We start from the raw sequence: 57,671 nt of genomic DNA, 5'->3' as shown, positions 1-57,671 counted from the left end.
AGAATAAGGCATAAGCTCTACTACAGCCTTAACCTTTGCACCTTCCAAAGTCATTCTTCTTGCCATAATAAGACCTATATCACCTGATCCTAGAATCACAACTTCCTTTCCTGGCATATATCCTTCCATATTGATATATCTTTGAGCAGCTCCTGCTGTAAACACTCCTGAAGGTCTATCCCCTGGCATATTTATAGCTCCTCTAGTTCTTTCTCTACATCCCATAGCAAGAATGATAGCTTTTCCCTTTAGTATTAAATATCCATCTTCCTCATTTATCATATGAATCTCTTTATTTTCTTTTATTTCTAATACCATGGTATTAAGCTTAACTTCAACCCTAGTATCACTTATCATATGGATAAATCTTTGAGCGTATTCAGGCCCTGTAAGCTCTTCTTTAAAAGTATGAAGTCCAAAACCATTATGAATACATTGATTTAATATTCCTCCAAGCTCTCTATCTCTCTCCACTATTAATATTTTCTCAACTCCATTATTATAAGCTTCATAAGCTGCTGCAAGTCCCGCTGGACCTCCACCTATTACTATTAAATCATACATAAATGTTTCCTCCTACTTAGTTCTTCCAATTAAAATATATGAGCCATCGCTTTCTTGAACTATATCTTCCATTTGAACCTTTAACTCTCTTGCAATTATTTCTTGAACTCTAGGACCACAGAAGCCACCTTGGCATCTTCCCATACCTGGTCTACACCTTCTCTTTACTCCATCTAGGGTTACTTTTCCAAAGGATCTCTTTATACTATCTATAATTTCACCTTCTGTTATACTTTCACATCTGCAGATTATTTTTCCATATCGACTATCCTTTTTTATAAGTTCTGCCTTTTTTTCACTGGATAATTCCATGAAGTTAATTTGCTTTCTAGTATTTTTAAAGTTCTCTTTTAACTCAGCCTTAAGTCCTGAATTTTTTAGAATTTCTACCACATCTAAAGCTACCGCTGGTGCTGAAGACAATCCTGGCGATTTCATTCCTGCTGCATCTATAAAGCCTTTTACGTCTCCCGCTTCTCCTACAATAAAATCTCCACAATCTGGATTTGCTCTAAGTCCTGCAAAATTTCTTATACTCTCTCTATAATTAATTTTATCTGTGGTTCTCACAGCAGTATTTTTAATAAACTCTAAGTTTTCAGCTGTAGTTGCAACATTATCTCTATCCTCTACACTTTCTGCATCTGGACCAACTAACAAATTTCCATGAACTGTAGGTGTCACTAATATACCCTTCCCAAGTTTAGAAGGACATTGAAATATGGTGTGACTAACTACATCACCTTGGCTCTTGTCCATAACAAAATATTCTCCCTTAATAGGATTTATCTTAAAGGCTTCTTTACATACTAAATTGTGTATTTTGTCAGCATAGACTCCTGCTGCATTAATAACATATCTGCTTTCTATAACTTCACCTTCAGCTGTATTTATAATAAAATGTTCTTTCTTTTCTATACCAATTACTTGTCTATTTAATTTAACCTCTCCACCATTTTCTACTCCATTTTCCACAAGGGCTATTGTATATTCAAAGGGACCAACAATTCCTCCTGTTGGTGCATATAGTGCACCCATAACCTTATCACTTAAATTAACCTCTTTTTCTAGGACTTCCTCTCTATTTAAAATTTGTAGTCCCTTAACTCCAACTTTATTTCCATTGTCATATAACTCTTTTATAGTTTCCATATCTTCTTCATCAAATCCAATTACTAAAGAACCATTTCTCTTAAAGGGTACTGATAACTCATTACAAATTTCTTCAAACATTTCATTACCCTTAAGGTTATACTTTGCCATTAAAGTTCCTACCTTAGGATCATAGCCTGCATGGACGATGGCTGAATTTGCCTTAGTTGTCCCCATGGAAACATCATTTTCCTTATCTATTATTGCTACCTTTAAATCATATCTCATAAGTTCTCTAAATATGGAAGCTCCAATTACTCCAGCACCTATTATAGCTATATCATACATTAAAATTTCCTCCTTTAATCGCAAAAAAGACAAGCCAAAACAAGGATATAACTCCTTATTTTGTGCCTGTCTCTAAATCTCTTATCAGCACTAATATTTCATTTACACTTATAGTATATCACTTTTAAAAAAAAGTGTCCATGAAACTGCTCTTTAGTTATTAAACTTAAAGGTCAAATCTATTTTTTATATAACATTTCTACGTGAGGAATATCATCTTCTAAGTACTCCTCTGATACTTGTTTAAACCCAAGACTTTCATAAAATCCTTTTATATAAACTTGGCCAGATAATCTAATTTCATTAGAATTAAGTTTCGCTTCTATAAACTTAATTCCTTCTAACATAATTTTTCTACTTAGACCTTTATTTCTATGAGTGTCCTTAACTAATACCCTTCCAATAGATATCTCATCATAAGAGATTCCCTTATTAACTATTCGCAAATATCCTACTACTTCATTTCCTTCTTCTACATACAAGTGATATGAATTATAGTCTTTATTATCACAATCTTGATAAATACAAGTTTGTTCTACTACGAATACTTCATTCCTTACTCTTAAAATCTTATACAACTCTTCTGTGGTTAATTCATTAAATTTCTTTATTTTAATTTCCATAGCCTACCTCCATAAAATAAATTTAACTAATCTTCTTCCCATTGTCTAGTCCTTGCTACAGCCTTTTCCCATCCAGCATAAAGTTTCTCAGAAGTCTCTTTATCGCAGTTTGGCGTGTAGGTCTTACTAGCAAACCACTTCTCTGCAATTTCTTCTTTACTCTTCCAAAAACCTACTGCAAGACCAGCTAAATATGCAGCCCCTAAGGCCGTAGTTTCAGATATTATTGGTCTAGTAACTTCTTGACATATAATATCTGACTGGAATTGCATCAAAAATCCATTTCTACTTGCTCCTCCATCTACTTTTAGCTTTTCAATTCTATATCCAGCATCCTCAGACATGGCATCAATAACAGCCTTTGATTGATAGGCTATGGACTCTAAGGCAGCTCTTATAATATGATTTCTATTAGCTCCACGGGTTAATCCAAAGATTGCTCCCCTTGCATACATGTCCCAGTATGGTGCTCCAAGTCCTACAAAAGCAGGAACTACATATACTCCCCCATTATCCTCTACCTTATTAGCAAAGTACTCAGTATCCACAGCATCAGTTATCATTCTTAATTCATCTCTAAGCCATTGGATAACTGCTCCTCCAACAAATACAGAACCTTCAAGAGCATACTGAACCTTTCCATCTATACCTATGGCAATAGTAGTTATTAATCCATTTTTACTTTTAATTATCTCATCACCTGTATTCATTAATAAGAAGCATCCTGTACCATAAGTATTTTTAGCACTTCCTTTTTCAAAGCACGCCTGACCAAATAAAGCTGCCTGTTGATCTCCTGCTATTCCAGCTATAGGAACTCTAATACCCCCATTTCCACCTAAGTTAGTATGACCATATACCTCTGAGGAATTTTTAACTTCAGGTAACATAGATTTAGGAATCTGTAATATATCTAATATTTTCTCGTCCCACTTTAATTCCTTAATGTTATATAGCATAGTCCTTGAAGCATTAGTATAATCTGTAACATGAACTCTCCCATTAGTAAGCTTCCATACTAGCCAAGTATCTACAGTTCCAAATAAAAGGTCTCCTCTTTCAGCCTTTTCTCTAGCTCCATCTACATTATCTAAAATCCATTTAATCTTTGTTCCGGAAAAATATGCATCAATTAATAATCCTGTATTTTCTTTTATATATTCACTAAAACCTTGATTTACTAACTCATCACATATATGAGCTGTTCTTCTACATTGCCATACAATTGCATTATATATTGGCATCCCTGTGTTTTTATCCCATACAATAGTAGTTTCTCTCTGATTAGTTATTCCAATAGCAGCTACATCTTTTTGTGATATATTACACTTTGCCATAACCTCTTGAAGCATAGAGTACTGACTACTCCATATCTCCATAGGATCATGTTCTACCCATCCTTCTTTAGGATATATTTGTGTAAATTCCTTTTGACTCACCCCTAATATGTTTTGTTCCTTATCAAAAATTATAGCTCTAGAACTTGTAGTTCCTTGATCTAATGCAATTATATAATCTGCCATTTTAATCCTCCATCCATAAATTACTTAAATATCTATGTATAAACAGAATTCTTTGCTTCAGAGGGAGTCTTTACTCCCTCTGAAGCTTAGAAATCGTTATCCAGGGACGTAACAGCTCTTTACTCCCTCTTTGAAGAAAGTGGGAGTATTAGAGCTGGTAGTCATCGGATAAAATCATTCTTATAAATAATAAAAAGGCACATAAAACTAGCATTCTAGTCTTATGTAGCCTCTCTCATCACTCTTAGCCTACATAGCCCAAATTTCCTCTTTTGTAGTAGATACACAGGTTGCTCCTGATTTTAAAGCTGTAATTATTTCTTCCTTACTTTCAATAAGTCCTCCAGCGACTATAGGTTTATTAGACTTTTCTGCAAGTTTTTCTATAACCTTTGGTATAACCCCTGGTAATATCTCTATAGCATCACAGGCCTCTCCTAGATGCTTTATTGCATTATTTAGTGAAAGAGTATCAAAGATAAATACTCTCTGTATTGCTAATAAGTCATAAGCCTTGGCATATTTAATTACCTGAGGTTTTGTACTTATTACGCCTTTAAACTGAGTTTCTTTCTTTAAGTACTTTATTCCAACTTCTCTATTAGTAATACCATCTACTAAATCAATATGAACTATACCTATCTTATTTTTAGAATTTATATTTTCACTTATTTCTTTAATATTAAGTATATCGCCAAATAGGACAAATATTACCTGAACATCTGAATCTAGTACTATATCTAGTTCACTCTCATTCTTAACTGCTGCTATTATAGGATTTTCCTCTAATAACTTTATTAAATCCATACTTAACTCCCTTTCGGAACTGTTTTAACATGTTTTTTTAATTATTACATGTTTAAATTTTTTTGTCAATTCAGCTAAAATTTTTATTTTGATAACCTCAGAAATTATAATTAAAGTCATCATCACTTAATTATATTCATCATTAAGTGGTTCTGTTGCTTTAGAGTTTCTTATACAAACGATATATTGAAAAAAATCTAACATGCTTGCTTCTAGCTCTTCTAGCTCTTCTAGATTATTATTAGTATAATACATTGGTGCTTCAGAAAAAGGTGTATTCTCACCCGTTAATTTATAAATATTCAAATTGCCTTCCAATAAATTATTAGTTTCCTTGATTTGTGGATAAACAACATGGAGCTCATTGGTGATATAGCCACCATCTCCTGATTTACCCATTCCCTCACAACTATCATAATTATATATCACTGTTAAAATCTTATCTTTAAATATTGAGTCATCAGAATTTAAATATGCAGCAAACCACATTTTATCTTTTTCTTTACTTTGAAATGTATGGTTAAGTCCCCATTGTCCATAATACTTACCCTTAGGTAATTCCTTCTGAAGAGTTTGAAAATTTTCATATATCATTTTATCTCTAGTATTATCCCAATCAACATGATCATCCTTATGCTTATAAGCTTCTATTTGATTTAATACGTTCATATTTACAAGGTTAAAACTAGTGAATTTTTCTCCAAAATACTCTTTGTATATACTTTCCTTCTCTTTAATATCATTTTGCAATTCCTTTGAACATTGAGCAAAAGTTTCATCAAATTTATCTAAATCATTAAATGTACTTTTAATCTTATCTATTACTGCTTTTATTTCTTTAGGTGCTTCTTTATCAGGTAAAACATCTACTAAAAACCTATATGCATTGATTGGTTGATGTTCTATATCCACACCTATAACCTCTATTCTACTCTCTTTAGGTAGAGTACTATTATACTCATATAACTTCTTCCAATGGTTATAACCATCCTTATTCCATGCAAAGGTTCCTTTTAGTGGCTTATATATCTCTTCTAATATTTTTATATCCCCAGTATCTAAATACTTATTTATAAAATAAGTATCACTATAGGAAAGTTCACATAAATAATATTTAAAATCTGATTTTTCTTTGAAATATTTTAATAATTTCGTGTTTAACTGTTCATTAGCCTTAGTCCCATGAAGTTCTGCAGTAAAAAAGATTTCCTTTCCCTCTATATCCGAATCCATAATGTCTAAATCTTTAAATTCACTTTCATCTTCTAAATCTATAGCACTATAGTTTTCTTTTAAATACTCTTGCATGATTTTTCTATTCTCAGGTGATTGTTCTAAACTTTTATCAGAGAATTCAATTGAACGCTCCTCTTTCTTACATCCAGTTAATAATATACCTAGTATAAAGAAAATTGATAGTAATCTTAGACTAATCCTTTTCATAAAATGTTCCACCCCTTCAGTATAACAATTTAATAAGTAATATATAATCGTTAATAAACGTATACATTTTAAGCTTAATAGGTTGTTAGGATAAATAATTATACCTTGCCTACTAACACTGGCCAATAATCTAATAGTGCATGTACCAAAATAGGAATTATCAAAGAATTACTCTTTTTGTATAATAAAATAAATAGTCCTCCAGCCACAATGCCTCCTCCAAGTTCTGAGAAGATAGCAGTTAAGGACCGCGTAACTGAATAGTTATTTACGATAATTGGAAGAGTAGCATGCATAGCACCCCACATCATACCACTAATTATTACGGCTAAATAGGTAGGTAGCTCTTTATCTAATTCTGTAAATAAGTATCCCCTAAAAATAAACTCTTCTGCAAACCCTATAGTAATTAGAAAAAATAATGGTTTATATATACCTGCTAGTGAGAAATCACCTTTAATAAAAAATATTCCTATATAAATTGCAAATAAAATACAAGCAACTATTTTGCCATTTCTCGTTGTTCCAGTTATATTTAATGATTGTTTTTTCCTAAGCATAATTAACATAATAATTATTACAATAAGTAAGTTAGCTAGAAAATCACCTAATAATTGTATCCCAACATTTGATATAGTTATGTTTTTAACACCTATAAGTAAATCATTATTATAGAAGTATTTTACTAGGAAAAAGAAATACACCATATATATACCTATAAGAGTTATGGGATATATAATTTTTTTATTAATTTTCATCTAAAGTCTCCCCTTTTTATGTATTTTATAATTTAAGTTGGCTTAATTCCAGTGTTGTCAGTTAAAAATAGCACATAAATTTAAGTTACAGCTTAAGTTGAATTTTTACCATGACATGACTTAAATTTATATGAGATTCAATTATTAGATCTAAATTGCTAAACCCCACCTCAGTTTATTATGGATTTTAAATTATCAACTTTTATAAACTTAAATATGTTTTTAATTAAAAAGTATAATTTTTATAAATTAAGTATATGACTTCCATATAAGAATAGTCAAGGCATCCTCTCATTAACTTCCCTTTGCAATTTTTTCTTATAACCCTTCCCTTATTCTTAACTTCTTGTCTTCCACACTTCCGATATTCCACCCCATTTGAACCTTTTATACAACTAGGATTAAGCCTTATATATAAAAACTACATTTTTAGATATATGTTATGTTATTTTTTCAACAATAGTAATAAATAACTCTCACTAAAATATATTCATCCCCATATTATATATGGTAAAAATTTTTAAGGAGATATGCTATGGAAGCTAAGAATATATATAAAGCAGATTTACCTTATCCAGAAATAGGTTGCACGGATAAAAATAAATCTTATGTACACCTAATACAACTTAACTATGCTGGTGCTATTTCAGAACTAACTTCTGTAAATCAATATATATATCACAGCCTAGCTATGTCTGAAAAATTTGAAGATGTATCCCATTGCTTAATGGACATAGCTAGGGTAGAACTGGAGCACCTAGAAATCTTGGGGAAACTTCTCATAGCTCTTGGTGGAAATCCTAGATTTGAAATTAATAAAGGACATTGGTCACCTAAATTTATTGAATATGGCTCAAATCTAACCTCCATGCTTCGTGAAGATATAGACGGTGAAAAAGCTACCATTAGACAATATAAAGAAACTATAAAATTAATTAAAGATGAAAAGGTAAAAGAAATACTTGAAAGAATAGTAAAGGATGAAGAAGTTCACATTGAAACTTTAGTTTTACTTTATAATGAAGTCTGTAGAAGAAGGTAGGCTACTGTTCCGAATTAAAAAGAGCCTATTACAGAATGTATATAATCAATCTGTAATGGGTTCTTTTTCCTTACTTAAAATACTCTTCTTTTTAATTTATATAAAGCTTATTATAGTACCTCTTATATCCATAGTTATTAAAAAATTATTCACATTAATATTATAAAATCATATATGCACTTATAAGGGTGGAAATCAAAGAAAAGATAAGTATTGAAAGTACTAAAATTAGCTTTTTCCTAATATTCAATTTTGTTTTCTTTATCTTATATTTGTTCTTCTTATATTTAAAAAACTCTAGCAGACTAAGTATTATCAGTAATGTTATGTATGTTTGAACACCTAATACCCTAGCTTTCCATGGAGTAAAAATACAATTTTTAAGATAGCCAAAAATAGTCAAAGATAAAAAACAAATAAAGCAAAATAAATATACAATTGACATTATATTTTTAAAATACAATACTTCATTGAAAGCATCCTTATTAATATTATCACTATCACATAAGTGTATTGAAAACATAAATTCATTAAAACAGTAGAAGGTAAAAAAACAGGTTAAAATTACAGTAAATCCTGATAAATAATTCATATTCTGACTTTCCTCCTTTAAGTTATAATACTTTTAGTTTAGTTTCAACTAACCATTTTGCTCCTCCACTTAAATTAATGTTAATTTCTATTCATTTAATAAATAAAAACATTCAAAAAACCCACAAACCCCCACGGTGCCAACAACTAGTTAACTAGTTAAAAAGTTATATAGTTACCTAGGATCATATTTAACTAGTTTCCTATATAAAATTTCATATACTTAAATAGTTTAATTTTCTTTAACCTTCTCTCGTTGTACGAAGAATGAAGATATTATACTTGTTAACATTCCAGCTACAAAAATACCAACGAGTAATCCTGGTACTGGTTTCTGGAATACAACAAATAATATCATTATTATCAAGACTGTTATTTCTATAGAAAGACCTAACCACATTACTTTTTTCATTATCTTTTTTCCTTCTTTCAATGGCTAAACTACTAAAATTAAGTTTTTCCTAATGTTAAATTTTGTTTTCTTCATCTTATTTTTTATTATCTATACCTAAACAAATAACCCAAAATATTACATACAAAACTGTGAAAAGTCCTATTATTGTAGTACGCATATTATCTGTAAATGCAGAATTTGAACATACATAAGCCAACACACTATTTCCAAATACTACTGCAACTAAATGCTCTGTACTATCTGTTTTCTTACCATTTTTTAAATGCTTTTTTTTATAGAAAATTTGTGATAATAACACAATAATATATGGGATTAACATGATTATTACTAAATCCATGCTTATAACTCCTTTATACATAATTTTAATCATTATAAAACATAAAGCAGAGAAAACGGATTTCTTGTAAGTTTCAAATTAAACAATCCTTGACCTCCGACATATCTAGCTAAACTACTAAATCTATCTCCACTTAAAGGGTATTAATTTTAATAACCACATTGTAACCTATAATCAGCTTATTTTATAGAAAAATGCACAAAACGGTATATTCTGTGCATGAAATTCCAACTTAATAGCAAAATTGGTGAACAAATAATCTTATTCTGCTACGTAGTCTTCAACAGCTTGAATTATACCTTCTCCCTTTATAGATAATGGAGCTATTACACATATGTCCTTACTAAAAATAATTTGATAGTTTTCAAATTCGTATATCTTATTACCATTTTCTTCATTTACTAGTTCTAAATGTTTAGTCATATCTTTTAATGATGTTTTACCCTTTTGAAATGCATCTTTTATTTCTATTCGATTTGCAAAAAAATCAATAAAGTATGCTTCTTCTAATTTATAGGTATATATCTTATAATCATCATACTCCCCAATAAAATCGATACTTTCATTCTCTTCTATACTTATACATAGATTATTGCTTACTGCTTTATTATTATACTGCTGATGATATGCCGAGGTTAGTATTATAACTAATCCTGCAAATAGCAATGCACATATAACTGCTATTGCAATCAATAACTTAACCATGGTTGAATATTTTTTCTTACATTTTTTAAAATAATGTACTTCCTTAGTATTGTTTTGCTTCTCTTTATCTGTAACAGACATAGGTTTTATCATTTGCTGAAATTCTTTATTACAATCTTTACACTCTTTTAGATGCTCTTCTATATCTTTACATGTTTCATCACTTGTCAAATTATCAACATAACTTGGCAATAAATCTTTTACTATATAGCAATCTAATTTCATTTTGTTAGCTCTCCTTCCATTAGCTTCTTTTTTCCCCTATAGAACATTACCCTTGAATAGTTCTCCGATTTCCCTATTATTTCACCTATTTCTGCAAAAGATAAATCACTAGAAATTCATAAATAAATAACCTCTTTCATATTATCATCTAATTCCCGCAACTTCTTATAAAAGGCTAACTTATCAAATCTATTCATAACCTCAGAATTTAGATCATAAGAATCCATTATATCTATTTTTATTTCTTCCATTGAAATAGTTTCATATTTCTTATTCTTTTCAAGGTGTTTGTACCAAACATGTTTAGCAATCTGACAAAGCCATACAGAAGGTTTACAATCCCCACGATATTTATTAATAGTTTTCATAGCCTGATAAAAAGTTTCCTGTGTTAGCTCTTCTGCTAAATTATCATCATGTACCATAGATAATAAATAGTAATACACCTTTTTCCCATGGCTTTTATAGTACACTTCTATATCTTCCACATTTTCACCTCCTATTAGTAAGTCCGTAAAATATTAATTTCGTTACAAAAAAATTAGACGATAAATTCTAGTTCCTACTTTATCGTCTAATCTTTTACTTATACGGATTATAAACTTACTGCTAATTAACCTTAATATCACTACTTTTTACCTTCATAGAATTTTGTTCCTGGTAAGATTACCTTAAAACAGTCTTCTGCTCTAGAGTTTATAAAGGTCACATTTTTTTTGAAAGGCTTTTTTATCTTTCCAAATCCACCTTCATTATTTAAAAATCTTTTATTTTCATCTAGTGTTACTAGTTTCTCATAAAGCCACATGTTTCTTCTATTATAGTTAATTCTTTTCCCTGTGGAATTGTTCTGTATCATTTGTCCTGGGCTATTAACTATTATACTGTTTCTAGATATTACTACTTCTATTACTCTATCTATGGAAGAATACTCCCTATAAAGTACTGCATTGTTTATTGCCTCAACTATAGCTCCTATAGGATAATTCTTAGGTAATATTTTTCTTAATATATCTTCGCTTTTATCTATCATAGACAAGAGATTACCTTGTACAACATTTACCCTTTCTTTTACCTTACCTAAATTATTAGTTATCCTAATCATATTTTGAGGTATGCAAAGACTATTGTTATCAGAGAATACTAACAGCCCTCCCAAGGTACATTTCTCTTCTCCAGTATCCTTATCTGTGTATGATATTCCTGCACTCCTCATAAGAAATTTTTCATTAGAACTATTTATAACTATGCCTTTTTTATTAAAATAGTTTTTTACTATTTCCATATTTATAAGATTTATATCACTTCTTACCACTTGGGAAGTTTCAATAAAAAAGTCTAAATTCTCCTCAAAGGCTTCTACTAGTTCCTGTTTTCTCATAGTATCGGTGGTAGAGCCTCTTCTGATATAAAATGCTCCATTCTCCTTAAGTTGATATGGCTTTTGTTCTCCATCATATATTGTAATTATACAAATCCTTTTTTTACTTATATTATACTCATCTACAGAGATTGGGATTGGTGGCTCACATCTAGAAGATATTATTTGTTGTACTTGTTCTTCTGTGAAAACTTCACTTTCATCTAAGCCTATTAACTCTTTTGTTTTATCCTCAATACCTACAACTATATATCCTCTTCCACCCTTTGAATTAGCAATGGCACAAACATCTTTAGCTAGTTCTTTTTTGCCACTTTCAAAATCTAAGGATAGCTTTTGTTTGAAATCTAACTTTAATCCTTCTTGCCGTTTTATGATAGATAGTATTTTCTTAGTATCCATGACCTCACCTCAATTCTCTATATTAATATAATATTAAAAAGGATCCATATATGACTTTATAAACAGATAAGATTTAAGGAATATATCTATTAATACTATCGCCTATGGAGCTTAATTTTAATTATATCCTTTATAATATTAATAACCTTTTCCGTACTATCATTATTATCTATAGTAATATGAGCATATTTTTTATAGAGCTTATACCTTTCTTTATGTAAGTCATATATCTTATCTTTTCCTTCTTTTAAAAGAGGTCTATTTGATATATCTAAAGTTTCTATTATTTTTTCCGGTTTTCTATCTATAAATATTATACATCCACTTTTCCCTAAGGCATCCATGTTCTCTTTTCTCTTTATAACGCCACCCCCTGTGGCTATAAGAGTATTTTCTAGTTTAGAAACCTGTTTAACTGCTTCTGTTTCCCTATCTCTAAAGTATTCTTCGCTAATGCTAAACATTTCCTTTATAGTCATATTGTTTTTTTCTTCTATATATTCATCTAAATCAATAAAATTTATTTCTTCATCCTTACTAATTATATTCCCTAGACATGTTTTCCCACATCCTGATAGACCTATTAATATGATATTATTCAAAACTCTTCTCCCTTCTAGAATGCCTATTGAAGCATCATATCTAAAATAGCAATGGCAGTGACACACTCCACCACTGGCACTGCTCTTTGTACTATACAAGGATCATGTCTTCCCTTAATTTCTAAAATATCATCAGCTTTTGTCTCCATATTTACAGTTTTCTGTGGTAAAGCTATAGATGGCGTTGGTTTAAATGCTACTGAAAATGTAACTGGCATTCCACTAGTAATTCCACCTAGAATCCCCCCATTATTATTAGAATAGGTTTTTATGTCCTCACCTTCAATATAGTACTGGTCATTTGCCTCACTACCTCTTAGGGTTGAGATGTTAAACCCTTCTCCAAACTCTACTCCCTTAACTGCTGGAATAGAAAAAAGCATATGGGATAATACACTTTCTACTGAGTGAAACATTGGACTTCCAAGTCCTACTGGTAGGTTAATAACAGCTCCTTCTATAACACCTCCAATAGAATCTCCTAAAGCTTTAACCGCTAAAATTTCTTTTTTCATTTCTTCGGAAATAATCTTATTTAAGGTAGGAAATCTATCCTTCCTCAATTCTTGTAATAATTCTTTTCTTATATTTACTTTGTTAAAGCCATGATCTTTTATCTTTCCAATAGACTTTATATGTGCACCTATATACACATCATATTCCTTTAAAATATCCTTACATATTGCTCCTACAAAGACTAAAAGAGCTGTGAGCCTACCAGAAAAATGTCCACCACCTCTATAGTCATTATATCCTTCATATTTAATAATAGCTGGGTAATCACAGTGGCTTGGTCTTAGCTTTACCTTAAGCTCTGAATAATCCCTAGATTTAGTATTGTTATTTTCAATTATGGCTGATAGTGGTGCCCCTGTAGTTCTTTCTTCAAAAATCCCGCTTAAAACCTTAGGTATATCTTTTTCTACTCTAGAAGTAGAAAATAAATCCTTACCTGGTGCTCTTCTTCTCATTTCTTCATTAACAAAGTCAAAATTTATCCTATGCCCTGATGGTAATCCATCAATTACAACTCCTATGGCATCACCATGGGATTCTCCAAAAATTGATACTTTTATTTTATTCCCTATAATTGAACTCATCACCTTCACCCCCTAATTTAATATAATCCTTAAAGAAATTAGGATAAGACTTCTCTACGGCACTAGGATTATTTATGATTACATTACCCCTAGCTCTTGTGGCTGCTATGGCCAAGGCCATTACTATTCTATGATCATTGTGAGAATCAACTTCTCCACCCTTTAATTCATTAACTCCTGATATTATTAAAGAATCTTCTAACTCTATTATATCTGCTCCTAGTTTATTTAACTCTTTAGTTATAGCATGTAGTCTATCACACTCTTTAATTCTAAGTCTTTTAGCATTTACTATTTTAGTTTCACCCTCTGAAAGGCTAGCAAGCACCGTAAGAACTGGAACTAAATCGGGACAATTAGAGGCATCTATTTCTATGCCCTTAGTCTTAGACGGTTTTACTCTTATACCTTCTTCACTTTCTTCCACATTACATCCCATAGCTTCTAAAATATCTAATATGACCTTATCTCCTTGAAGAGAATCCTTATTTAGACCATAACATACTATAGAAGAACCTAATGCCCCTGCTACTAAAAAGAAGGCTCCCTGAGAATAATCTCCCTCTACATAATAGTTTCTACTATTATATTTTTGGGCTCCTCTAATATTAAACTCTTTATAATTATAATTTTCTATCTCTATGCCAAAATCCTTTAAAATATCTAAAGTAAGATCTATATATCCCTTAGATTCTAGTTTTGTAGTTATCTGAATTCTAGAATTACCCTCTAAAATGGGGAGAGAAAACAGTAGCCCTGTTATAAATTGTGAGCTTATATCTCCCCTTACTCTATATGTACCACTAGTAAGTTTTCCGCTTACCTTCAAAGGCAAACCGCCCTCTTCTATTGAGTATTTTATACCCTTTTCTTCAAAGATTTTATAATATGGTTCTAGTGGTCTTGAAATTAACTTTCCTTCTCCACGAAATATATAGTCCCCATCTTTGGTTAAAGCTAGTGGAATTAGAAATCTTAGAGTTGAGCCAGATTCTCTGCATCTTAAATCTAGTTTCTTTTCATAGGAAAACATCTTTCTTCCATCAATATATAAGTTTTGAGCTTCAATATTAACAACTGCTCCAAAATCCCTCATTATCTCCATAGTAGCTTCAATATCCTTAGAAAGTTGTATATTATACACTCTAGATATTCCTCTACTTAGAGCAGCTGCAATTATCCCTCTATGCCCTAAACTTTTAGAAGAAGGAACAACTATATTCCCTTTAAGTAACTTGGGTTTTATTATAATTTTATCCACAGCTTTTCCTCCTAAATAAATTTTTTTAATTCTTCATGAGTAACCTTATGAATAAAAACCTTACCTATGTCTTCAATAAGAATAAGGTTTATAAAATCTCCTATTATCTTTTTATCTACTGAAATAGCATCAATAATATCTCCTCTGGTCTTTCCTTGAAAATCATAGGGTAAGTTAAATTTATCTAGTAAACTTTTTATTCTGTTAGCAACTCCATCCTTACATATATTTAATTCCTCACATCTAAGGGCTATAGAGTACATCCCTATAGCTACAGCTTCTCCATGAGAAACGCCCTTATAATTTTCAAGCTTTTCTATAGCATGGCCTATGGTGTGACCAAAATTTAAAATCATTCTCTCTCCTTTGTCCTTTTCATCCTGCTCTACTACCTGTTTTTTTATACTACAGCATTTATATATTATATCTTCTATATATTCAAATAAAGCTTCATAGCTTTCTATACTTTCAAACTTTTCAAAGAGATCTTTATCCTTTATTAATCCATATTTTATAGCTTCACCTAACCCATCATTTACATATCTCTTTTCTAAGGTTTTAAGCACCTGAGGATCAATATATACTGCCTTAGGATTATAAAAATTACCTATTAAATTTTTTCCCCTAGGTAAATCTATAGCAACCTTACCTCCTATAGATGAATCGATTTGGGCAAGTAGTGATGTTGGAACTTGAACAAATGGAATTCCCCTTAAAAAAGTAGCTGCACAAAAGCCTGCTAAATCTCCAATGACTCCTCCCCCTAAAGCTATAATTAAATTCCCCCTATTTAGCTTAAAATCTAAAAGTTCATTATATAACTTCATTAAAGATTCTATTGATTTACTACCTTCACCAGGTTTCAAAACTACCTTTAAAACTTTAAAATCATTATCCTCTAAAGACTCTTTAACTATATCTCCATAAAATTCATCTACATTTTCATCAGTAATTAAAGCTATTTTATTTCCTTCATATATCTTTGAAATCTCTTTACCTATACTGTTTATAATTCCTGATTTAATAAGAATTTCGTATTGATTATTAGGAAGGTTTATTTGTAAATTTCTCATAATTATCTTCCTCCGCTTTATTGTTCTATCCTTTTATTTAAAATAGTTACTTACTGTTATTATAAGATATTTATTACTAATTATTATACATTAATGAATTATATTTTCACATATGAATTCATTAATAGAAACTTATGTATTAAATTACTCCTTTTGTATTATATATATTGTGAATTAATATATATAGTGTAAAATATAATATAATGTTACATATATATTACCGTATATATTTTATAATTTAAATTGGGGGATTTTTATGAAATTTTTTAACACACATTCCGTTATGATTGAGGAAGCAAAAAAAGCTAAACTGAAACACAATCCATTTCTCAACTTACTTATATCCTTAGTTCTTATTTTAGTAAGTCAATTTATACTTGTGGTTCCTATGGCAATAATAGGTTTTATAAGTGTGATTAAATCCAATGGATTATCTATGACCATAGATAATGAAACTTTAACTCTTATAAATTTATTTGGTACTGGATTTTTAATTATACTCTGTATTTTATATTGCAAATTTAGTGAAAAAAGAAATCTTCGCTCTATGGGGTTAATAAAAAAAGGTGCTTTTAAAGAATATGGCATTGGATTAATAGTAGGACTTGTTATGTTTAGTGCTGTTGTATTAATTCTAATAATATCTGGACAATTATCCTTTGTTAAGGTTACTCTGTCTTCTCTTCCTCTAATTATTATTTTCTTTATTGGTTTTATGATACAAGGTGCCAGTGAAGAATTTCTATGTAGAGGCTTTTTATTAACTTCAATTGCTGCTAAAAATGGAATTATTCTCGGTATTATTTTGAACTCCTGTTTATTTGGATTTCTCCACATTTTCAATTCAGGATTTTCTATACTACCAATGATTAATATTATTTTAGTTGGTATATTCTTTTCCGTTTATGCCTATCGTACAGATAATATTATTGGAGTATGTGCAATTCATACCATGTGGAACTTTGCTCAAGGTAATATATATGGAATTCTTGTTAGTGGAATGAACATAGGACCTTCTATTTTGAAAGTTAATAGTTTTAGTGACTCTTTACTATCTGGTGGTAACTTCGGAGCTGAGGGTGGCCTTGCTTGTACAATTGTATTAATTATATCTACATTGCTTGTGGTACTTATTCCTAAAAAATCTATCTCTACATCACCAAGTGAATCATATTAAATTAAATTATATTATATTATAAGGAGGCTTTTATGGAGACTTTACTTGCTTTTATTCCTATGTTAATTGTTTTACCCATAATTTTATTGTTTTGGGGTTTAGGTATTTATGCGTTGGTACTTATGATTAAAGCTTTAAAAATTTATATTAATAAAAACTCATAATGTATCTAAATTATAGAAGACCATATCATAACTATGAAATGGTCTTCTAATTTTTTATTCTTGAGCTGATAACTTCTTATAGTTATTATATCTTTCCATAGCATCTGCTTCTGTCTTTGCAAATAACTCCTCTGCTACTTCTGGGAATACTTTTGCTAAGGATGCATATCTAACCTCACCTAATAAGTAGTCTTTAAAACTTCCATTTGGTGCTTTTGAATCTAAGGAGAACGGATTCTTAGTTCCTTTTAAATCTGGATTATATCTATATAAAGTCCAATATCCACACTCTACTGCTCTCTTCTGTTCTTCTTGTGAATAAGACATTCCAGCTTTAATACCATGATTAATACATGTAGAGTAAGCTATTATTAATGATGGTCCATCATAAGCTTCAGCTTCTGAAATAGCTTTTATAGTCTGATTTTTATCTGCTCCCATGGATACTTGAGCTACATATACATAACCATAGCTCATAGCCATCATTCCTAAATCCTTCTTCTTAGTTCGTTTTCCTGATGCTGCAAACTTAGCTACTGCAGCCGTTGGAGTTGATTTTGATGATTGACCTCCTGTATTAGAATAAACTTCTGTATCAAAGACTAATACATTTAAATTTTCTCCTGATGCCAATACATGGTCAAGGCCACCATATCCTATATCATAAGCCCATCCATCTCCTCCAAATAGCCATTGAGATCTCTTAACAAAGAATTCTTTATCTTCTAGTATCTTTTTAGCTATTTCACTATTTTCTTTCTGAAGAACTTGGGTTAGCTTAGTTGCTCTATCTCTTGTACCTTCACTCTTATCCATGTTATCTAACCAATCCTGTAACACAGGCTTAGCTCCCTCTGAAATATTCCCACTTAAAGCTTCTCTTATATTCTGTGCAATTCTTTCTCTTATGGTTTTAACAGCCATAAACATTCCAAAACCATACTCAGCATTATCTTCAAAGAGTGAGTTAGCCCATGCTGGTCCATATCCATCTTTATTAGGTCTATAGGCTGTTGAAGGTCCTCCTGCTGCCCAAATTGATGAACAACCAGTAGCATTAGCTACCATCATTCTATCTCCAAATAATTGAGTTACAAGTTTAGCATATGGAGTTTCTCCACATCCAGCACATGCACCTGAGAATTCAAGTAGAGGCTGCTCAAACTGACTACCCTTCACAGTATTTTTGTTCAATGGATTCTTCTTGTTTGCAACTTTTTCTACAACATAATTCCAAACTTCTATTTGATCATGTTGACTATCCTGTGGTTTCATAACTAAAGCTTTTTCTTTAGCTGGACAAACCTCTGCACAGTTTCCACATCCAGTACAATCTAAAGGTGTAACTCCTATATGGAAGAACATTGGAGCTTCAGTTTTAAGAGCTTTAGCTTCTAGTAATTTCATGTCCTTTGGAGCATTTTCTTTTTCTTTTTCATCTAATAGGAAGGCTCTAATAGTGGCATGTGGACATACATATGAACATTGGTTACATTGAATACAGTTCTCTGAAATCCACTGTGGCACATTTACTGCTATTCCTCTCTTCTCAAAGGCAGTAGTACCTGCCATGAAGGTACCATTATCTACTCCCTCTCTAACCAATGTAGAAACTGGAATAGCATCTCCTTCCATCCTATTCATTGGTTCTACAATATCTTTAATAAATGCAGGATAATCCTTCATTATATCTAACTTATCATCCTTAGCATCCTTCCATTTACTTGGAACTTCTATCTTAGTTATAGAATTTATTCCTGAATCAATGGCAGCGTGGTTCATATTTACAACTTTTTCACCCTTCTTACCATAGGAAGTTATAACTGCTTCTTTTAAATATTTTACTGCATCTTCAATAGGTATGATATCTGCTATCTTAAAGAAGGCAGCTTGCATTATCATATTTATTCTTCCACCTAACCCAATTTCTTGGGCTATTTTAACTGCATTTATGATGTAGAGCTCTATATTATTTTCTGATATATATCTTTTTAAGTCAGCTGGTAATCTATCTTCCAAATCTTTTTCTGTCCATTGAGTATTTAAAAGGAATTTTCCACCCTTCTTTAATCCTTGTAATAAGTTATAGCTATATACGTAGGATTGGTTATGGCAAGCAACAAAATCTGCTTTGTCAATGGTATAGTGAGATTTAATTGGTTTATTACCAAATCTTAAGTGAGAAACAGTTATTCCACCTGATTTCTTAGAATCATAAGAGAAATATCCTTGAGCATACATGTCTGTATAATCTCCAATAATCTTTATAGCACTCTTATTAGCTCCAACGGTACCGTCAGAACCTAATCCCCAGAACTTACATGAGGTTGTGCCTTCTGGTGTAGCATCTATATCTTCCTTTGGCATTAAAGATGAGTTTGTAACATCATCAATTATTCCTATAGTAAATCTATCCTTTGGTTTATCTTCTTTGAGGTTTTCAAATACGGCAGCTATGTGAGCTGGAATTGGATCCTTTGAACCAAGTCCAAATCTTCCACCTACTACTAATGGAGCATTTTCTTTTCCAAATAGTGCTCTTACTACATCTAGATAAAGAGGCTCCCCTATAGAACCTGGCTCCTTAGTTCTATCAAGTACTGCTATCTTCTTAACTGTACTTGGCATAGCTTTTATAAACTTCTCTATAGAGAAAGGTCTATAAAGTCTTACTTTTACAAGTCCTATCTTTTCTCCCTTAGCTCTTAGATAATCTATAGTTTCCTCAACTACTTCAGATACAGAACCCATTGATATGATTATCCTATCTGCATCCGGTGCTCCATAGTAATCAAAACAGTGATATTCTCTTCCTGTTAGTTTTGTTATTTCACTCATATAATTTTCTACTACAGTAGGTATATCTTCATAGTATCTATTAAGTGATTCACACATTTGAAAATACAAATCAGGATTTTGAGCAGTTCCTCTTGTAACTGGATGGTCTGGATTTAAAGCATTTTTTCTGAACTCATCAATAGCTTTATAGTCTACTAGTTTTGCAAGTTCCTCCTGCTCTATAACCTCAACCTTTTGTATTTCATGGGAAATTCTAAAGCCATCAAAGAAACTAAGAAATGGCATTCTAGCCTTTATAGCGCTTAAATGTGCTACTGCTGCTAAATCCATAACCTCCTGAACAGAACCTTCTGCAAGCATTGCAAATCCTGTTTGTCTTGTAGCCATAACATCTTGATGGTCACCAAATATACTTAAGGATGACGTAGTAAGAGCTCTAGCTGCAACATGTATAACTCCAGGTAATCTTTCTCCTACCATCCTATACATGTTAGGTATCATAAGTAATAGACCTTGTGATGCTGTATATGTAGATGATAGAGCTCCTGCTTGTAAGGAACCATGTAATGCTCCAGCTGCCCCTGCCTCAGATTGCATCTCTACTACTTTAACAGGATGACCAAATATATTTTTTCTTCCCTTAGCAGCCCATTCATCTACTAGCTCAGCCATAGGTGTAGATGGTGTAATTGGGAATATAGCAGCTACTTCTGTAAATGCATAGGATATATGTGCTGCTGCTGTATTACCATCCATAGTCTTCATTTTTCTCATGTTATTACCTCTTTTCTTACAGTTTAAATATATTCTTATGAAGGTATTTAGACATATATCTAATGCCTCAATAGCCTTTTGTTACTTTGTTCTAAGTTATAAAGCTTTAATTTTTACTCTTATACCATTTATATGTTGAGCTAAATAAGTGTATATTATGTATAGCATTAAAATTTATTAAAGACTTATTACTTAACTATAAAAAAATGAGGCTTTCACAAAATAGAGTTATCCATTTTGTGAAAGCCTCATTGGTAAAACTATATAATTTTTAACACTCTATATTGTAGGTTCAACACTATTCATGGACCAACCATCATTTCTTACGTCATGTATATCTATAAACTCATCCTTCTCTTCTATAGCCTTAAGCCTCTTTACTATTCCATAAGGCTCTTTTAGAGATAATTTATATCCTCTGCCTGATATTATCCATAAAGTTCTATAACCTTTTGGAGTAACCTTTAAGTTATCTTCACCTTTACCATCAGTAAAGTATATAAGTAAGTTAGTGTCAGTGTTATTTATATATTCAAATACAGGAGTAAACTGTGTTCCTCCCCCTTTAGTAACCCTTTCTCTTATATCCTTTACAGACTTAACCTTATATGCTCTTCTAATATTGCTATCACACTCTATTATAGTAACTTCACTATTATAATTTTTTACTATTGAAAGTACCTCTTTCATAGCTTGCATAAACTCAGCATCACTTATACTTCCACTTATATCTATAGCTACAGCAATTTTAGCCCTATGTCCTCTTAACTCCCCTTTTAAATCTAATCTATTAGGTTGCCTTCGACTTCTTCTTGTCACAGTTTTTTTCTTACTACTCTCTAAGGTCCCAATTATTTTTTTTAAATAAATATTCCATGGGATTTCATTTTCACTTCCCTTTAAAGTCTTTATCATAGCTTCTATCTCTATCGGAAGCTTTCCTTTACTAGAAAGCTCTGCAAATTTCTCCGTAAAGGACTTCAGAGTTTTATCATCTATATCATCAGATTCATCCCAGGTATCATGAGTCTTTTTAGGATCATATTCATCCTTAGTATCGCCTTTAGAATCATCCTCTTCTCCTTCTTTGTCCTCTTTTAACAAATCCAATTCTCCTTGAATTTCTCTCACATAGTACTCCATAGAATTATATGGTTCTAACTTCAAATTATATTTTGTATTTACCCACTCTAAGGTAGTTGCATAGGCAGGTAAGAAATTAATATATTGATTTGCAACTATGTCCATAGCCATATTAACAGCTAAGGTACTGTATTTTTTTCTTAACTCCTTTGCCCTTACTAAATGTAATGCTAAAATATGATGTATTTCATGTTTTATAGTCCCTTGCATCTGACTCAAATTAAGTTGTAAAAATATAAGAGGATTAAAATAAACAATATATTTAGCCACCTTAAAACTTATGGATGTAGGTGTAGATATATCATATCTTATTTCTCTTTTTACCTGAAATAAAAAGTATCCATAGAAATTTTCCTTATCCTCCATCAAGGCTAGGTTTATTCTATCTACTAGTCTATAAAACTCTACCTTCAAATCTTCTGGCATATCTACTACAAATTTTTCGCCATCTCTTTTGGCTTTAAACATCTCTCCACCATTAACTATATTAGTTACCCTATTATAAAGCTTAACCCTTAATTCTTCAAAATTCTTACTCATGGCTATCTACCCTTTTATCTCAGTATAAGCCGCGAAGTAATTCTCTACAAAGTCTTCATTTTCTAATATGAAATTATATATTTTCTTTTGACTTTCTCTCATATCCTGCATAATTCCAATCATCAAATCTACTGGATAAAAGCTAAGAAACTCTACAAATCTATCTATAACTCTCTTTATAGCTGCTCCTTCTAGCTCTTCAACTTTGCTGCTAATATAATTTATCATATTACTACCTGTTAAATATAATCTAGTGTGGCTCTCATTGGATATTCTAAATTTAACCTGCTCTGATAAAACTTCTTCTTCAAATACTTCTTCTGGAGAAATTAAAGCAGTATTATCCGATTCCATAAAATCCATAAGCTGCTCTGCAATAACCCTTCCAAGATTCCCCCTTAAAACATTTAAAAATACTCTTCTTGGTATACTATCTTTATTTTCTTTATACAACTTATAACTTTTAGACACTCTTTCAAAGCTTCGTGGGGTAGCCTTTATATCATCTTCGTTAATACTGTGTAGATGCTCTGGAAAAGTAGATATGAATTCTATTACTTTTCTATCAACTTTATTTTCCGAAGCCCATTTAATCCAACCCTTTGCATCACTTTCCATGTTAAGCCAAACAAAGCGATTTTCTTGGGCAGCATCCATATCTACTACTTGATAATCAAAGTCTGAACCGTATTTACTGGATGGATTCATTGCAGCCAATATCTTTACTTTATCATGAAGCTTATATCCATTTATCTCTCTATTTAATATCAAATTCATAAGCTCTTGTTGTACACTATGCTCACACCTATTTATTTCATCTATAAATAAAAGTACATCTTTACCTTCTAAAATAAGATTATCTATTTCTCTAAGCTTTGTATGAATAGCATAGATAGTTATCTTTTTACTTACTACTCTTCCATGTTCATCTTTAATAGTATATTCTTCCACTGTAGGGAGTCCACCTATTTCACCCTCCTTTAAAAGATTTCCATCTATAACAACTAAACTCCATTCTCTTTGTCTCGCCAAAGTCTTTGCAAGAGCAGTCTTGCCTATTCCACTTTCTCCTACAATAAGAGGTACTTCATTAGTTTCTATTACAAGCTCTACACTTTTTAATGTATCATTAAAGTTCATTTGCATTATCCTCCTACATAATCTTTAGCTTTTCATCTATAGCAACTCTTTTTGCTCTACTACTTCCATACTTATGAATAAATATAATCTTATCCATAGAAATATTATTATACTTTTTATTTATACTTTCACAATTGATAAAATTTCTTACATACCTCTCTTCTATATCTTCACTAGATAATCTTTCTTTTAATACTCCTTCGAGCTCTTCTATAGAAATATCTTTTATAAGATACTTAATTACTAGTATATTTTCTTTTAAAAATTTTATCATCTTCTCTTTATCTAAATTATGAACAAACTTAATAGCAGCTTCATTATTTCTAATGGCAGATATCTCAGCTTTTTCACTAGGATTATTAATATACCTTAGGGCATCATAGCTAATATTTACAGCCGCTAGCTGCACCTCTTCACAAGGATTTTCTATATACTTAATAGAATCATAATTTTTCTCAATAGCCAACCTCTGAAGATGACAGCTAGGATTCTTTATATACTGAATAGCCCATCCCTTTTGTTCAATCCCTAGATTTACTAGTTCTTCACTAGGAGCATCTATATATTTTAAAGTATTCCAGCTTTCCTTTACTGCATACTCTTTCATTTCTAATGTAGGCTCATCTATAAATTCAATAGCATTTATATTACTCTTCAATGCTTTTATATTCATTTCATCTGTTGGATCTTTTATGTACTGTAAAGACATTCCATCCTTCTCTACGGCCAAAAGCTTCATTTCTTCTGTTGGGTTCTTTATAGTTTTTATAATAATTGGATTCCTCTTTACCATTTCTATAGCTCTATTATAATCCATAACCATATTCCTCCTAGGTTCATAGCACACATAAGACTTGTAAAAATCTCATAACTGCATAACCTTCACTAAACAACAACTTTATTAAGTAATAATAATTCTCCATTTAATTATATCATTTTATAGTATATTTAAAAGCACTTTTTTCAATAATTTTATTATAATTTCTTCAAGGTATAGATGATTATTTTCAAAAAAATAGATATCAAAATTAATTGATATCCATTTTTAAAGTTTTTAAATATGTATTTCAACAGAAAGCATGTCGTCGTCTGTTTCTATTAAAATATTACCTTTATTACCACTCACTATTTTTTGCACATTATATAGTCCATATCCCCTACTGGAACCCTTAGTTGAATATCCTTCTTTAAACATTGAAGATATATTTATTTTATTCATATCTTTTACAGTATTTTTTATAGTGATAATATATCTACCGTTAGTTGAATAATCTTCATCTATATATATCTCAACTAATTTATTTAAACTTTCCTTAGCTGCTTCTATAGCGTTATTTAATAAATTAGTTAATATAATTACCATATCTGATTGACTAATCTTTATATTATTCAAGCTATTTTTAATGTTACACTTTATATTTACATCGGCTTTTTCTGCTTCACAAATTTTACTATAAATAAGAGCTCTTAAAATTATATTATCTATTGCCATTAGTTTTGTTAAAGTATCTTTATAAGTTATATCTTCTATATACTTCTTTATTACTTTATTAACTTCATCATAATTTCCCACCTGAAGGGTTGAGTATATCACATTTAAATGATTTTTATATTCATGTTCACTAGCCCTTAACTTCTCAATATACTCATTTAAAATCAAATTATATTTATTTTGAATTTCTAATATTTCATTCTCCTTCATAATTTTATATATATCTCTACATAAAATCATAGTTATTATAATGAATACTAACAATGCTGAAAATAATCCAATTCTTAATCCACTGCCTATAAAATGACTATCATTTATAAATATTAATATAGTTAATATTAGAAATAAATTAACTATTCCTGTTATGATAATTTTAGTACTTATCTTAGGTATAGTTGAAATATTCACCTTAATATATTTGGTGAAATAATATATAGTACCTAAGGTAATTGTAAATACACCTACTAATGTTAAGGTTAAATTTATACTCTCTGTATTAATATCTAATATACCTACTATAATTCCAACAATACTTTCTGCTATCATTAAAACTAATAATGATATAGTTATCTTTATTAGTGATTTATAAAAAGTGTCATTATGTAAAAATTTATTTATGAATGCATATATTATAGTTAAAGCTCCTATAGTAACTACTGGTATTTTTATAACAATCCCAAAAACATATGCTAATATAATAGAAATTAAAACATTTTTAATATTAATTTTATCAAATAAAATATTGCAAATCATACCCAATGTAAACAACTCTAAAAAATTATTTATACTCATTTTCGTACCCTAAAATTTCAAATACTTTTTCACAGTAACTTATAGATAAGTCAATAATGTCACTAATGTTAACAAAATGCACTTTCCATAATTTAGTATACATCTTATCTATTCTTTTTATATATTTAGTGTTTACAATAAAGGATTTATGACATTGTACTATACTATTTGATTCAATCATACTTAAAAGCTTCCCTAGAGATAATTTTGCATAAATTACTCCATTCTTAACTGTTACAATTTTGCACTTCCTCGGTATATACTCAGCAAAAACTATATCATCATGATATAGTTTATAGGCTATTTTATTTTCTATAGTTATCATACTATACTTTCGATTGTCATTTTTCTTAACATTTTCTTTCATAAACACATCTATGATTCTTTTAATATCTTTTTTACTATAGGGTTTTATTAAGAAATCATAGCAGTGTATATTTTTAAATGCATCTACCATCTGATAACCTTGACTTGTTATAAATACTATTCCTTTTAATTCATAGCCTTCCATAGCTCTAATTTTTTTAGCTATATCTATCCCAGATCCATCTGGTAAGTTGATGTCAATAAAGAATAAGTCAACATTTTTTTCACTAATGACTTTTAATGACTCTTTAAATGAATGTGCTGTTAGGAGCTCCACATTATTATAGCTTTCTTTAATTAGGTTAGACAAATTATCACTTTGAATAATATCATCTTCTATTAACAATAATTGCATCTTCATCACCCCTAACAATTATAGCACATTTTAGATAATTATTACTTTCTTTTTTCTCTTAATTCTAATGGTAATTCAACTTCTCCCCAAAAGAATATAGAAGAAGATTTCAATGCTACTTCTCCTACTTCTATACTAGCATTAGTTAATACACCACTCATAAGTTTTCTTAAGTCGAATTTTTTCATTAACTTTTTCATTACAGATTTCCCCCTGTTATTCATATAATATTCATAAATCATATATGTTCCAAATAATAATACAAGATTTATGTACACAGAATCATTTACTACTCTTACTAAAGTATATGTAAATAAATATATGAAGCTTGTCTTTAATTTTAATTTTAAAATTACCTTCGGAGCTTCTATTTCTTTAATCTTAGTTCTATATTTAGCAGTAAAAATTGTAGCTATAACAGATACTAATATTAAAATTCTTATGAATCTTGGTATTATTATTATAGAAGATAAAAAATACATACTTAAATATATTCCTGTAGTCTTTATAAAGCATCTTGCAAAGCTTTTACAATGCCCACCTCCAAGTTTAGTTCTAACCCCTAAAATTAATACTGTAATTATGAAAAATTCAGGTAATCTTTTAAGTATAATAGATATTAAAAGTATTATAAAGAATTTAATCCCTTCACTTATAAAAATCTCTACCCCATATCTAATTCTATCAAGATAATATATATCTTCTATATTAGATTCTGTGGCAATAAAATTCACAATTTTTTTTACTAAAATACTAATCATAAAATCCCTTCTTAATTTCAAGTTTTAACAAAATTATACACCATTGCTATATGTTTTATTTGGAATTTTCATGAAATTACTTATTTCATACCTAAAATTCCTTATTTTTCACACTTAAACTTTATTTTACATTGATTCTTAACTTACATGTTCGATATTTAACCTTTCGTTCCAAAAACCACACTACAAGATTATTTTAAGCTATAATCATATATGAATAACACACTTATATAGAGGTGGTTTAATTACAACACCAGTAAAATATTAATAGAAATAATAATCTTAAATTCCTTTCATTAATATACATAAAGCACCTCTATATTAATTTTATACTAAACTTATATTTAGAATCTTTTATTGTGAGGTGCTTCTGATGAAATCTATCAGAAAAGATTTAAAATTAGATTTGATAGCTTCTATTATAGCTATATTGATTTTCTTATTTTCAGTACCTAGATTAATAAAGACATCTGACCCTACTACCATTGCATTTTTAGGTATTTGTGTATTACTACTCCTTATATGTAACTTGCGTAAAATTCATAGTAATAATTAGGTTATTATTATAATAATTTATATTCAATAATTTAACTTAATATATGTAATTAACCAATTTAATTGTAATTGTGACTATAGAGTGTAAAGTCAATGTCCCCTATATAAAAAAGAAAACACAGTAAAGTTTCTAATCTTTTAGTACTTTACCGTGTTTTCCTTTTGTCCATAAATAAAAGCAATTACGCTTTAAATTTAATATATTAGTTTAATAATTAATTACTTTTGAATAAAATATTTTTTTAATAGTCTTTACTACAGAATCACTTTCACTATCCCCTATGATTTGTAAATTATTTTCTTTAACTTTAATAGATGCATTTTCTACTACATATCCTTCATCCGCTACTTCAAGCATAGAACTATCCTGTTCCACACCAGCAAATACAACTACTTTTTCACTTTTAATCATCTCTCTTAACTTTCTCAAAGCGCTTCCTCTAGATGTTTTACCACTATAAACTTTTAAAATATAGTAATCTTCGTTATATCTTTCATATATAACCTTGATGTCTTTATAATCCCTACATCCTTTAAGCCTATTATGTAGTATTTCTATTTTATCTATCTTGTTAATAACCATGATGCAAATTACATCTAGCCCTTGTGGTAGTTTACTATATATATAATTTTTTAATGGAAGTACTTTCTCTAAATTATAAAATCTCTTTTCTTCTTCATTAGTAAAATTACCATAATAAATGTGCATCACATCATTAATTATGGTATGAGTAAAGGTGTTTATAGATAACTCATCACATACATTTAAAATTCTTTCTGCTATTTCATTATTTATTCCTTCATGGTAAACATAGCTTTTCTCATTAAAATCATATATTGCTGCTCCATTCATTGTAATTACTGGTAACTTAATATCCATACTACTAACTATAGGTGCTACAGTTTCTGGAGTTTTATCTGTTACTAATGTCACTAGTGCTCCTTCTTCTATCATTTCCTTTAGTTTTACCTTAGTATAGGCACTAACTTGATTTTTAGAATCCATTAAAGTATTTGTTAGTGTACTTACAAACAAAATTTTAGTATTTCTCTTCTTAGGTAACCTCATAGCATTGACCCCTAACGCTACAAAAATCCCAATTAAAGTGTCTATAATTCTATTAATAGTAAATGCATAAGGAACTACATCATCTCCATGATTTATAGCCACACTTAAAAATACTACACAACTAATATAAGATGCTGTTTGTCTTTCAAGTAATATTGTAGTATATATCAAAGGTATGATAGCTACAGATGTTAATAGATATCTTAGTTGTGGCATAGTTTCAGGTATAAATCTTCTTTCTAATAATAACACTATCACTCCAAAGACCCCTCCAATTAAAGTCCCAATGGTACGATTTAAACCAACCTGCTTAGTGCTCTCCACACCTTGTTGCATGCATAAAATTGCCGCTATTGCTGAATAGAATGGCATTCCTGTGCCTCTTACTAAATATATTAAAAAACATATAAAGACTGCCACTGCTGATTTTATAATTCTCATTCCTATCCTTGGCATTAAAATCCCCTTCTTTAACTAATAATTTATAATACATTATATCATGAGTATTTGTAACTTTTTATATTTAAACGTATTCTAATTTTACATATAAATATTCAAATATTTTTTAAAAGCACACTATTTTTAATTAAGCTTTTATTTATATATTCACTTCATATTTATATTTTTATACTATGGATTATTAAGATCCTGTAGATTTATAGTTTTTAACTCCAAATTTCCATATTCTATAGCTTAAAAGCAAAAATAGAAGAGTGTATAGTGGTGTTAAAGCTAATTCTATATTCTCTGCTTTATCTAATAAGTAAAGTAAGGGATAATATTGTACACAAGCTAAAGGTATAATATATGTGAAAATTTTCAATATAGTATTTCCATAAATCTTTACTGGATATTTACCAAATTCTCTTCCTCCATCAGTAAAAATATTAATAAACTCTAATCCTTCTATAGTAAAAAAACATAATGCAGCATATATTATATATAACCCCATGAATATAAATACTCCCCCTAATATCATTCCAACATAAACAAGTACTTTATCTAAAGTCCATAACACTACACCTGTTGACACTGAATAAATCATAACTAGAAATGCCTGTACAAGTTTTCCCAAAGAAGTGAATTCTATAGTTGATACAAACACAAGAAAAAGTTCATTACAAGGTCGAATCATAATCCGATCAAATTGCCCATTAGATATTGTTGTAGGAAAGGTTTTAAAGCCATAGGCAAAACATTCTGCAATAGCATACGCTATTAAAACTACAGAATAACATACAAGTACTTCTTCAAAAGTAAATCCTTGTACATTATCAAAAATAGCAAATAAATAATATAATCCTAAGAAAGATGAGAAGGAAATAAAGAATTGCCCTAAGGTGGTCAGTATAAAAGAAACCTTATACTCCATAGCACTTTTTAAGTGCATAGATATAAACTTTAAATATAACTTCATTTCATTAACCTCCTTGCACTATAGATCTATGAATTGCTCTCTTCATAAGATATTTTCCTAATATAATAAGTAATACTAACCAAAACAATTGTAACAGAATACTACCTACTATATCACTACCATGGATATTTCCACTATAGATACGAAATGGTGTGTTCTGCATAGATGCAAAGGGCAGTAATTCTACTACCTTACGGATTGAATCAGGTAAAAATGGAAGTGGAATAATTCCTCCTGATAGAAATTCCATTAAAGATAGTGCCACCACTCGAACTCCTATAGGCGATAATGTGAAAAATGTAATAACATAAATTAGCATAGAAAATGCTAAAACTACTCCAAAACCTAAAATCATTGATATTAAAAACGCAACTGCTACATCTAAATTAATCTGTATACTTAAACTATAAGGTTTAGGCAAAAGAATTGCTGTAGCGCTAATTGGTACGCATCTTAGTACAGTCTTAGAAAATCTACTAGATAGACTCTTCAAGTACCACATATTATATAAATCTAAAGGTCTGCATAGTTCATAAGCTATTCCTCCTGAAATAATAGACTCTAAAATATCCGAATCTAGAAACCAAGTCATAAACAGATTCATAAAAGCTTGCTGTAACCAAAAGTAAGAAGACAGTTGTGATAAACCCATAGGAAATGCTTCTGGACTAGAAATATAGAAGGCTCTATATAATAATATCTGCATTAATCCCCATGTAAACTGCGTAATAATACCTGCTAGTGCAGCAGCTCGGTATTGAATATCACAGTTAAATCGAATCTTTAAAAATGAAATATAAACTTTACTTTTTTTAAGTCTATATTTCAATTTCACATTAAGGAAATCATTTAAATTATTAATTATCATACTTCATATTCCTTATATAAGGATAAAACTATTTCCTCTGCACTTGTTCCTAATATAGAAATATCTATAATATTTAGTTTACTACATAAAAAACTAATAGCCTTAGAAACAGTTGTTACTTCTGTGTTTACAGTAAATCTTAATCTTCCTTGAATATGTTGTACTATCTGAATCCCTTTCATTTCTAACTCGAACTTTTCTAAAAGTTGTGCTAATGAAATTACTCCATCATAGTACACCTCAATCTTTTTATTTTGGGAATACCTTTGCTTTAACATATCCATAGTTCCATCCAAAAGAATTCTCCCCTTACCAATAAATAAAATACGATTAGTTATAGCTTCAATATCTTGCATATCATGGGTTGTTAATATAATAGTAGTTTTATACTCTTTATTAATATCTGAAATGAAATTTCTAACTGCAATTTTAGATACTGCATCTAATCCAATGGTAGGTTCATCTAAAAACAATGTTTTAGGATTATGTAATAAAGATGCTCCAATTTCGCATCTCATGCGTTGACCTAATGATAACTGTCTTGCAGGAATCTTTATTAAATCACCAATATCAAGTAACTCTGAAAGCTCTCTAATTCTTTTATAATATTGACTAACATCAATATTATATATATCCTTCAACAACATAAATGAATCTTCTATGGGCACATCCCACCATAATTGTGACCGTTGTCCAAATACTACACCTATTTCTCTTACATGGCTTACCCTATCCTTCCAAGGAGTTCTACCATTTATTATGCAACTTCCACTATCTGGTGTTAATATACCACTCATGATTTTAATAGTGCTACTTTTACCTGCTCCATTGGGTCCAATATATCCTACCATTTCTCCATCACTAATATTAAATGATATATCTTGTAATGCATGAACTGTATGATAGTCTTTATGGAATAATGCCTTAGCTGCAGCTTTTAATCCTGTATCTCTTTTTGCTATACGGTATTCTTTATTGATATGTAATAACGAGATCATAATATCCCTCCTAAAAAAGTTTTAAAGGATAACATAACATTTTTTCAATAAAAAAGCAATATAAAGAGCTATCCCTATATAAGTCCTATTTAATACTAAGCCTTATATGGATAGCTCCTTTTCTATTTATATTTATTTTGGTATACTGGAAAAATCTAATTACTTGCAGCTTTTTCCATAGCTTCTTTACCATTATCTTGTGCATCTTTTAATGCATCTTCAATAGATTTTTCTCCACTAAATACTAAGTCTAATTGTTTTCCAAGTTCATCTAATGCATTAATACCACCTATATTTCTTGTACCTTGGAAACCTTTGTCCATACAATCAAAAGAAAGTTGCTTGATAGGTTTTTCTGATAACACTGCTTTAAATACAGGATCTTCTTTAGCGGATTTTCTTACTGGAATATAACCTGTTTCAGCTGCAAAATAAGCTGTATTTTCTGTACTAGTTAAGAACTTTATATATTCCCAAGCTGCTTGTTTTTGCATATCTGTAGCTTTATTAAATACTGCAACATTTGTACCATAGTATAATTGATCATCTGTAATATTTCCTGGTAATGCTGCTGCATCAATTTTAATACCTTCAATTGTACCTTCATCTATATAAGGAAGTGCTGATGTAGAAGCTACACACATTGCTGCACGTCCATCTTGTAATGGCACATTGGCATTTGAATCATCTCCTGCTAAACGAGCTATTTTATCTTGCATCATACTATTTAAAAATTCTACAGCTGTTTTTGTTTCTGGTGTATCAAAATATAATTCATTCGTTTCTTCATTCATTGTTGCTCCACCAGCTTGTTTTAACCATGGTGCTATATCTGTAGAAAGGTTATTTGCAAATACACAACCATATACCTCTGGTTCTCCGTCACCATTCTCATCTACCGTAAGCTTTTTAGCCGCACTTTTCCATTCTTCCCAATTCGTTGGAATCTTAACGTCTGCTTTTTCAAACATCTCGACATTGTAGTATAGTACCATTTGACTCTTATTAAAAGGCATAGCAAATTGTTTATCATTCCAAATACCATCTTCTAAAAACATTTCAGGAATATCAGAATAATCTTCCTTTGTAAAACCTGTTTCAGCATCTCCCATATAAGGTTTTAAATCTGTTACTAAATTCTTAGAAACGTACCATGAAAGACGATTTGAATAAACTTGTGAAATTGTAGGCATTTGCCCTGACTTTGCTGATGCCATTAATTTATCAAATAACTCCAAATAATTACCTTGATTCTCCAATTTTACAGTAACATTTTTATTCTGTGACATAAAATTATCTGTAATTTTTTGAATTGCCTCTTCATTAGCACCACTCATAGCATGCCAAAATGTAATTTCCACAGGCTCAGTTACTTTTGTTTTAGATGATGTTGACTCTACCTTAGTTTCATCTGACTCTTTAGGCGCCTCTGCTGCCTTCTTGGAACAACCAACCATAGCTATTGCCATAACTGTTGCTGCTAACAATAGTGCTAATAATTTTTTCTTTTTCATTATGTAATCCCCCTCTTTTAATTAAAAATATTTTTAATTTATTTAGTATTTAAAATAAATCCTATCCTTTTAAACCGGATTTACTAACACCCTTTATTATATACTTTTGTGTAAATAAATATAAAATAATGATTGGTGTTATCATAAGTACAGAAAAAGCCATTAATATGTTGTACCTGGTTCCTGCTTCTGTTGAAAAAGCAGCTAAACCAACAGGTAAAGTACGCATTTCTTTAGTATTCGTTGTAATTAATGGCCACATATAAGAATTCCAGCTATTAATAAATTTTAATATAGTTATAGATACTAAGGTTGGCATAGATACTGGAATTAACACTGTAAAAAGATAGCAAAGGTCTGAACAACCATCCATTTTAGCTGATTTATAATAAGAATATGGTACTGTTGAAAACTGTTGTGTCAATAAAAATATTGAAAAAATACTAGCACACCATGGAAGAATTAACGCTTTATAACTATTAATCCATCCTAAGCTACTCAATGTTACATAGTTAGGTATAATTAAGATTTCACCTGGCACCATCATCGTTGCTATTAAAATAATAAATATAGTATTTTTAAATTTAAATGGTATATACACAAATGCATAGGCAGCTAATATCGTTGTAATTAACTCACCTGCTGTAACACAGATAGCTACAAAAGCGCTATTAAATAAGTATTTTTCAAAGGGTACATCATTTAATGCTTCCTTAAAATTTTCCCATTTTAATTCAGATGGAATCCACTTAGGTGGCATAGATAAGACTTCATTAGCAGGCTTTACTGCCGTTAGTAACATCCAAATAAAAGGCATAATCACCCATATGATTCCAACAATCAAGATGGAATAAGACAAGATACTTGCTATGGATATGTTCTCCTTTTTTAACTTAATAGGCTTCATATCTAATCCTCCTTCATTGATTTTGAAAACACAAATTGAATAATAGTTAGTACTAATATTATAATAAACAAAATAAAAGCCGCTGCCGCTGCATCAGCAAACTCCCAGTGCCTATAGAATTTATCAAAAATGTAATAAACAATAGTTAATCCACTTTGTAATGGTCCGGGTTTTTGATTATATAAAATATATACCTCATCAAATATCTTAAAAGAAGCAATAATAGATGTAATGGATAAAAATATCAAAGTAGGCTTTATTATTGGAAGCGTTATATTCCATATTATACGTAATTTAGAGGCCCCATCTATCTTTCCTGCTAACTCATAACGCTTATCAACTCCCTGTAGAGCTGCTAAAATAATGATAATTTTATATCCAAGCCCCTTCCATATACTAAGAGCCACTAATATAGGTATAGTCATTTTCGAATCTGTAAGCCAGCTTACATTTGCCATACCAAATACACTTAAAAATGCATTTGCAAGTCCATAATCCTTATTTAATATCCACCTCCATACAATAGAAACTGCTGTAGTTGATGTAACAAATGGCAAAAAATATGAACTAAGAAAAAATTTCTTAAATCTAATATTAGAATTCAATATTAATGCAATGACTAAAGCTACAATAATCCCAAGGGGTGCAGCAAAAAGTGCAAAAACACATGTATTTTTAAGTGCTAAATGAAACTCTGGGTCCTTTAATACATAGATAAAATTATCTAGTCCTCTTTCATATACTACTCCTGTCAAATAATCGAATTTTGTATAAAACCCCATAATAAAAGACTTAAAAATGGGATAAAACTGAAATACTCCAATTACAGTTAATGCTGGTAAAAGATAAAGAAGTGCTCTCATATTATTATTTTTCAAGTTAATTTTTTTCATAAGTACACCTATCTTTCAATGAATATATTAGTTCTATTCTTCAAATAAATGTATTAGCTTAATTTTAAAGTATACATAATCATCAATATTGTAATTATTGTCCCAACTTACACAAGCTGTTAATATTATATTATCTACTGAAACTTTAATATGAACCTCTTTTCCAAGGGTTTGAATACTTATAATCTTTCCACATATACCTTCTTGGCTTTCAGATAGTACTAAATCCTCTGGGCGAATTCCTAATATCAAATTACCATTGTCACAACTTTTGGAATTATGTATATTGTCTACTTGTACTAATATATTTCTATCCCTTGAAACTATAAAAATTTTATCATTTTCTAAAATACCATTTACAAAATTCATTGTTGGATTTCCTAAAAAACCTGCTACAAAGCGATTTTGGGGGTTCATATACATCTTTTTAGGTGATGAATATTGTTGTAGATTTCCCTTGTTTAACAGTAATATTTTATCTGAAATACAAAGGGCCTCCTCTTGATCATGGGTAACGAAGATGGTTGTAATCTGTAATTTTCTTTGCAAATTACGAATTTCATCTCTAAGCTCTATACGAAGTTTAGCATCTAAATTTGATAGTGGCTCGTCCAGTAACAATATTTTAGGATCTTTAACCAAAGCTCTAGCAATTGCTACACGCTGTTGTTGTCCTCCTGATAGTTTAGAAGGTTTACGATTTAACAATTCATTTATTTGTAAAATATCTGCAATTTCTTTAACCTTCCTCACTCTGTCTTTTTTCTTCCACTTACGCATCTTTAGGGGAAAACCTATATTTTCCATAACAGACATATGAGGATAAAGTGCATAATCTTGAAATACCATCCCAATATCTCTATTTTCTGCTTCTACTTCGTTTACATTTATTCCATCAAAATATATATTCCCATGGGTTGGTTTATCCAAACCTGCAATCATAGATAATGTAGTACTTTTTCCACATCCACTAGGTCCTAGAAGACATACTAAGGCTCCATCTTCAATGTGAACATTTAACTTATTTACTGCTAATACATCCTTATATTGCTTTGATATATTTTCTAACTGTATCTTCATGGCTTTATACCTCTTAATCAACTTTAATTATTTTCTCAAGTGCTTCCTTTAACCCCACTATATTTAAAGCTATGTCATTTTCTTTTAACATCTCTGTTAGTACTTCCATAAAAACACCCTTTTCTTCCTTAACATGAACTGTTTTTATTACTTTATCAAGATTATCTCTACCAGAAAACTCTCCTCCCCATTGGCCACAACATGTAGTATTCACACCACAGCTTGGACTTCCATCTATTCCAACAATGCCAAGAACCTGAAATTTATCTTTTTCATTTATATATTCCCTTATTTGTAATACAAATGGTTCTAATATTCTTTTACAGTTATCTCTAAAAAAAGGGTTATTAAACTGCTCTTTAGTATGTCCCCACCGATTAGCTCCATATAAACTAAATTCTGGACAAGGTAGCTGAATGAAGTGTATATCTTTTGCAATCCCTTCGCATAAAAAGTTCTTCCTTGCTATTTCTTCTTCAGTAATTACCTTTTTACTATGATATACAACCTTTGATGCTGTATTTAATACACAATGACTTACAAAAACAATTTTCTTTTTATCCATATTTATCCTCACTATATATTTTTGTTAAATTCTATTATTTATCATTAAATTTCAATATAACATAGATTATAATAATTTAAAAATTTTAAATTTCTATGATTATCTTACATCTATTTAAAATTTCTATATATATTCTATGATTGTAAATATTTTTAATATTTTAAAGTTTACATACACAATTCATATTGACATTTTTCATGTTTTACATATATAATTATTCCAATTATATGGAATTTGTTGTCATTACCTTTATAAAATAAGTATAAATATAAATATAGGATTTTAAGGGGGAGAGACTCATGTTAGAATTTTTTAAACTCATACCTATAATTATTATGATTATATTTCTTTGCTTGGGAATTGGTGTCTTTCTACTTATTAATAAGATATTTAAATGACGTATTTATCTAAGTTTTGATTTGACTTTTATAATGAATAAAGTTATATCTTATTAGATAATATACATATATAAACTTAATAGGAGGTTCATAAATGAATAGCTTAAATTCTAAAGAAGACCTTTTAAAACTAATTAATACTACTGATTTACTTTTATGCTTCTTTACTGGAAAATGTTTTTGAGGAAATGATGACCTGCTTTGTAAAGTAGATGACTTGCTTACTAATTATCCTAAGGTTAAATCTATAAAAATTAGTATTGATGAATTCCCTTCCTTGTGTGCAGAATTTTCAATTTTTATATCACCTACAATTTTACTTTTTACTCAAGGAAAAGAGACCCTGAGAGAATCTAGATTCATTGTCTTTAATGAGTTAGATAAAAATATAAATAGATATTATAGTTTAATATTTTAATAATATTATTTTCAACCTTTTAGTAATTTATATAATAACTAAAGGTATTTTTTATATCTTCATTTAAAATAATTATTAAAATTATTTTATATTTGTATAAACTTACTTGACTCTATAGTCCCTATAGGGTTTAACCTTTGAAATATAAAATATTGAATTTAGGAGATGATTTTATGAATACGGAATATTTAAATGATACTATCAAATTATTATGTGAACGTGCAAGTTGCCGAAGCTTTGTAGATAAGAAAATTCCTGACGAACTATTAAATGAGATTATATCTTGCGGCTTACATGCTGCTACTGGAGGAAATCTTCAACCTTACTCTATAATAAAGATAACTGATGACAAGACTAAGGAACGTTTAGTTAATGAATGCGATATGCAATCACTAGTTAAAAATGCACCTGTTAATCTTCTATTCTGTATTGACTGGAGAAGAATTCAACGTTGGTGTGAAGCCTCTGATGCTCCTTTTGTAGCTACCAAGAGTTATAGACATTTTTGGATTGCTCTTCAAGATACAATAATATGTGCTCAAAATATTTGTACTGCTGCTGATTCTGTAGGTTTAGGTTCTGTATATATAGGCACAGTAGAAAGTTGTTTTATGGAATTAAAATCTATATTTAATATTCCAGAAGGCGTATTCCCTGTAGTTCTTTTAAGTATTGGATATCCAAATCAACCTTTAATTCCTGCTCCAAAGTTAGGCGTAGAAGCCATAGTTCATGAGGAAAGCTATAAAGACTTAACTATAGACACTTTAGTAAATCTACAAAATGAAAAATACAATTCTAAAAAATTTCCCCTTAGTCCAACTAATATGGCATCAATGAAAGAAGTGACTTTAGATATAGGTGGAGAAGATTACAGTAATAAGATTATTACATCTATAGAACAGCAAGGGTATATTAATATGGCCCAAAGATACTTTGGTCTTCACTATAAAGCAAATTGGTCTTGTATAGGAAATAAGAATTTTTTAGAAGCTCTTAAGGCATATGGATTTACATGGATTATGGGAGAGGACTTTCCTACTGCTGACAAATAAATTTTAAAATTAAAGGATATAATTAGTCAATAAACTACCAATTATATCCTTTAAATATTTCACCATAATTACTATTTCAATAATAGCTGAATCCGTCTCACCCATTCTTCATTATTATCAGATATGTTTGGCCCTATAATCAATTCTTCTATACCGATTCCTTGTAATTCCATTTTAGAAGATTTTATATATTTTAATAAACTATCATAACTTTCTTTTAAACTGTCTAGACTGCCTATATGGTCAATGACTCCATAGACCCCTTCTTTTAATGTGTATTTATTCTTAGAATCATTTAGCTTTTCTTCTTTGCTAAGAGCCAAATAACTCTTAAGATGAGTTTCTTCTTTATCATTAATATTTATTAACCTTGACGGCTTAAACATAACTTCTACACTAATACTACAATTTCTATCAAAACTTACCAAAGACCTTATTACATTATCTATAGTGCTATTTTCATTTACGTCTATTAAATATCCTTCCCTTCTTTCTAATACCATAATTCTCGGCTCTGTAGAATAATTTCCTTCCCTTAAATCATTTATATTTTTTAATTGCTCTTCTACATAACAAGAAACTTTTTTTAAGTTCTCTATGTTTTCATCAATTACATTTTTCAAATTATTAAACAATTTTTCTGTTTCACATATATCTCCACTTAAAACCTTCATAATTTCACTAAGAGATAATCCCGTAGACTGTAATGCTTTTATTTTCCACAATCTCTGACTAGAAGTACTATCATAATATCGATAACCTGACTTAGAATCTACTTCTACAGGAACTAATAATCCAATATTATGGTAGTATCTTAAAGTTTGTATGTTTATATTATGTAGTTTAGCCATTTCACCTATACTAAATTTCACTTCGTTTTCACCTCATATATTAAATAAAATTAAGTTTAATATTATAATAAAACAGGAGACACATTATGTCTCCTGTTTTTATACTACTGTAAAATAAAAGTTCCTTACATACTGAAATGATTTAAGTATTAAAAATCTTACTAATAATTTTCACTATAAAGAATAATTATTTCTTTAAATAGTATTCCATAACATTTTTAACCATAGCTGTTGGTATTCCACTACCGCCTCTACCTTTTACGTCTTCTATTATCATAGATATGGCAATTTTAGAATCATCTGTGTTTACAGCTACAAACCATCCATTTTCTTTACCCGATTCATCTTTTTGATCTTTCTTTATCTCTGAAGTTCCAGTTTTACCAGCTATATTAAATCCATTTACTTTTGCAGTGGTAGCTGTTCCATCTGCATCATTTATTACAGCTGAGAAAGCATCTACTAAAGCTGGTACTTTTTCTGCCTTTATAGCATTTTTCAATACTTTTGCTTCTGGATTTTTTCCAATGTTAAGTCTTGGCTGCATTATATCTCCATTGTTTCCTAATGCACTATATGATAATGCAATATCTAATGGTGACATAAGCACCTCACCTTGACCATATCCTGTGTCAGCAAGAAGTATTTCTTTACTTAAAGTATTATCATTACTAATTTGAGAAGTTTCCATTGGGAAATCAAAAGTTATCTCTTCTCCAATACCAAAGTTTTTAGCTCCATTTATAAATGCATCTGCTCCTATATTCAATGCTGCTCTTGCAAAATAAATATTATCTGAGTATTTTGTAGCTTCTTTTAAGTTTATAGCCTTACCGGGATCTTTTACTCTCGTAACCTTATATCCACCCCATGATGAATTATTTTGCCAATCTAATCCCTTAATATCCATAGTTTCTCCTGGATTAAGTACGCCTATATCCAATCCTATAGCAGCTGTAACTAGCTTCATTGTAGAGCCTGGTGCGTATACATTATTAAACCTATTGTCAAACTGCTGGCCATCAAGCTTTTTCCACTGTTCACTTAAGGATTTTGTTTTATATGTTACAAATATATTTGGATCATAGGAAGGTGAACTTACCATAGCTAAAACTTCTCCAGTTTTAGGGTCTACTGCAGTAGATGCTCCCTTCTCACCTTTCATTTCACTATATATCTTACTTTGAAGCTCTGGGTCTATTGATAGTTTTATATCCTGACCATTCTTTGCTTCTGTTTTAGCTAAAGTTATTTTTTCTTCTCCCTTTTCAATGTATATTTCTCCACCATCTTGACCCCTTAATATATCTTCATAAACCTTCTCAAGACCAGCTTTTCCAAGGAGACTTATTTGTGAATAACCCTTATCTTTATTATTTTCTATTTCTTCTGCTGTAATGGCTCCCACATATCCTATTAGATTTCCAAAAGCTTCTCCTCCGGTGTAAACTCTGGAGTTTTTATTGTTTATTTGAACGCCTTCAATAGTGGAAAGCTTATTTAACTTTTCAGAATCAGATTGAAGTACAGATACTATTGGTACAAAATAATCTGGATTAGTATTAGCTGCTAGCTGTTCTTCTATATATGACTCACTTATGTCTAATATAGTTGCCATAGCTGTTATTTTTTCTGACTTTTTATTTTCAAATTTACTTGGATGAATTCCTACAGACTTTACTATATCATCTTGTGCTAAAAAGTTCCCATTTCTATCTAATATACTTCCACGTTTAGAGTAATAATCTTCTACCCTCACCTTATCATCTGGCTTTTCCATTTGAGGGAATATTAAACTCTCATTCCACTTTACTTTATACCCATCCTCTTCTTTAACTAAAGTTGCTTTATAATCTTTGATATCTACCTTTCCTGCCACTGTATCCATGGTCATAGTAAATGGTATTTCTAATAACTTTTTATCTCTTTCCTTTTCTCCTACTATTTGAATATCCATATTACTAGCTACAATAGCGCTATATATATTAGTGTATCTTTCTAAAAATTCTTCCTCATTTATATATGCTTTTGATTCCACTGAAAGCATATTATACATACTTTTAAAATCTTGCTTAACCCAAGCATTTTTATAAATGTTAAAGGCATCCTTTATTTCATCTTTCTTAGAGCAACCTGTAAATAAAGCTATACCTATAATTATAGTTCCAATAATTAGGCTTAGTTTCTTTAAATTATTTTTCATTGCTATCCTCCTTATAAAATGTATTTTCTTACTGGGTATTTCACAGTTTAAATATAAGTTTATCTATTCTACTCAATAAATAAACTACTACATCTATTGTAAGTTTATATATACTTTTATTCAATAAATTTTCTTAAAAATAAAAGTGAATCTTTTACAAATTTTTAAAATATTAATGTATAATTAGAATAAAAAGAATTGGTGAAATCATGATAGATATTGAAAATGAAAGCAAAATTTATCTTCAACGTGAAGAAAGAACTAAATGGTTCGAGGAAGCTAAATTTGAAAGGAGATTTTATGCATATTAATAAAAATAAATTTAATGATATTTTTAGTACCTATATGGGATTACCAAAAGAAGTGTACATACTTTTTTTAGGTAAAATGATTAACTGTATAGGTGCCTTTGTTTATCCTTTATTATCCTTAATTATCACCCAAAAGGTTGGAATGTCCATAAAGGATGCTGGCTTAATTCTAACGCTTACAGCAATACCTCAAGGTCTTTGCATAATATTAGGTGGTAAACTAGTAGATTCAATTGGCAGAAAAAAAGTTATTATATTTTTTCAAAGTTTTGCTGCTGTATTTTTTATAGTTTGTGGCTTTATAAAACCCTCTACTACCTTAATCTTTTTTATAATTTTAGCTTCTTGCTTTTCTTCATTAGCTCAACCAGCTTATGATTCAATGGTTGGAGATATTACTACAAGGGAAAATCGGAAAGCATCTTTCTCTTTAATCTATATGGGACTTAATTTAGGCTTTGCCATTGGTCCCTTTATAGGCGGACTTCTTTTTGAAAGCTATCTTCCTTTAGTATTTATTGGTGATGCAATAACTACACTAATTTCTATTGGATTAATTGCCTTGTTTATTAAAGAAACTCATCCTAAATTAATAAATTCTAATTCAAATAGTTCTGAATCAGATTATGAAAATCAAGTGTCCAGTCTTGAAAACGAAGAAACCGGTTCTGTATTTAAAGTGTTTTTAAAAAGGCCTATATTAATATATTATGCCTTACTTATGCTTACCTTTCAGTTCGCCTATGCTCAATGGGGTTTTGCAATTCCACTTCAATTAGGACAAATCTTTGGTTCTGGTAATGGAGCTAGGTATTTTGGAATATTAGCTAGTTGTAATGGTCTTATAGTAATTCTATTAACTCCTATAATTACCTCTCTAACAAAGAAATATAAAACCCTTAGTATAATTGCTAGTGGAGGAATATTATATGCTATTGCCTTTGGTTCCTGCAGTTTTATATCAGAACTGTCATTATTCTTCATTGTAATATTAATAATAACCATTGGGGAAATTGCAATCTCTACAAATTCTGGAACTTTTATAGCCAATTTAACTCCTGCTTCTCATAGGGGTAGAGTAAATGCATTCTTACCACTTATTTATGGTACAGGTAATGCCATAGGACCAAGCATAATGGGATCTATGATAGACTCTATAGGAATGAATAAAGCTTGGATAATAGTAGCAATAATAGTAGGAACAGGTGCAATTTTTATGTATTCACTAAACTCTATTAAAGTTCAATCTTAACCTATGAAAAAACCCCTTTAGTTAAAATCTAAAGAGGTTTTTATCAATAATTTTTCCTATAACTAACTTTGTATGAATATTTACTATAGTTATTAAACCTTTGCTGCACTATTCTAAACTTTGTAACAAATTATCTAAATTACGTTTAAGCTCCTTTGCTTCATCATTAGATATATTCAACCTGCAAAATACTTCTCCTGGCACATCTAAAATCTCACTTTTTAGCTTTAAGCCAGCTTCTGTTAATTCTATTATGACTACTCTATCATCATTTACATCTCTATGTCTTGTAATTAGCCCCATAGATTCTAATTTTTTTAATAATGGAGTTAAAGTACCTGAGTCTAAGTGTAGTCTTTTACCAATGTCCTTAACTGTCATCTTTTCTTCTTCCCATAACACTAACATAGCTAAGTATTGTGTATAAGTAAGATTATGCTTATCAAGAATGGATTTATACAACTTTATTACCTCTCTAGATGCTGCATATAGAGAAAAACATATTTGATTTTCTAGTTTAATACATTCACAATTCTTCATATAAATTCTCCATTTCACAGAATGACTTATTAAAATTAATTCTTAATAAATCATATTGTTTGAGATTATTTTACAATTTTAAAATTTATATGTCAATACAACAAATAATTTGAATAACATTATAAATAATTCATACAAATATCTCTTACTTTACTTTTCCTTTGAATCTACATAGGAAACTGCTGATAATGCAGCCACATTTCCTTCCCCTGCAGACTTTATATATTGATAAGGTCTTCCTACTATATCTCCTGCTGCGAAACAACCTTTTAAGTTCGTTTGCATTAGCCTATCAACCTCTACATGATTGTCTACGATTTTTAATCCCGGAACTAATTGACCTGGAGATATGCTATCTCTTAGTATAAATAAACCATCAGTAGTAATTTCTTTATTCTTTAAAACTAGCTTTTCCACTTTATCTTCACCAATTATTTCTACTGGTGTATCATTTACTACTTCTATAGATGAATGAACATTTACAAACTCTTTATACATAGGAATATAATATACCTTTGATGCTAAAGTAGCAATAAAGTTTGCCTCTTCCTCTTCTTTTTTACTATAGGCTACTATTGTAACTACTTTATTTCTATAAAGTGGTGCATCACAGGTAGCACAATATCCAACACCCTTACCTAGAAGTTTTTCTTCACCAGAGAATAGCTTACCATATTGAATTCCTGTAGCTAATATTACTGATGTCGCTTCATAGGTTTTATCATTTACCATTAAAGCAAAGTAATCTCCCATAGCATATATATTATTTATTTTTTCTTCTGTTATTTTTATATCCATAGCTCTTAAGTGATTGATAAAGGCTTGTTGTATCTCTTTACCACTTTTACCATGGAAACCTAGATAATTATTAATTTCATTAGCTTTTACTAATTTATTTGAAAGTTCATCATTACCAAATATGACAAAACTCTTATTTCTTATTTTTGCATTTAAAGCGGCTGATATTCCTGCTGGTCCACTACCAACTATTGCAATATCATATCTTTCACTCATAGCTTTATCCTCCAAATTTACAGATTAAAAATATAGGAGTAACCTCCTATATTTTTATTATATATAAGCTTCTACAATTTCTTTTATTCTCTCTTTTGGTACAAACCCTACTGTAGTATTTACATTTTTTCCATCTTTAAATACTATTATTGTAGGAATGGATGCTACACTATATTGCATTGATATGTCTGGGCATTGATCCACATCAACTTTTATAAATTTAACCTTGCCTTCCATTTCAGTTGATAATTCTTCAAATATTGGAGCTAACATTTTACAAGGTCCACACCATGTTGCGAAAAAGTCTACTACTACAACACCATCTTTTATTTCATTATTAAATTCAGCTGAATTAACTATCTTTGCCATCTTTTATTCCTCCTAAAATCAATTTACCAAAATATTATTTATATAAATTAAATTTTGTTCAATTTAATTTGTTAATACTAATTTACATGTTTATATATTAAATGTCAAGTCATTTTAAAAATTTTTTTATATAATTACATAATTTTATATAATTACATAATGAAATCTTATGTTTTAAAATTTAATAATAGTAAACCCTCTAATTATATTATTTCATACTTAAATAGGTTTTATTTATTATAATAATATTTTTATTATGAAGTTTTTAACATCTATTTTAATATCTAATAAAAATATATCTCATTTTAAGAAAATATAATTATCTTAAAATGAGATAACAGCATCAACTTTTCTGTGATACTTACAACATGACTAATAATCTTATAATCCTATTAAAAGTCCTGCAATAATTGCACTTAAAAGATTTGCTAAAGTACCTGCAACCACAGTTTTTAATCCTAATTTTGCAACTTCATGCTTTCTCTTTGGTGCCATTCCTCCAATTCCACCGATTAAAATAGCAATGGAAGATATGTTTGCAAAACCACATAGTGAAAAAGTCATTATAGCTGCAGTTTTTTGTGAAAGGTCACCTATTATAGGTCCTAGTTTACTAAAGGCAACAAATTCATTTAAAATTATCTTTTGTCCTAGAAGAGCTCCAGCTGTTAAATCCTCATTCCAAGGAACTCCTATAATTGCAACCACTGGTGAGAATATGTATCTAAATATCATTTCTAAGCTTAATCCATCTATTCCAATAAGTCCACCAATAAATCCTATTATTCCATTTGCTAAAGCTATAAGAGAAATAAATACAAGTAACATGGCACCTATGTTTAGCGCTAAACCTAACCCTTCTGATGCTCCCTTCGCTGCTGCATCTACCACGTTAACTGAATCATCTTTTCCCAATTCAATTTTATCTTCTAAGTCTTTTGCATCACTTTCTGGAAATATCATTTTCGCCATTATCAGTCCTGCTGGAGCAGCCATAAATCTTGCTCAGATAAGATATTCTAGTGGAATACCCAACTAAAACAGAACCTGAAACTGAAGCTACACGTCCAACCATTACGGTAAATAATTCTGATGTAGACAGTTTATTGATATATGGTTTTATTAAAAGAGGTGACTCTGTTTGCGATAAAAATATATTTGCAGCTGCTGATAAAGTTTCAAGTTTAGACGTTCCTAAGAGTTTTTCTAAAGCCCCACCTATTATCTTTACAATAAATTGCATTATCCCAAAGTAGTATAATATAGAAACTAAAGATGAAATAAATATAATACCTATAATGCTATTTAATATGCCCATTGAATCATCTTTAATCATTCCATAATAATTATTTCCTATATATTGTATATTATCATTAACTTATTGCAACCTTCTTACAAAATAGTATTTTTTATCTATGTTTATTTTATATTTTTATGGAAAACATAGTATTATAATTTTAATTTTTACGGAGGTTAATTGAGATCATATGAGAATACCAAATCATATTGGAATAATTCCTGACGGCAACAGACGCTGGGCTTTACTTAATAATCTAACCAAAGATAAAGGATATGAACATGGCATAAATCCTGGTCTTGAAGTGTTTAAACTTTGCCAAAAAGAAAATATAAAAGAGCTAACATTCTATGGTTTTACTATAGACAATACCAAACGTCCCTCTGAGCAAAAGCTTGCTTTTATACAAGCTTGCATTGATTCTGTCATGCTTTTAACAAAGGAGGATTGTGAAATCTTGGTTATTGGAAATACTGAATCAAGTGCTTTTCCTAAGGCTTTAATTCCCTTTACAACTAGAAAAAAATTTGGTAATGGTGGTATTAAGGTAAACTTTCTAATTCATTATGGATGGGAGTGGGACTTAAATCTATTAAAAGAATCCAAATCCTCTAATAAACATATTCTACCCTACATACATTCAGAGGATATTTCTAGAATTGATCTAATAATAAGATGGGGAGGTAGAAGAAGACTTAGTGGTTTCTTACCAATTCAGTCTGTTTATTCTGATTTTTACGTAATAGACACCTATTGGCCGGATTTTACTTCTATAGACTTCTACAATGCTTTAGACTGGTACAATGAACAAGATGTTACCCTTGGTGGTTAAAATAAATTCAATTTTACTTAATCATTTACACATGTCAACTTTAATCATCATTATCCTGTAACTTAAATTCAATATCTTCATATCATAATAGTGAGATACATCTTTATAAATCATATATATTTATAATAGTGTATTTTAAATTCCTTTTATATTACATACTCCCAAAACATAATCTTAGGAGTAAATATAAAAAGTGAGGTAATATATATGAGTAGTCATAGAAGACGTCATTCTAATTGCAAATGTGATTGCTGCTGTTGTTGTAATATACATTCATGTTGTGACAGATGTCCAACCTCCTGTTGTACAGGATTTACAAACCGTAATTGTAATTTTGGTTGTGGTTGTGATAATAATCAATGGCTAATATGGTTGATATTATTGGGTTGTGGCGGTTTTGGTGGCTTTGGAAACAACTGCTGTAGACGTGGATTATTCTGGTAGTAACTTAAGGAGTTTTCACCCTTGTGGTAATTCATAAATCAATATAAAGAAACACCTGATTAGTTAAAATACTATTCAGGTGTTTTGATTTTTCTCTTTATCATTTTATTTCTGACTAACATCTATTTGTATTTAAAATACATAAATCGAACTTATTAGAATTATCTCATTGTAATAATCTTTATATTCTAATATTATAAATATGGGAATATAAACTAACTTAAAGGAGACATTTATGAAGGAGAATGAAATCACAATTGAAGCGTCCAAAATACTAAGCCTTTCCTTAGATATTGGTGAGCATATGCTACGAGTTGGTGGTGAAACTAATCGTGTTGAAGATACAATTATTCGTATTTGTAAAGTTTATGAAATTGACCGTATAGATGTTTTCTCAATAAGATCATTAATTATAGCTACTATAAAAACTAGTGATGAAGAAATCCTAACCCAAACACGAAGGATTTACTCCTATGGAACAGACCTTAGTCAGCTTGAGAAGCTTAACTCCTTATCTAGATATATATGTCAAACTAAACCTTCTTTCAATGAAATAAAGGAAAAAATACAACAAATATCAGTAAGTCAATCCAGTATAAGGTGGAGTTCCTGCCTAGGATACATACTAGCTTCTAGTGGATTTTCTATCTTTTTTGGTGGTAATCTCATAGATGCTGCTGCGGCTGCAATTATTGGTATACTTATATTCTTTATTGATACTTTTATCAAAAGAGAAAGCATTAATCAATTAATATATACTTTTGTTTGCTCAATTATTACTGGACTAGCTGCAATTTTATTTACTAAAATAGGAATAGGAGCTAATGTTGATAAAATTATTATAGGAGATATTATGCTTCTTATTCCTGGAATTCCATTAATAAATTCCGTTCGTGATATGCTTTGTGGCGATATTATAGCCGGCCTATTACGATTAACTGAATCCATATTAATTGCCATAGCTATTGCCTGTGGTTTTGCAATTTCATTGATTATATTAGGAGGTATATTGCAATAATGAAGTATTTAATTCAAATCATTACTGCTTACATAGGTAGCCTAGGATTTGCCTTATTGTTTAATATAAAAAAGGAAAGAATACTCTATGCATCTATTGGCGGTATTATTACTTGGTGTATCTATTTACTTTCTTTTTATTATTGTAATGATATTTTTATATCTAATATGATAGCTTCTATTCTAGGTACCGCATACTCTGAACTCTTAGCTAGAATTCATAAAGCACCTACAACTGTATTTTTATTACCATCTATCGTACCTCTTGTACCTGGTGGTAGCTTATACTATTCTATGAGTTATGCTGTAACAGGAAATAAAATAAAATTTGATCTTTACGCTCTTAATACACTTAAAACCTCCTTAGGAATTGCTGTTGGAATTATTGTGGTTTCAGTTGTTGTCTATCATTTAACCAATTATAAATGTAAGCGCAGTAAAATATAAATTACCTACTAAAAATTTTTTAAATAAAAAAGTCTTTTAAAGTTAATTATTTACTTCAACGGACTTTTATGTGTATAAACAGTTCCATATCTATTGACTTCTATATTTTTCAATGATATGATACATAACATAAAATATCATATTAGGAGATAATATTATGAATTTAAAAACGAACCTATCAATTTCAAAATTAAATAATAACTTTTTCTTTAGCTTTTTTAGATAGGTTTGTGTCTATATAACAATTATCATAGATACAAACCACACCAATGGAGTGTTTTGTATCTATGATAGCTAAAGAATTTATGTTGCAATAAATTTAGCCTCATAGGTAAACTATGAGGCCTTTTTATATCCTAGGTTAAGGGTCTCATAGTGTAAGCTATGAGTCTTTTTTATTATTATAAATATTTTATATCATATTTCTAGGAGGTAATTAAAATTGCAAAATATTAAAAATAGAGAAAAATTCTCTAGTAAACTTGGATTTATTCTTTCATGTGTTGGAGCTGCTATTGGATTAGGAAACATATGGATGTTCCCTTATAGATTAGGTGAAAATGGTGGTGCTGCATTCCTAATCCCATATTTTATTTTCGTAGTACTACTAGGAACAGTTGGTTTAATTGCTGAGTTTTCCTTTGGTAGACAGTTTAGAATAGGGTCAATGGGTGCACTTAAAAAGGTATTCAAAGAAAGAAATATTAAACATGGCTCTATTATATCTATAATTCCAACCCTAGGACTAACTGGTATATTTATGTTCTATACAGTTGTTATTGGTTGGGTATTAAAATATTTTTTCATAAGTTTATCTGGTGACATATTAACTATAAATATAGAGTCTTACTTCACTACTTTTATAAATAGTAATATCACAGTATTTTGGCATGGTTTAGCTGTTGTTATAACTTTAATAATAGTTAGTTTTGGAATTTCTAAGGGTATTGAAAAAATAAATAAAATCATTATACCTTTGTTATTTATTATATTTATACTTCTAATTGCAAAATCATTAAGTCTACCAGATTCCATGGAGGGTGTGAAGTATCTCCTTACTCCTGATTGGGCATACCTTTTAAATCCAAGTACTTGGGTTATGGCTCTAGGACAAGCCTTTTTCACAGTATCTTTAACAGGATGTTGTATGGTTATGTGTGGTAGCTATACAGATGAAAATTTTGATATACCTAATTGTGCTATAACTACAGCATCATTTGATACTTTAGCTGCTATCCTTGCTGCCTTTGTAATAATGCCAGCAGTATTTGCTTTAGGTCTAAACCCTACCTCTGGACCTGCTTTACTATTTGTAACTGTACCAAGTATATTCCAGACTATGAAACTTGGACAAGTATTAAGTTCTTTATTCTTCTTAAGTATTATTTTTGCATCTATTTCATCTTCCATCGCTATGTTAGAGGGTCCCGTAGAAGCAATTATGAATTTAACTAAGTGGGGTAGAAAGAAGACTACTTATATTACTGCTATTTCAGCTTTTATACTAGCTATACCATTAAGTTTAAGTAGCTCTTTATTTAACAATTTCACAAACTTTATTACTATAGTGCTATCTCCATTGGGAGCATTAATTACTGCTATTGTATTCTTCTACATACTTGATAGAGATGAGACTCTAGCTCAGTTAAATTTAGGTTCAAAATATAAAATTGGTATATGGTTTATGAATTTTGGAAAATATGTTTTTGTGCCAACAACTATTATTGTAATAATTTTAGGATTAATATACGGTGGTATTGGTTAATATATAATTTAATAAAGCCTATAGTTTTCTTTCATAAAATAAACTATAGGCTTTATTATAATCTTAGCTAAAATTTATATACTTAATAGTAGATGACCACAAGTCTTTTAAATACCTCATTAATATACAATCATATATCTCTATTCACAAGTAGCTTCATTTGCTTTTATCTCTAAATCTTTTGCTAAATCTCTCATGTCTCTAGCTTTATCTTTTAGTTTTTGATCCGCCTTGCTTAAGATTACTCTTCCTAACCATAGTTTAGCATTTGTATAATCCCCTATTCTTCTATATAACTCACCTATAATATATTGTAAAGAATAAATACTTAATCCGTATATTGGAGTTCGTTCATTTTCATAAGCAATAACAAATCCTTGAAGTGCTCTTTCTAAAAATGCCTTCTCATCTTCTTTATTTTCTAGAAGTCTATACATCCATGCAATTTTCAAGCAAAGCATTGCCTTTGTACTATCTTTAAATTCTCCTAGCACTGCATTTAGTAATGCAAGCTTATAACGTTCAATTGCTATTTCTTCATTATAAACTTGAGGATATTCTTTACCTTGCCATTGATTGCCTATCTTTACAAGTATAACTTCACGTTTATAGGATTGTATTTTCTGAAAATCACTTTTTAATGCTGAATATCCACATGTTGGACATACCAATACTTCGTAAAAATATGGATTTACCCCCTCATATCTTATAAAAGCATCTGTATCTTTTGATTTTACTTTAGGAACATACGCCTTTACAACTCTACATGTAAAAGCTTTTAAACAAACTGGACAAGTAACCTTCTTATCATAAAGTAATGTATTAATATCAACCTTTGTTGATTTTTTATCTTTTGTTTCTTTATCGTATTTATCTTCTTTTTTTGTATATAACTCTATATCGTCTTCATAATTAAGTCCTAAGCTTTTTAACGAAGAAAAAATTTTAATCATACTAAGTTGCCCCCTACTTTAGTAATGTTCTTCATTTATCATACGCTATAGCATTCTATACTAACAAGTGTATTAAAATATATGTAATTCTACTAACATAAATTTATATTATATCAAATTTATATAAGAAAATAAAGATTTATTTCAATTCATCATAGATTTAGCAGGTACTTCTAATCACATAAAGTTCATAGGTTAGGCTTTCCCCTCTTCAACTATATATCTGCATTTATATTTTCAATTTTCATACAACTCTAGTATAATATATTTAGATGGACAAATAATGGGGGGAATATAATGAAGATTAATGCTGAAAGAGAATTTGAACTACTAAAGAAAATAGGTTTTGTAAGAATCAGTGGCTCAGAGGAAGAATTAAAAGCTGCTAACATTTTATTAGAGGAAATATCCTCAATTGGCTGTGAAGGACACTTAGAGTCTTTCAAAGCTCCTAGCTCTGTAATTAAAAAAGCTACACTAAAAGTTGTAGAGCCCTTTGAAAAAGAATATGAGGTTGCACCATATAACTGCTCAATCGGTACACCTGAGGGTGGAATAACTGCAGATTTTGTATACATTGAAGACGGCTTGGATGTAAATTTAGTTGACCTTAAAGGAAAATTTGTACTTATAAATACTCGTCCAAATCCTAAACTTTATAAAAAACTTATGGATGCTGGTATTGCTGGATATATAACTATGTCTGGTACTGCCATGGATGAAGAATATAAAACTGATATTTCTATAGCTAGAATCCGTGAAAAGAATACACAGCATGGAAGAATACCTACAATTAACATGCGTATGAAAGACTGCTTCTATATGGTTAAGAACAAAGCTTCTAAAATCCATGTAGAGCTAATCATGGAAGATGTAGAGCTAACTTCTCAAAATGTGATGGTAACTTTAGAAGGTACTAAATACCCTGAGGAGATAATCTCCTTCGGTGCTCATTATGACAGTGTTCCTTACAGTACTGGAGTATATGACAACGGAGCTGGTTCAGTTATTATAATGGAACTTCTAAGACACTTTAAAGAAAATCCACCAATGAGAACTGTAAAATTTATGTGGTATGGCTCTGAAGAAGTTGGACTTCTTGGAAGTAAAGCTTACTTAAAAAAACATGAGGAAGAGCTTAAGAAACACCTTCTAATGATTAACGTAGACGTGGCTGGCTCTATTCTTGGAAAAGAAATGGCTCTAGTTACTGCAGAGCAAAGTTTAGTTGATTATATTGATCAAATGGCTAAGATTAAAGGTTTCCCACTTAAAGTAGAACAAGACATATACTCAAGTGATTCTACAGCCTTTGCTGATGAGGGAATTCCATCTCTTACCTTCTGTCGTTTTGCACCACAGGGTGGAGCTTTCATCCACACAAGAAATGATGTTATGGAATATTTAAGTTCTGAAGCCTTAGAATTGACTACTATTATAACTAAAGAATTCAGTGAATCAGTTATAAATTCAATAGCCTTCCCAATAGAGAAAAAAGTTCCAGATAACATGAGAAAGAAATTAGATGAATATTTTGATAAAGACCCTAAAAAAGAAGAAACATCTGAAAAAAAATAATAGGGAAAAAGGCTTACATCACTGTATGTGAGCCTTTATATTTAAATAATTTATGTTACTTGTGGTATTCTTCGCCCCGCGTAAATAACGAGGCGATCTCATACATAACATTCTACAAAATATCATTAGTATTTTTTGTTTTCAATCTAATCATTATTTCCTCAAAATCTTATCCATGGATTTTCCTTTTGCTAACTCATCGATAAGCTTATCCAAATAGCGAATTTCCTTCATAATTGATTCTTCGATATTTTCCACTCGTACACCACAAACCACACCTTTAATTAAAACTCTGGCAGGGTTCAGCTTAGGAGCTTCCATAAAGAATGTCTCATAGGCTATCTGTTTTTCCAATTGAGCTTCTAATTCTTCCTGACTATATCCTGTGAGCCAACAGATGATTTCATCCACTTCTGCTTTAGTACGTCCCTTTTTCTCCGCCTTTGTAACCAAAAGAGGATAGATTTTTGCTACGCTCATTGTATAGATATTATGTTTACTCATAACACATTCTCCCTTATATAATTTTTTATATTATATCACAAAAAACTCCAACCTATTAAAAGATTGGAGTTATATTTTTACATCATTTATTACTAGACTTTCGTAAATTTAGCATTTATTTATGGTACAATTTATCCTATCACACCCAAGTTCAAAATCTATAACTGCATATTATTCTAATAATTAAATCTAAAATTTCCTGTCTCATTAGATGTTGATAGTTTCTTAGCAACAATAAGAAATCTATGCTCTGTTCCTTCTATATACCCAATTTCATTGAGTTCTCTCTCTATTTTACATAAGTTTTCAAAACAAGTATCAACAGAAAAACTAGGAAATTCCCATTCTATTATCCTTGCAAAGTATACCAAAGCTCCTGTATCATAAAAACGTATAGGAGTAAAAGCCTCTTCTGCCTTAATAATTTTAAATCCGTTATTTTCAAAACCCTCAATGTTATGTTTTAAGTCATGAGTAGGATACAACGACTCAAAATTATCTATTATCTTTTCAGATAAATCTACATCATTTTTTCCACCTACTTGTTGAGTAATAAAATACCCTCCAGCCTTTAATATTCGATTAATCTCACCAATATCATAGGATTCATGTCTATTAATTATTATATCGAAAGAATCATCTTCAAAGGGCAATCTTGAATCATCAAAAACCTGCTTAACCGTTATCCCAACAGGTTCTAATCTTTCTTTACAAATTACAACATTAGGTTCATATGCCTCTGTTACAGCTGTATTATAAAATGGATGGTCCAAAGTAAGTAGGAATTCTCCTCCTCCTGTTCCCATATCTAAAAGCTTATATTCTGCTTTTAAATAAGACAATAGGATTTTTTTATAATCCCATGGTATATGTTCTCCATCCCATCTACCATCAAGATATGAGAAATCCCATCCCTTAAAACCTTTCTTTTCCTCACTTTTTAAATAGTTTTTAAACTCTCCTCTATTCATTTAACTACTCCTTTTCATAATATACTAAATATGATAATTTAATTTGAAAAGTAATGCAGTTAACTGATAACAAATATCTTATTACCGCAGCACAATCTGCTATCAGATTATATTAACTGCACTGAGTAGTTACCTAGTTTGTTTCTCATAATGAGTCCCACCTCTTCTAAATACTATAAATAATTTTGAAGTTTTAATTTTCTGTAATTCAAGTTGTTTATATAAATTTTATCATGTAAATTGTGTTAATACAAACAATTTATAACATAATATTATATAGAATTATAACATCTATTTTTCTTATTTATAGTAGAGTTCTCAATATCGTTGTACTATCATTTTTTTGAATTAGTATTCTTAAATTTAAATCCTAGCCACAACTCTCACAGGGGATGCTTCCGCTTTTATTTTAAGAGGCAATGCAATAATTTCAAATTCATCTACATTCAATAAACTTCCGATATTTTTCATATTTTCAATAATAAGAATATCTTTATCTAGTAGCATTTTATGAATTTGAAATGGGTATTTATCAGGAGATGGCAAGTCCATGCCAATCATCTTAATCTTTCTATCTATAAAAAATTCAGCTAACTCCTTTTCAACTATGGGATGGCAATTAAAGTAATCATCGCATCCAAATTCGTTATCAAAACCAGTATATAGAAGAACTATGCTATCCTTTTCTACAGTATCTAAATACTTCTTTTTCATTTTAATAATATCTTGGTTTCTAACATCAAGTAAACATCCTTTTCCAATAAACTTATCTGCTGGATAATCATCTATTAAAATATTAATATCTAACATATGGCTCACAACATCAATATGAGTTCCAACATGCATACCAGTTTCTAGTTTAGTGTCATTGTATTTGTCTTTAGCCAAAAATCTATTTTGATATAACTTTAGCTCTTCATCGTAAGGATGAGCACTTAGTCCATTTTCTATGGTATAACTTAAATCAATATATTTAGCCATCTATTTATTCTCCTTTGCAATTATTAATCTATCTAAACCATCCTCTGATGATGAAACAAAAGTATTAATCAATAAATCTACTCAAAAGTCCTTTGGCAAAACCCCTTAAGTTATTTCAATAAGTTAGTATTTCCAACACCCGGTGCCGAGTTTTAAATTATGGCCTTCACTTTATAACATCCTGATAAACAATATTCACTATTTCATTTAAGCTTAAATCTTTATGTATATATACCTCTGGAATGAAGCCTATTAAATCTTTTTCATTCCACCATTTTCTCATTTCTTTCTCTCCGAATTCATGTGCATTAGGTTTTTGTTTATGACGATTTAAAGTTTCTTCAAAAGGTATATTAAAGTAATATGCAAAAACTTGATTACCAAACTCATTATGTAAATTTTCAAATAGTTTTCTATACCACCTTGAATTTAAAATACCTTCTAAAATTACAATATCGCAATGCTTTTTCCCATATAGTATAAGTTCATTTAATAACTTAATTGCTTCTGTATCAGGACCATCTTTCACAAACAACATTTCTCTTCTAACAACATCCTGTGATATTAACATGGTACCATGTCCAAATTTCTTTTGTAATGCCTTTGCTGTTGTAGTTTTACCACTTCCTGAATTGCCTCTTAGTATTATTAACTTAACCTCTTTATCCATCTATTACATGCCCTTTCAAATTGATTAAACTAACATTTTATACTATATATTAAAAATACAGATTTTATAAACATTATTTACTATTAATTATACCATTTTATTTAAAATTTTATATTAAAATCTATAATAGTGCAAAAACA

General features: G+C 29.8%; 56 protein-coding genes (1 of these 56 running past the window's edge). 12 read left to right on the top strand and 44 right to left on the bottom strand.

The annotated features are described in order from the left end of the window. The 7 genes from B2694_RS01240 to B2694_RS01210 form a co-directional block, all read right to left on the bottom strand. On the bottom strand, window positions 1-564 hold the start of the coding sequence (locus B2694_RS01240) for an FAD/NAD(P)-binding oxidoreductase (protein ID WP_346884217.1). The gene continues 687 nt to the left of window position 1, outside the view; only the first 564 of its 1,251 coding nucleotides appear in the window; it begins with the start codon at window positions 562-564; its stop codon lies beyond the left edge, outside the window. Window positions 565-576: 12 nt separating this feature from the next. After that, window positions 577-2,004: an NAD(P)/FAD-dependent oxidoreductase gene (locus tag B2694_RS01235; protein ID WP_346884216.1), complete on the bottom strand. Its 1,428-nt coding sequence runs from the start codon at window positions 2,002-2,004 to the stop codon at window positions 577-579. A 179-nt stretch (window positions 2,005-2,183) separates the two neighbouring features. Continuing rightward, window positions 2,184-2,627 carry a GNAT family N-acetyltransferase gene (locus B2694_RS01230; RefSeq protein WP_346884215.1) on the bottom strand — a complete coding sequence of 148 codons (444 nt, stop codon included), beginning with the start codon at window positions 2,625-2,627 and terminating at the stop codon, window positions 2,184-2,186. Window positions 2,628-2,653: 26 nt separating this feature from the next. Then, window positions 2,654-4,150 carry a glycerol kinase GlpK gene (gene glpK, locus B2694_RS01225; protein ID WP_346884214.1) on the bottom strand — a complete coding sequence of 499 codons (1,497 nt, stop codon included), beginning with the start codon at window positions 4,148-4,150 and terminating at the stop codon, window positions 2,654-2,656. 249 nt (window positions 4,151-4,399) lie between these two features. Then, window positions 4,400-4,957 carry a glycerol-3-phosphate responsive antiterminator gene (locus tag B2694_RS01220; protein WP_346884213.1) on the bottom strand — a complete coding sequence of 186 codons (558 nt, stop codon included), beginning with the start codon at window positions 4,955-4,957 and terminating at the stop codon, window positions 4,400-4,402. A 126-nt stretch (window positions 4,958-5,083) separates the two neighbouring features. Further along, on the bottom strand, window positions 5,084-6,400 hold the full coding sequence (locus B2694_RS01215) for an erythromycin esterase family protein (protein ID WP_346884212.1): 1,317 nt from the start codon (window positions 6,398-6,400) through the stop codon (window positions 5,084-5,086). Window positions 6,401-6,498: 98 nt separating this feature from the next. Next, window positions 6,499-7,158: a CPBP family intramembrane glutamic endopeptidase gene (locus B2694_RS01210; RefSeq protein WP_346884211.1), complete on the bottom strand. Its 660-nt coding sequence runs from the start codon at window positions 7,156-7,158 to the stop codon at window positions 6,499-6,501. A gap of 535 nt (window positions 7,159-7,693) precedes the next feature. Here B2694_RS01210 and B2694_RS01205 point away from each other — a divergent pair. Beyond that, window positions 7,694-8,200: a ferritin-like domain-containing protein gene (locus tag B2694_RS01205; RefSeq protein ID WP_346884210.1), complete on the top strand. Its 507-nt coding sequence runs from the start codon at window positions 7,694-7,696 to the stop codon at window positions 8,198-8,200. 823 nt (window positions 8,201-9,023) lie between these two features. On the opposite strand, the gene B2694_RS01200 is transcribed toward B2694_RS01205, so the two are convergent. From B2694_RS01200 to aroB, 9 genes are all read right to left on the bottom strand, one after another. After that, window positions 9,024-9,203, bottom strand: coding sequence for a hypothetical protein (locus tag B2694_RS01200; protein WP_346884209.1), 180 nt, complete (start codon window positions 9,201-9,203; stop codon window positions 9,024-9,026). Window positions 9,204-9,279: 76 nt separating this feature from the next. Beyond that, window positions 9,280-9,543: a hypothetical protein gene (locus B2694_RS01195; protein WP_346884208.1), complete on the bottom strand. Its 264-nt coding sequence runs from the start codon at window positions 9,541-9,543 to the stop codon at window positions 9,280-9,282. Window positions 9,544-9,804: 261 nt separating this feature from the next. After that, a complete protein-coding gene (locus B2694_RS01190; RefSeq protein WP_346884207.1) occupies window positions 9,805-10,473 on the bottom strand; it encodes a zf-HC2 domain-containing protein in 669 nt (222 codons plus the stop codon). A 116-nt stretch (window positions 10,474-10,589) separates the two neighbouring features. After that, window positions 10,590-10,961, bottom strand: coding sequence for a sigma-70 family RNA polymerase sigma factor (locus tag B2694_RS01185; protein WP_346884206.1), 372 nt, complete (start codon window positions 10,959-10,961; stop codon window positions 10,590-10,592). A gap of 140 nt (window positions 10,962-11,101) precedes the next feature. After that, on the bottom strand, window positions 11,102-12,256 hold the full coding sequence (locus B2694_RS01180) for a helix-turn-helix domain-containing protein (RefSeq protein WP_346884205.1): 1,155 nt from the start codon (window positions 12,254-12,256) through the stop codon (window positions 11,102-11,104). 95 nt (window positions 12,257-12,351) lie between these two features. After that, a complete protein-coding gene (locus B2694_RS01175) occupies window positions 12,352-12,858 on the bottom strand; it encodes a shikimate kinase (protein ID WP_346884204.1) in 507 nt (168 codons plus the stop codon). Window positions 12,859-12,881: 23 nt separating this feature from the next. Next, entirely contained in the window at window positions 12,882-13,958 is a 1,077-nt protein-coding gene (aroC, locus tag B2694_RS01170; protein ID WP_346884203.1) for a chorismate synthase, read from the bottom strand. After that, on the bottom strand, window positions 13,936-15,219 hold the full coding sequence (gene aroA, locus B2694_RS01165) for a 3-phosphoshikimate 1-carboxyvinyltransferase (RefSeq protein ID WP_346884202.1): 1,284 nt from the start codon (window positions 15,217-15,219) through the stop codon (window positions 13,936-13,938). The genes aroC and aroA overlap by 23 nt, the downstream gene beginning before the upstream one ends. Window positions 15,220-15,230: 11 nt before the next feature. Next, window positions 15,231-16,292 carry a 3-dehydroquinate synthase gene (gene aroB, locus B2694_RS01160; protein WP_346884201.1) on the bottom strand — a complete coding sequence of 354 codons (1,062 nt, stop codon included), beginning with the start codon at window positions 16,290-16,292 and terminating at the stop codon, window positions 15,231-15,233. Window positions 16,293-16,548: 256 nt separating this feature from the next. Between aroB and B2694_RS01155 the strand changes: the two genes are divergently transcribed. Further along, window positions 16,549-17,469: a type II CAAX endopeptidase family protein gene (locus tag B2694_RS01155; protein WP_346884200.1), complete on the top strand. Its 921-nt coding sequence runs from the start codon at window positions 16,549-16,551 to the stop codon at window positions 17,467-17,469. 32 nt (window positions 17,470-17,501) lie between these two features. Continuing rightward, window positions 17,502-17,633: a hypothetical protein gene (locus B2694_RS01150; RefSeq protein ID WP_346884199.1), complete on the top strand. Its 132-nt coding sequence runs from the start codon at window positions 17,502-17,504 to the stop codon at window positions 17,631-17,633. A 54-nt stretch (window positions 17,634-17,687) separates the two neighbouring features. Here B2694_RS01150 and nifJ read toward each other — a convergent pair whose 3' ends face one another. The 7 genes from nifJ to B2694_RS01115 form a co-directional block, all read right to left on the bottom strand. Continuing rightward, a complete protein-coding gene (gene nifJ / locus B2694_RS01145; protein ID WP_346884198.1) occupies window positions 17,688-21,206 on the bottom strand; it encodes a pyruvate:ferredoxin (flavodoxin) oxidoreductase in 3,519 nt (1,172 codons plus the stop codon). A 279-nt stretch (window positions 21,207-21,485) separates the two neighbouring features. After that, on the bottom strand, window positions 21,486-22,889 hold the full coding sequence (locus tag B2694_RS01140; RefSeq protein WP_346884197.1) for a VWA-like domain-containing protein: 1,404 nt from the start codon (window positions 22,887-22,889) through the stop codon (window positions 21,486-21,488). A 6-nt stretch (window positions 22,890-22,895) separates the two neighbouring features. After that, window positions 22,896-24,029 (bottom strand): ATP-binding protein, encoded by a 1,134-nt coding sequence (locus tag B2694_RS01135; RefSeq protein ID WP_346884196.1) that lies wholly within the window; start codon window positions 24,027-24,029, stop codon window positions 22,896-22,898. A gap of 13 nt (window positions 24,030-24,042) precedes the next feature. Then, window positions 24,043-24,846, bottom strand: coding sequence for a hypothetical protein (locus B2694_RS01130; protein ID WP_346884195.1), 804 nt, complete (start codon window positions 24,844-24,846; stop codon window positions 24,043-24,045). Window positions 24,847-25,083: 237 nt separating this feature from the next. Continuing rightward, the gene (locus tag B2694_RS01125) at window positions 25,084-26,313 is read right to left on the bottom strand and encodes a sensor histidine kinase (protein WP_346884194.1); all 1,230 of its coding nucleotides are present in this window, start codon (window positions 26,311-26,313) and stop codon (window positions 25,084-25,086) included. Beyond that, the gene (locus tag B2694_RS01120) at window positions 26,300-27,034 is read right to left on the bottom strand and encodes a LytTR family DNA-binding domain-containing protein (RefSeq protein ID WP_346884193.1); all 735 of its coding nucleotides are present in this window, start codon (window positions 27,032-27,034) and stop codon (window positions 26,300-26,302) included. Before B2694_RS01120 ends, B2694_RS01125 begins: the two co-directional genes overlap by 14 nt. Window positions 27,035-27,075: 41 nt before the next feature. Next, the gene (locus tag B2694_RS01115; protein ID WP_346884192.1) at window positions 27,076-27,795 is read right to left on the bottom strand and encodes an accessory gene regulator B family protein; all 720 of its coding nucleotides are present in this window, start codon (window positions 27,793-27,795) and stop codon (window positions 27,076-27,078) included. Between the two features lie 373 nt (window positions 27,796-28,168). Here B2694_RS01115 and B2694_RS01110 point away from each other — a divergent pair, with 373 nt between their 5' ends. After that, window positions 28,169-28,351 carry a hypothetical protein gene (locus tag B2694_RS01110; RefSeq protein WP_150845295.1) on the top strand — a complete coding sequence of 61 codons (183 nt, stop codon included), beginning with the start codon at window positions 28,169-28,171 and terminating at the stop codon, window positions 28,349-28,351. 207 nt (window positions 28,352-28,558) lie between these two features. Here the strand turns inward: B2694_RS01110 and B2694_RS01105 are convergent, their stop codons facing one another. The 9 genes from B2694_RS01105 to B2694_RS01065 form a co-directional block, all read right to left on the bottom strand. Next, window positions 28,559-29,875 (bottom strand): HAD hydrolase family protein, encoded by a 1,317-nt coding sequence (locus B2694_RS01105; protein ID WP_346884191.1) that lies wholly within the window; start codon window positions 29,873-29,875, stop codon window positions 28,559-28,561. Window positions 29,876-30,059: 184 nt separating this feature from the next. After that, window positions 30,060-30,836 (bottom strand): ABC transporter permease, encoded by a 777-nt coding sequence (locus B2694_RS01100; protein WP_346884190.1) that lies wholly within the window; start codon window positions 30,834-30,836, stop codon window positions 30,060-30,062. 4 nt (window positions 30,837-30,840) lie between these two features. Continuing rightward, window positions 30,841-31,704 (bottom strand): ABC transporter permease, encoded by an 864-nt coding sequence (locus B2694_RS01095; protein ID WP_346884189.1) that lies wholly within the window; start codon window positions 31,702-31,704, stop codon window positions 30,841-30,843. Then, window positions 31,701-32,702, bottom strand: coding sequence for an ABC transporter ATP-binding protein (locus tag B2694_RS01090; protein WP_346884188.1), 1,002 nt, complete (start codon window positions 32,700-32,702; stop codon window positions 31,701-31,703). Before B2694_RS01090 ends, B2694_RS01095 begins: the two co-directional genes overlap by 4 nt. A gap of 155 nt (window positions 32,703-32,857) precedes the next feature. After that, the gene (locus B2694_RS01085) at window positions 32,858-34,216 is read right to left on the bottom strand and encodes an ABC transporter substrate-binding protein (protein WP_346884187.1); all 1,359 of its coding nucleotides are present in this window, start codon (window positions 34,214-34,216) and stop codon (window positions 32,858-32,860) included. A 61-nt stretch (window positions 34,217-34,277) separates the two neighbouring features. After that, window positions 34,278-35,123: a carbohydrate ABC transporter permease gene (locus tag B2694_RS01080; protein ID WP_346884186.1), complete on the bottom strand. Its 846-nt coding sequence runs from the start codon at window positions 35,121-35,123 to the stop codon at window positions 34,278-34,280. A 2-nt stretch (window positions 35,124-35,125) separates the two neighbouring features. Beyond that, window positions 35,126-36,016 carry a sugar ABC transporter permease gene (locus tag B2694_RS01075; protein ID WP_346884185.1) on the bottom strand — a complete coding sequence of 297 codons (891 nt, stop codon included), beginning with the start codon at window positions 36,014-36,016 and terminating at the stop codon, window positions 35,126-35,128. A gap of 33 nt (window positions 36,017-36,049) precedes the next feature. Then, on the bottom strand, window positions 36,050-37,096 hold the full coding sequence (locus B2694_RS01070) for an ABC transporter ATP-binding protein (RefSeq protein ID WP_346884184.1): 1,047 nt from the start codon (window positions 37,094-37,096) through the stop codon (window positions 36,050-36,052). Window positions 37,097-37,109: 13 nt separating this feature from the next. After that, window positions 37,110-37,661 carry a CD3072 family TudS-related putative desulfidase gene (locus B2694_RS01065; protein WP_346884183.1) on the bottom strand — a complete coding sequence of 184 codons (552 nt, stop codon included), beginning with the start codon at window positions 37,659-37,661 and terminating at the stop codon, window positions 37,110-37,112. A gap of 989 nt (window positions 37,662-38,650) precedes the next feature. Here B2694_RS01065 and B2694_RS01060 point away from each other — a divergent pair. Further along, a complete protein-coding gene (locus B2694_RS01060) occupies window positions 38,651-39,532 on the top strand; it encodes a nitroreductase family protein (RefSeq protein WP_346884182.1) in 882 nt (293 codons plus the stop codon). A 71-nt stretch (window positions 39,533-39,603) separates the two neighbouring features. Here the strand turns inward: B2694_RS01060 and B2694_RS01055 are convergent, their stop codons facing one another. Both B2694_RS01055 and B2694_RS01050 read right to left on the bottom strand, forming a co-directional pair. Continuing rightward, on the bottom strand, window positions 39,604-40,404 hold the full coding sequence (locus B2694_RS01055; protein ID WP_346884181.1) for a MerR family transcriptional regulator: 801 nt from the start codon (window positions 40,402-40,404) through the stop codon (window positions 39,604-39,606). Window positions 40,405-40,570: 166 nt separating this feature from the next. Further along, window positions 40,571-42,586: a penicillin-binding transpeptidase domain-containing protein gene (locus B2694_RS01050; RefSeq protein WP_346884180.1), complete on the bottom strand. Its 2,016-nt coding sequence runs from the start codon at window positions 42,584-42,586 to the stop codon at window positions 40,571-40,573. Between the two features lie 300 nt (window positions 42,587-42,886). Between B2694_RS01050 and B2694_RS01045 the strand changes: the two genes are divergently transcribed. Further along, window positions 42,887-44,149, top strand: coding sequence for an MFS transporter (locus tag B2694_RS01045; protein ID WP_346884179.1), 1,263 nt, complete (start codon window positions 42,887-42,889; stop codon window positions 44,147-44,149). Between the two features lie 108 nt (window positions 44,150-44,257). Here the strand turns inward: B2694_RS01045 and B2694_RS01040 are convergent, their stop codons facing one another. The 5 genes from B2694_RS01040 to B2694_RS01020 form a co-directional block, all read right to left on the bottom strand. Then, complete coding sequence (locus tag B2694_RS01040; protein WP_346884178.1) at window positions 44,258-44,689, bottom strand: MarR family transcriptional regulator; 432 nt, start codon at window positions 44,687-44,689, stop codon at window positions 44,258-44,260. Window positions 44,690-44,839: 150 nt separating this feature from the next. Continuing rightward, window positions 44,840-45,703 carry an NAD(P)/FAD-dependent oxidoreductase gene (locus B2694_RS01035; RefSeq protein ID WP_346884177.1) on the bottom strand — a complete coding sequence of 288 codons (864 nt, stop codon included), beginning with the start codon at window positions 45,701-45,703 and terminating at the stop codon, window positions 44,840-44,842. Window positions 45,704-45,760: 57 nt separating this feature from the next. After that, entirely contained in the window at window positions 45,761-46,072 is a 312-nt protein-coding gene (trxA, locus tag B2694_RS01030; protein WP_035134706.1) for a thioredoxin, read from the bottom strand. 381 nt (window positions 46,073-46,453) lie between these two features. After that, the gene (locus tag B2694_RS01025) at window positions 46,454-47,044 is read right to left on the bottom strand and encodes a nucleoside transporter C-terminal domain-containing protein (protein ID WP_346884176.1); all 591 of its coding nucleotides are present in this window, start codon (window positions 47,042-47,044) and stop codon (window positions 46,454-46,456) included. Then, window positions 47,016-47,390 carry a nucleoside recognition domain-containing protein gene (locus B2694_RS01020; RefSeq protein WP_346884175.1) on the bottom strand — a complete coding sequence of 125 codons (375 nt, stop codon included), beginning with the start codon at window positions 47,388-47,390 and terminating at the stop codon, window positions 47,016-47,018. The genes B2694_RS01025 and B2694_RS01020 overlap by 29 nt, the downstream gene beginning before the upstream one ends. A gap of 169 nt (window positions 47,391-47,559) precedes the next feature. Here B2694_RS01020 and B2694_RS01015 point away from each other — a divergent pair, with 169 nt between their 5' ends. The 5 genes from B2694_RS01015 (at window position 47,560) to B2694_RS00995 (ending at window position 51,874) form a co-directional block, all read left to right on the top strand. Then, a complete protein-coding gene (locus tag B2694_RS01015) occupies window positions 47,560-48,201 on the top strand; it encodes an undecaprenyl diphosphate synthase family protein (RefSeq protein ID WP_346869259.1) in 642 nt (213 codons plus the stop codon). A gap of 207 nt (window positions 48,202-48,408) precedes the next feature. After that, complete coding sequence (locus B2694_RS01010; protein WP_346884174.1) at window positions 48,409-48,645, top strand: hypothetical protein; 237 nt, start codon at window positions 48,409-48,411, stop codon at window positions 48,643-48,645. A gap of 235 nt (window positions 48,646-48,880) precedes the next feature. Next, entirely contained in the window at window positions 48,881-49,663 is a 783-nt protein-coding gene (locus tag B2694_RS01005; protein ID WP_346884173.1) for a threonine/serine exporter family protein, read from the top strand. Beyond that, window positions 49,663-50,109 carry a threonine/serine exporter family protein gene (locus B2694_RS01000; protein WP_346884172.1) on the top strand — a complete coding sequence of 149 codons (447 nt, stop codon included), beginning with the start codon at window positions 49,663-49,665 and terminating at the stop codon, window positions 50,107-50,109. Before B2694_RS01005 ends, B2694_RS01000 begins: the two co-directional genes overlap by 1 nt. Window positions 50,110-50,560: 451 nt before the next feature. Beyond that, the gene (locus B2694_RS00995; protein WP_346884272.1) at window positions 50,561-51,874 is read left to right on the top strand and encodes a sodium-dependent transporter; all 1,314 of its coding nucleotides are present in this window, start codon (window positions 50,561-50,563) and stop codon (window positions 51,872-51,874) included. Between the two features lie 140 nt (window positions 51,875-52,014). On the opposite strand, the gene B2694_RS00990 is transcribed toward B2694_RS00995, so the two are convergent. Continuing rightward, window positions 52,015-52,827: a DUF2225 domain-containing protein gene (locus B2694_RS00990; protein ID WP_346884171.1), complete on the bottom strand. Its 813-nt coding sequence runs from the start codon at window positions 52,825-52,827 to the stop codon at window positions 52,015-52,017. Window positions 52,828-53,124: 297 nt separating this feature from the next. On the opposite strand from B2694_RS00990, the gene B2694_RS00985 reads away from it, so the two are divergent. Continuing rightward, the gene (locus B2694_RS00985; RefSeq protein WP_346884170.1) at window positions 53,125-54,405 is read left to right on the top strand and encodes a M20/M25/M40 family metallo-hydrolase; all 1,281 of its coding nucleotides are present in this window, start codon (window positions 53,125-53,127) and stop codon (window positions 54,403-54,405) included. A 153-nt stretch (window positions 54,406-54,558) separates the two neighbouring features. Here the strand turns inward: B2694_RS00985 and B2694_RS00980 are convergent, their stop codons facing one another. From B2694_RS00980 to B2694_RS00965, 4 genes are all read right to left on the bottom strand, one after another. Beyond that, complete coding sequence (locus B2694_RS00980) at window positions 54,559-54,909, bottom strand: DUF2200 domain-containing protein (protein ID WP_346884169.1); 351 nt, start codon at window positions 54,907-54,909, stop codon at window positions 54,559-54,561. Between the two features lie 176 nt (window positions 54,910-55,085). After that, window positions 55,086-55,880: a class I SAM-dependent methyltransferase gene (locus tag B2694_RS00975; protein WP_346884168.1), complete on the bottom strand. Its 795-nt coding sequence runs from the start codon at window positions 55,878-55,880 to the stop codon at window positions 55,086-55,088. Window positions 55,881-56,243: 363 nt separating this feature from the next. Continuing rightward, window positions 56,244-56,861, bottom strand: coding sequence for a cyclase family protein (locus tag B2694_RS00970; RefSeq protein WP_346884167.1), 618 nt, complete (start codon window positions 56,859-56,861; stop codon window positions 56,244-56,246). Window positions 56,862-57,027: 166 nt separating this feature from the next. Continuing rightward, window positions 57,028-57,531 carry a kinase gene (locus B2694_RS00965; protein WP_346884166.1) on the bottom strand — a complete coding sequence of 168 codons (504 nt, stop codon included), beginning with the start codon at window positions 57,529-57,531 and terminating at the stop codon, window positions 57,028-57,030. Between the last annotated feature and the right edge of the window lie 140 nt (window positions 57,532-57,671).

This window comes from Clostridium sp. UBA4395 (assembly GCF_002390995.1).
GTDB lineage: Bacteria > Bacillota > Clostridia > Clostridiales > Clostridiaceae > Clostridium_J > Clostridium_J sulfidigenes.
This window is presented reverse-complemented; position numbering and strand designations above follow the sequence as displayed.

Excerpts from the sequence above, each read along its gene's own strand:
- nifJ (WP_346884198.1), bottom strand. The coding sequence starts at position 21,206 with ATGAGAAAAATGAAGACTATGGATGGTAATACAGCAGCAGCACATATA.
- B2694_RS00985 (WP_346884170.1), top strand. The coding sequence starts at position 53,125 with ATGAAGATTAATGCTGAAAGAGAATTTGAACTACTAAAGAAAATAGGT.
- B2694_RS01195 (WP_346884208.1), bottom strand. The coding sequence starts at position 9,543 with ATGGATTTAGTAATAATCATGTTAATCCCATATATTATTGTGTTATTA.
- B2694_RS01065 (WP_346884183.1), bottom strand. The coding sequence starts at position 37,661 with ATGGATAAAAAGAAAATTGTTTTTGTAAGTCATTGTGTATTAAATACA.
- B2694_RS01040 (WP_346884178.1), bottom strand. The coding sequence starts at position 44,689 with ATGAAGAATTGTGAATGTATTAAACTAGAAAATCAAATATGTTTTTCT.
- B2694_RS01125 (WP_346884194.1), bottom strand. The coding sequence starts at position 26,313 with ATGAGTATAAATAATTTTTTAGAGTTGTTTACATTGGGTATGATTTGC.
- B2694_RS01105 (WP_346884191.1), bottom strand. The coding sequence starts at position 29,875 with ATGCCAAGGATAGGAATGAGAATTATAAAATCAGCAGTGGCAGTCTTT.
- B2694_RS01095 (WP_346884189.1), bottom strand. The coding sequence starts at position 31,704 with ATGATAATTAATAATTTAAATGATTTCCTTAATGTGAAATTGAAATAT.
- B2694_RS01220 (WP_346884213.1), bottom strand. The coding sequence starts at position 4,957 with ATGGATTTAATAAAGTTATTAGAGGAAAATCCTATAATAGCAGCAGTT.
- B2694_RS01135 (WP_346884196.1), bottom strand. The coding sequence starts at position 24,029 with ATGAACTTTAATGATACATTAAAAAGTGTAGAGCTTGTAATAGAAACT.
- B2694_RS01215 (WP_346884212.1), bottom strand. The coding sequence starts at position 6,400 with ATGAAAAGGATTAGTCTAAGATTACTATCAATTTTCTTTATACTAGGT.
- trxA (WP_035134706.1), bottom strand. The coding sequence starts at position 46,072 with ATGGCAAAGATAGTTAATTCAGCTGAATTTAATAATGAAATAAAAGAT.
- B2694_RS01140 (WP_346884197.1), bottom strand. The coding sequence starts at position 22,889 with ATGAGTAAGAATTTTGAAGAATTAAGGGTTAAGCTTTATAATAGGGTA.
- B2694_RS01235 (WP_346884216.1), bottom strand. The coding sequence starts at position 2,004 with ATGTATGATATAGCTATAATAGGTGCTGGAGTAATTGGAGCTTCCATA.
- B2694_RS01120 (WP_346884193.1), bottom strand. The coding sequence starts at position 27,034 with ATGCAATTATTGTTAATAGAAGATGATATTATTCAAAGTGATAATTTG.
- B2694_RS01000 (WP_346884172.1), top strand. The coding sequence starts at position 49,663 with ATGAAGTATTTAATTCAAATCATTACTGCTTACATAGGTAGCCTAGGA.
- B2694_RS01230 (WP_346884215.1), bottom strand. The coding sequence starts at position 2,627 with ATGGAAATTAAAATAAAGAAATTTAATGAATTAACCACAGAAGAGTTG.
- B2694_RS01035 (WP_346884177.1), bottom strand. The coding sequence starts at position 45,703 with ATGAGTGAAAGATATGATATTGCAATAGTTGGTAGTGGACCAGCAGGA.
- B2694_RS01080 (WP_346884186.1), bottom strand. The coding sequence starts at position 35,123 with ATGAAGCCTATTAAGTTAAAAAAGGAGAACATATCCATAGCAAGTATC.
- B2694_RS00965 (WP_346884166.1), bottom strand. The coding sequence starts at position 57,531 with ATGGATAAAGAGGTTAAGTTAATAATACTAAGAGGCAATTCAGGAAGT.
- B2694_RS01005 (WP_346884173.1), top strand. The coding sequence starts at position 48,881 with ATGAAGGAGAATGAAATCACAATTGAAGCGTCCAAAATACTAAGCCTT.
- B2694_RS01085 (WP_346884187.1), bottom strand. The coding sequence starts at position 34,216 with ATGAAAAAGAAAAAATTATTAGCACTATTGTTAGCAGCAACAGTTATG.
- B2694_RS01060 (WP_346884182.1), top strand. The coding sequence starts at position 38,651 with ATGAATACGGAATATTTAAATGATACTATCAAATTATTATGTGAACGT.
- B2694_RS01180 (WP_346884205.1), bottom strand. The coding sequence starts at position 12,256 with ATGGATACTAAGAAAATACTATCTATCATAAAACGGCAAGAAGGATTA.
- B2694_RS00990 (WP_346884171.1), bottom strand. The coding sequence starts at position 52,827 with ATGATTAAAATTTTTTCTTCGTTAAAAAGCTTAGGACTTAATTATGAA.
- B2694_RS01190 (WP_346884207.1), bottom strand. The coding sequence starts at position 10,473 with ATGAAATTAGATTGCTATATAGTAAAAGATTTATTGCCAAGTTATGTT.
- B2694_RS01010 (WP_346884174.1), top strand. The coding sequence starts at position 48,409 with ATGAGTAGTCATAGAAGACGTCATTCTAATTGCAAATGTGATTGCTGC.
- B2694_RS00970 (WP_346884167.1), bottom strand. The coding sequence starts at position 56,861 with ATGGCTAAATATATTGATTTAAGTTATACCATAGAAAATGGACTAAGT.
- B2694_RS01020 (WP_346884175.1), bottom strand. The coding sequence starts at position 47,390 with ATGGGCATATTAAATAGCATTATAGGTATTATATTTATTTCATCTTTA.
- B2694_RS01025 (WP_346884176.1), bottom strand. The coding sequence starts at position 47,044 with ATGGCGAAAATGATATTTCCAGAAAGTGATGCAAAAGACTTAGAAGAT.
- B2694_RS01110 (WP_150845295.1), top strand. The coding sequence starts at position 28,169 with ATGAAATCTATCAGAAAAGATTTAAAATTAGATTTGATAGCTTCTATT.
- B2694_RS01090 (WP_346884188.1), bottom strand. The coding sequence starts at position 32,702 with ATGATCTCGTTATTACATATCAATAAAGAATACCGTATAGCAAAAAGA.
- B2694_RS01070 (WP_346884184.1), bottom strand. The coding sequence starts at position 37,096 with ATGAAGATACAGTTAGAAAATATATCAAAGCAATATAAGGATGTATTA.
- aroC (WP_346884203.1), bottom strand. The coding sequence starts at position 13,958 with ATGAGTTCAATTATAGGGAATAAAATAAAAGTATCAATTTTTGGAGAA.
- B2694_RS01015 (WP_346869259.1), top strand. The coding sequence starts at position 47,560 with ATGAGAATACCAAATCATATTGGAATAATTCCTGACGGCAACAGACGC.
- glpK (WP_346884214.1), bottom strand. The coding sequence starts at position 4,150 with ATGGCAGATTATATAATTGCATTAGATCAAGGAACTACAAGTTCTAGA.
- B2694_RS01100 (WP_346884190.1), bottom strand. The coding sequence starts at position 30,836 with ATGAAGTTATATTTAAAGTTTATATCTATGCACTTAAAAAGTGCTATG.
- B2694_RS01045 (WP_346884179.1), top strand. The coding sequence starts at position 42,887 with ATGCATATTAATAAAAATAAATTTAATGATATTTTTAGTACCTATATG.
- B2694_RS00980 (WP_346884169.1), bottom strand. The coding sequence starts at position 54,909 with ATGAGTAAACATAATATCTATACAATGAGCGTAGCAAAAATCTATCCT.
- B2694_RS01130 (WP_346884195.1), bottom strand. The coding sequence starts at position 24,846 with ATGGATTATAATAGAGCTATAGAAATGGTAAAGAGGAATCCAATTATT.
- aroB (WP_346884201.1), bottom strand. The coding sequence starts at position 16,292 with ATGAGAAATTTACAAATAAACCTTCCTAATAATCAATACGAAATTCTT.
- B2694_RS01075 (WP_346884185.1), bottom strand. The coding sequence starts at position 36,016 with ATGAAAAAAATTAACTTGAAAAATAATAATATGAGAGCACTTCTTTAT.
- B2694_RS01050 (WP_346884180.1), bottom strand. The coding sequence starts at position 42,586 with ATGAAAAATAATTTAAAGAAACTAAGCCTAATTATTGGAACTATAATT.
- B2694_RS01205 (WP_346884210.1), top strand. The coding sequence starts at position 7,694 with ATGGAAGCTAAGAATATATATAAAGCAGATTTACCTTATCCAGAAATA.
- B2694_RS00975 (WP_346884168.1), bottom strand. The coding sequence starts at position 55,880 with ATGAATAGAGGAGAGTTTAAAAACTATTTAAAAAGTGAGGAAAAGAAA.
- B2694_RS01210 (WP_346884211.1), bottom strand. The coding sequence starts at position 7,158 with ATGAAAATTAATAAAAAAATTATATATCCCATAACTCTTATAGGTATA.
- B2694_RS01155 (WP_346884200.1), top strand. The coding sequence starts at position 16,549 with ATGAAATTTTTTAACACACATTCCGTTATGATTGAGGAAGCAAAAAAA.
- B2694_RS01115 (WP_346884192.1), bottom strand. The coding sequence starts at position 27,795 with ATGATTAGTATTTTAGTAAAAAAAATTGTGAATTTTATTGCCACAGAA.
- B2694_RS01150 (WP_346884199.1), top strand. The coding sequence starts at position 17,502 with ATGGAGACTTTACTTGCTTTTATTCCTATGTTAATTGTTTTACCCATA.
- B2694_RS01200 (WP_346884209.1), bottom strand. The coding sequence starts at position 9,203 with ATGAAAAAAGTAATGTGGTTAGGTCTTTCTATAGAAATAACAGTCTTG.